This window comes from Limimaricola cinnabarinus (assembly GCF_047631075.1).
Classification (GTDB): domain Bacteria; phylum Pseudomonadota; class Alphaproteobacteria; order Rhodobacterales; family Rhodobacteraceae; genus Limimaricola; species Limimaricola cinnabarinus.
In genome coordinates this window covers 1-55,314 of the sequence record NZ_JBLHYX010000019.1, presented here as the reverse complement: position 1 = coordinate 55,314, position 55,314 = coordinate 1, and the positions used below count along the sequence as shown (strand labels likewise).

At 67.7% G+C, this 55,314-nt stretch carries 49 protein-coding genes and 1 riboswitch; of the genes, 25 read left to right on the top strand and 24 right to left on the bottom strand.

Translation table 11 applies throughout. The annotated features are described in order from the left end of the window. The 10 genes from ACJASC_RS14585 to ACJASC_RS14540 all read left to right on the top strand — a co-directional run. Nucleotides 1-280 (top strand): flagellar hook-basal body complex protein (locus ACJASC_RS14585; RefSeq protein WP_415146642.1); only part of this gene is annotated, 280 nt, incomplete at its 5' end. Between the two features lie 52 nt (nt 281-332). After that, nucleotides 333-1,748, top strand: a complete 1,416-nt coding sequence (gene flgK / locus ACJASC_RS14580; RefSeq protein ID WP_415146641.1) for a flagellar hook-associated protein FlgK — start codon at nt 333-335, stop codon at nt 1,746-1,748. An 11-nt stretch (nt 1,749-1,759) separates the two neighbouring features. Beyond that, nucleotides 1,760-2,821, top strand: coding sequence for a flagellin (locus tag ACJASC_RS14575; protein ID WP_415146640.1), 1,062 nt, complete (start codon nt 1,760-1,762; stop codon nt 2,819-2,821). 120 nt (nt 2,822-2,941) lie between these two features. Further along, complete coding sequence (locus tag ACJASC_RS14570) at nt 2,942-4,057, top strand: flagellar basal body P-ring protein FlgI (protein WP_021695576.1); 1,116 nt, start codon at nt 2,942-2,944, stop codon at nt 4,055-4,057. After that, nucleotides 4,057-4,359, top strand: a complete 303-nt coding sequence (locus tag ACJASC_RS14565; RefSeq protein ID WP_415146639.1) for a rod-binding protein — start codon at nt 4,057-4,059, stop codon at nt 4,357-4,359. The genes ACJASC_RS14570 and ACJASC_RS14565 overlap by 1 nt, the downstream gene beginning before the upstream one ends. Beyond that, a complete protein-coding gene (locus ACJASC_RS14560) occupies nt 4,356-4,766 on the top strand; it encodes a hypothetical protein (protein WP_415146638.1) in 411 nt (136 codons plus the stop codon). The genes ACJASC_RS14565 and ACJASC_RS14560 overlap by 4 nt, the downstream gene beginning before the upstream one ends. Before the next feature lie 107 nt (nt 4,767-4,873). Then, on the top strand, nt 4,874-5,719 hold the full coding sequence (locus ACJASC_RS14555) for a flagellin N-terminal helical domain-containing protein (protein ID WP_415146637.1): 846 nt from the start codon (nt 4,874-4,876) through the stop codon (nt 5,717-5,719). Between the two features lie 172 nt (nt 5,720-5,891). Beyond that, on the top strand, nt 5,892-6,299 hold the full coding sequence (locus ACJASC_RS14550; RefSeq protein WP_021695580.1) for a flagellar biosynthesis regulator FlaF: 408 nt from the start codon (nt 5,892-5,894) through the stop codon (nt 6,297-6,299). Between the two features lies 1 nt (nt 6,300). Then, nucleotides 6,301-6,780, top strand: a complete 480-nt coding sequence (locus ACJASC_RS14545; protein WP_415146636.1) for a flagellar biosynthesis repressor FlbT — start codon at nt 6,301-6,303, stop codon at nt 6,778-6,780. Further along, a complete protein-coding gene (locus ACJASC_RS14540) occupies nt 6,777-7,601 on the top strand; it encodes a DUF1217 domain-containing protein (protein WP_415146635.1) in 825 nt (274 codons plus the stop codon). Before ACJASC_RS14545 ends, ACJASC_RS14540 begins: the two co-directional genes overlap by 4 nt. A gap of 42 nt (nt 7,602-7,643) precedes the next feature. Here the strand turns inward: ACJASC_RS14540 and ACJASC_RS14535 are convergent, their stop codons facing one another. Genes ACJASC_RS14535 through fliF form a run of 5 tightly spaced genes read right to left on the bottom strand, consistent with a single transcriptional unit; the run spans nt 7,644 to nt 12,252 of the window. Continuing rightward, a complete protein-coding gene (locus tag ACJASC_RS14535; RefSeq protein ID WP_415146634.1) occupies nt 7,644-8,735 on the bottom strand; it encodes a flagellar motor switch protein FliG in 1,092 nt (363 codons plus the stop codon). Beyond that, nucleotides 8,732-9,547, bottom strand: coding sequence for a flagellar type III secretion system pore protein FliP (gene fliP, locus ACJASC_RS14530; protein ID WP_415146633.1), 816 nt, complete (start codon nt 9,545-9,547; stop codon nt 8,732-8,734). The genes ACJASC_RS14535 and fliP overlap by 4 nt, the downstream gene beginning before the upstream one ends. Before the next feature lie 8 nt (nt 9,548-9,555). Further along, entirely contained in the window at nt 9,556-9,915 is a 360-nt protein-coding gene (locus tag ACJASC_RS14525; RefSeq protein ID WP_415146632.1) for a FliM/FliN family flagellar motor switch protein, read from the bottom strand. Continuing rightward, on the bottom strand, nt 9,912-10,562 hold the full coding sequence (locus ACJASC_RS14520; protein ID WP_415146631.1) for a FliH/SctL family protein: 651 nt from the start codon (nt 10,560-10,562) through the stop codon (nt 9,912-9,914). Before ACJASC_RS14520 ends, ACJASC_RS14525 begins: the two co-directional genes overlap by 4 nt. A gap of 1 nt (nt 10,563) precedes the next feature. After that, entirely contained in the window at nt 10,564-12,252 is a 1,689-nt protein-coding gene (gene fliF, locus ACJASC_RS14515) for a flagellar basal-body MS-ring/collar protein FliF (RefSeq protein ID WP_415146630.1), read from the bottom strand. 143 nt (nt 12,253-12,395) lie between these two features. On the opposite strand from fliF, the gene ACJASC_RS14510 reads away from it, so the two are divergent. Genes ACJASC_RS14510 through ACJASC_RS14495 form a run of 4 tightly spaced genes read left to right on the top strand, consistent with a single transcriptional unit; the run spans nt 12,396 to nt 14,962 of the window. Then, nucleotides 12,396-12,968, top strand: a complete 573-nt coding sequence (locus tag ACJASC_RS14510) for a flagellar basal body-associated FliL family protein (RefSeq protein ID WP_415146629.1) — start codon at nt 12,396-12,398, stop codon at nt 12,966-12,968. 11 nt (nt 12,969-12,979) lie between these two features. Beyond that, nucleotides 12,980-13,936, top strand: a complete 957-nt coding sequence (locus tag ACJASC_RS14505; RefSeq protein ID WP_415146628.1) for a flagellar motor switch protein FliM — start codon at nt 12,980-12,982, stop codon at nt 13,934-13,936. Continuing rightward, nucleotides 13,920-14,321 (top strand): hypothetical protein, encoded by a 402-nt coding sequence (locus ACJASC_RS14500; RefSeq protein ID WP_021694178.1) that lies wholly within the window; start codon nt 13,920-13,922, stop codon nt 14,319-14,321. The genes ACJASC_RS14505 and ACJASC_RS14500 overlap by 17 nt, the downstream gene beginning before the upstream one ends. Next, nucleotides 14,318-14,962 (top strand): MotE family protein, encoded by a 645-nt coding sequence (locus ACJASC_RS14495; protein WP_021694177.1) that lies wholly within the window; start codon nt 14,318-14,320, stop codon nt 14,960-14,962. The genes ACJASC_RS14500 and ACJASC_RS14495 overlap by 4 nt, the downstream gene beginning before the upstream one ends. 28 nt (nt 14,963-14,990) lie before the next feature. Here the strand turns inward: ACJASC_RS14495 and flhB are convergent, their stop codons facing one another. The 8 genes from flhB to ACJASC_RS14455 are packed head-to-tail and all read right to left on the bottom strand — an operon-like array spanning nt 14,991 to nt 21,249. Continuing rightward, entirely contained in the window at nt 14,991-16,112 is a 1,122-nt protein-coding gene (gene flhB, locus ACJASC_RS14490) for a flagellar biosynthesis protein FlhB (protein WP_415146627.1), read from the bottom strand. A 10-nt stretch (nt 16,113-16,122) separates the two neighbouring features. Next, nucleotides 16,123-16,878 carry a flagellar biosynthetic protein FliR gene (locus tag ACJASC_RS14485; RefSeq protein ID WP_415146626.1) on the bottom strand — a complete coding sequence of 252 codons (756 nt, stop codon included), beginning with the start codon at nt 16,876-16,878 and terminating at the stop codon, nt 16,123-16,125. Nucleotides 16,879-16,881: 3 nt separating this feature from the next. Next, nucleotides 16,882-18,984, bottom strand: coding sequence for a flagellar biosynthesis protein FlhA (gene flhA / locus ACJASC_RS14480; RefSeq protein WP_415146625.1), 2,103 nt, complete (start codon nt 18,982-18,984; stop codon nt 16,882-16,884). A gap of 7 nt (nt 18,985-18,991) precedes the next feature. Continuing rightward, nucleotides 18,992-19,798: a lytic transglycosylase domain-containing protein gene (locus ACJASC_RS14475; RefSeq protein ID WP_415146624.1), complete on the bottom strand. Its 807-nt coding sequence runs from the start codon at nt 19,796-19,798 to the stop codon at nt 18,992-18,994. Beyond that, nucleotides 19,795-20,064 (bottom strand): flagellar biosynthetic protein FliQ, encoded by a 270-nt coding sequence (locus ACJASC_RS14470; protein ID WP_415146623.1) that lies wholly within the window; start codon nt 20,062-20,064, stop codon nt 19,795-19,797. Before ACJASC_RS14470 ends, ACJASC_RS14475 begins: the two co-directional genes overlap by 4 nt. A 31-nt stretch (nt 20,065-20,095) precedes the next feature. Next, on the bottom strand, nt 20,096-20,419 hold the full coding sequence (locus ACJASC_RS14465; RefSeq protein ID WP_415146622.1) for a flagellar hook-basal body complex protein FliE: 324 nt from the start codon (nt 20,417-20,419) through the stop codon (nt 20,096-20,098). Between the two features lie 9 nt (nt 20,420-20,428). Next, nucleotides 20,429-20,839: a flagellar basal body rod protein FlgC gene (gene flgC / locus ACJASC_RS14460; RefSeq protein WP_415146621.1), complete on the bottom strand. Its 411-nt coding sequence runs from the start codon at nt 20,837-20,839 to the stop codon at nt 20,429-20,431. A gap of 17 nt (nt 20,840-20,856) precedes the next feature. After that, nucleotides 20,857-21,249 carry a flagellar basal body rod protein FlgB gene (locus ACJASC_RS14455; RefSeq protein ID WP_021694169.1) on the bottom strand — a complete coding sequence of 131 codons (393 nt, stop codon included), beginning with the start codon at nt 21,247-21,249 and terminating at the stop codon, nt 20,857-20,859. A gap of 67 nt (nt 21,250-21,316) precedes the next feature. Between ACJASC_RS14455 and fliI the strand changes: the two genes are divergently transcribed. Together fliI and ACJASC_RS14445 are read left to right on the top strand one after the other, a co-directional pair. Further along, nucleotides 21,317-22,705 (top strand): flagellar protein export ATPase FliI, encoded by a 1,389-nt coding sequence (gene fliI / locus ACJASC_RS14450; protein ID WP_415146620.1) that lies wholly within the window; start codon nt 21,317-21,319, stop codon nt 22,703-22,705. An 83-nt stretch (nt 22,706-22,788) separates the two neighbouring features. After that, entirely contained in the window at nt 22,789-24,042 is a 1,254-nt protein-coding gene (locus tag ACJASC_RS14445) for an Hsp70 family protein (protein WP_415146619.1), read from the top strand. 106 nt (nt 24,043-24,148) lie between these two features. Here ACJASC_RS14445 and ACJASC_RS14440 read toward each other — a convergent pair whose 3' ends face one another. From ACJASC_RS14440 to ACJASC_RS14420, 5 genes are all read right to left on the bottom strand, one after another. Continuing rightward, the gene (locus ACJASC_RS14440) at nt 24,149-25,129 is read right to left on the bottom strand and encodes a branched-chain amino acid ABC transporter permease (RefSeq protein WP_110546477.1); all 981 of its coding nucleotides are present in this window, start codon (nt 25,127-25,129) and stop codon (nt 24,149-24,151) included. Next, nucleotides 25,129-26,016: a branched-chain amino acid ABC transporter permease gene (locus tag ACJASC_RS14435; protein WP_045320006.1), complete on the bottom strand. Its 888-nt coding sequence runs from the start codon at nt 26,014-26,016 to the stop codon at nt 25,129-25,131. Before ACJASC_RS14435 ends, ACJASC_RS14440 begins: the two co-directional genes overlap by 1 nt. Before the next feature lie 75 nt (nt 26,017-26,091). After that, complete coding sequence (locus ACJASC_RS14430) at nt 26,092-27,294, bottom strand: ABC transporter substrate-binding protein (RefSeq protein WP_415146618.1); 1,203 nt, start codon at nt 27,292-27,294, stop codon at nt 26,092-26,094. Between the two features lie 46 nt (nt 27,295-27,340). Then, the gene (locus ACJASC_RS14425; RefSeq protein ID WP_415146617.1) at nt 27,341-28,084 is read right to left on the bottom strand and encodes an ABC transporter ATP-binding protein; all 744 of its coding nucleotides are present in this window, start codon (nt 28,082-28,084) and stop codon (nt 27,341-27,343) included. Continuing rightward, nucleotides 28,077-28,826 (bottom strand): ABC transporter ATP-binding protein, encoded by a 750-nt coding sequence (locus ACJASC_RS14420; RefSeq protein WP_021694163.1) that lies wholly within the window; start codon nt 28,824-28,826, stop codon nt 28,077-28,079. Before ACJASC_RS14420 ends, ACJASC_RS14425 begins: the two co-directional genes overlap by 8 nt. 310 nt (nt 28,827-29,136) lie before the next feature. Between ACJASC_RS14420 and ACJASC_RS14415 the strand changes: the two genes are divergently transcribed. Together ACJASC_RS14415 and ACJASC_RS14410 are read left to right on the top strand one after the other, a co-directional pair. After that, entirely contained in the window at nt 29,137-29,709 is a 573-nt protein-coding gene (locus ACJASC_RS14415; protein WP_021694162.1) for a TRAP transporter small permease subunit, read from the top strand. Between the two features lies 1 nt (nt 29,710). After that, the gene (locus ACJASC_RS14410) at nt 29,711-31,096 is read left to right on the top strand and encodes a TRAP transporter large permease (protein WP_021694161.1); all 1,386 of its coding nucleotides are present in this window, start codon (nt 29,711-29,713) and stop codon (nt 31,094-31,096) included. Nucleotides 31,097-31,176: 80 nt separating this feature from the next. Here the strand turns inward: ACJASC_RS14410 and ACJASC_RS14405 are convergent, their stop codons facing one another. After that, nucleotides 31,177-32,262, bottom strand: coding sequence for a TRAP transporter substrate-binding protein (locus ACJASC_RS14405; protein WP_415146616.1), 1,086 nt, complete (start codon nt 32,260-32,262; stop codon nt 31,177-31,179). A gap of 203 nt (nt 32,263-32,465) precedes the next feature. On the opposite strand from ACJASC_RS14405, the gene ACJASC_RS14400 reads away from it, so the two are divergent. Together ACJASC_RS14400 and ACJASC_RS14395 are read left to right on the top strand one after the other, a co-directional pair. Further along, on the top strand, nt 32,466-37,616 hold the full coding sequence (locus tag ACJASC_RS14400) for a DUF4011 domain-containing protein (RefSeq protein ID WP_415146615.1): 5,151 nt from the start codon (nt 32,466-32,468) through the stop codon (nt 37,614-37,616). 179 nt (nt 37,617-37,795) lie between these two features. Next, nucleotides 37,796-38,767, top strand: coding sequence for a DMT family transporter (locus ACJASC_RS14395; protein ID WP_415146614.1), 972 nt, complete (start codon nt 37,796-37,798; stop codon nt 38,765-38,767). 111 nt (nt 38,768-38,878) lie between these two features. On the opposite strand, the gene thiC is transcribed toward ACJASC_RS14395, so the two are convergent. The 5 genes from thiC to ACJASC_RS14370 form a co-directional block, all read right to left on the bottom strand. Beyond that, the gene (gene thiC, locus ACJASC_RS14390; RefSeq protein WP_415146613.1) at nt 38,879-40,690 is read right to left on the bottom strand and encodes a phosphomethylpyrimidine synthase ThiC; all 1,812 of its coding nucleotides are present in this window, start codon (nt 40,688-40,690) and stop codon (nt 38,879-38,881) included. A gap of 81 nt (nt 40,691-40,771) precedes the next feature. Further along, nucleotides 40,772-40,900, bottom strand: a riboswitch (TPP riboswitch). A gap of 41 nt (nt 40,901-40,941) precedes the next feature. Next, entirely contained in the window at nt 40,942-42,753 is a 1,812-nt protein-coding gene (gene malQ, locus ACJASC_RS14385; protein ID WP_415146612.1) for a 4-alpha-glucanotransferase, read from the bottom strand. An 84-nt stretch (nt 42,754-42,837) separates the two neighbouring features. Next, the gene (glgB, locus tag ACJASC_RS14380) at nt 42,838-45,060 is read right to left on the bottom strand and encodes a 1,4-alpha-glucan branching protein GlgB (RefSeq protein ID WP_021694153.1); all 2,223 of its coding nucleotides are present in this window, start codon (nt 45,058-45,060) and stop codon (nt 42,838-42,840) included. Beyond that, nucleotides 45,057-48,338 (bottom strand): maltose alpha-D-glucosyltransferase, encoded by a 3,282-nt coding sequence (treS, locus tag ACJASC_RS14375; protein ID WP_415146611.1) that lies wholly within the window; start codon nt 48,336-48,338, stop codon nt 45,057-45,059. The genes glgB and treS overlap by 4 nt, the downstream gene beginning before the upstream one ends. Further along, nucleotides 48,338-50,308, bottom strand: coding sequence for an alpha-1,4-glucan--maltose-1-phosphate maltosyltransferase (locus ACJASC_RS14370; protein ID WP_415146643.1), 1,971 nt, complete (start codon nt 50,306-50,308; stop codon nt 48,338-48,340). Before ACJASC_RS14370 ends, treS begins: the two co-directional genes overlap by 1 nt. Nucleotides 50,309-50,567: 259 nt before the next feature. Here ACJASC_RS14370 and osmF point away from each other — a divergent pair, with 259 nt between their 5' ends. The 5 genes from osmF to ACJASC_RS14345 all read left to right on the top strand — a co-directional run bounded on the left by osmF (nt 50,568) and on the right by ACJASC_RS14345 (nt 55,051). Then, nucleotides 50,568-51,479 (top strand): glycine betaine ABC transporter substrate-binding protein OsmF, encoded by a 912-nt coding sequence (gene osmF, locus ACJASC_RS14365; RefSeq protein WP_415146610.1) that lies wholly within the window; start codon nt 50,568-50,570, stop codon nt 51,477-51,479. Nucleotides 51,480-51,498: 19 nt separating this feature from the next. Further along, nucleotides 51,499-52,647 carry an ABC transporter permease gene (locus ACJASC_RS14360; RefSeq protein ID WP_415146609.1) on the top strand — a complete coding sequence of 383 codons (1,149 nt, stop codon included), beginning with the start codon at nt 51,499-51,501 and terminating at the stop codon, nt 52,645-52,647. Beyond that, a complete protein-coding gene (locus ACJASC_RS14355) occupies nt 52,644-53,591 on the top strand; it encodes an ABC transporter ATP-binding protein (RefSeq protein WP_415146608.1) in 948 nt (315 codons plus the stop codon). Before ACJASC_RS14360 ends, ACJASC_RS14355 begins: the two co-directional genes overlap by 4 nt. Beyond that, nucleotides 53,588-54,316: an ABC transporter permease gene (locus ACJASC_RS14350; protein ID WP_415146607.1), complete on the top strand. Its 729-nt coding sequence runs from the start codon at nt 53,588-53,590 to the stop codon at nt 54,314-54,316. The genes ACJASC_RS14355 and ACJASC_RS14350 overlap by 4 nt, the downstream gene beginning before the upstream one ends. Nucleotides 54,317-54,475: 159 nt before the next feature. Next, entirely contained in the window at nt 54,476-55,051 is a 576-nt protein-coding gene (locus ACJASC_RS14345; RefSeq protein ID WP_415146606.1) for a L,D-transpeptidase, read from the top strand. Nucleotides 55,052-55,314: the final 263 nt, after the last annotated feature.

Genomic DNA, 55,314 nt, shown 5'->3' with positions numbered 1-55,314 from the left:
CTACAACATCCCGCTGGCCGAGGTGGCCAACCCCGACGGTCTTCTGGCCGCCGACGGCAACGCCTACGCGCTGTCGCGCAGCTCGGGCAAGTTCAGCCTGAACCAGGCGGGGCAGGGCTCGGCCGGATCGCTGACCGCCGGGGCGCTGGAGAGCTCCAACGTCGAGGTGGCGCAGGAGCTCACCGACCTGATCCGCACCCAGCGGGCCTATTCCTCGAACGCCAAGATCGTCACAACCGTCGACGAGATGCTGCAGGAAACCACCAACCTCAAGCGCTGAGCCGGGCAGGCGGCAGCAGAATGCGCCGCGCCTCACTTCATAGGAGTGCAGAATGAGCATTACCGCCGCCTTCTCCGCCAGCCGCAGCGGCCTCGCCGCTGCCGAACGCTGGTCGGAAACGACCTCGAGCAACATCGCCAACGCGTCGAACCCGGGCTATTCGCGGCGCGGCGCGCCGATGACGACCCTGCCCGGCGGCGGCGTCGCGGTCACGGGCTATGCCCGGGCCGTCGACGACCGCCTCGAACAGGCGCACCGTCTGGAAATCTCGCGCGTGGCGGGCCGCGAGGTCGTCGCCGCCGCGCTCGAAAGCCATGCCAGCACCTTGGGCGACATCGATTCCTCGACCGGGTTGCACGGCCGCCTCGGCACGCTGCAAAGCGCGCTCGACGCCGTGGCCTCCGATCCGGCGCAGCCCGCGCTGCAGGAAAACGCCGTGCGCGCGGCGATCGCGATGGCCTCGACCCTGCGCGACGCTGCAGACAGCCTAGAGCGGGTCGAGACCAACGCCCGCGCAGGCGTGCGCGACGACGTGAGCCAGATCAACGCCCAGCTGGCCGAGATCGTCGAGGTCAACCGCAAGATCAGCGCCGAATACGGTCTCACCGAGCGCCGCGCCTCGCTACAGGACAGCCTTTCGGCCAAGCTCGACGGGCTGAGCGAGGTGCTCGACGTGCGCACCAGCTACGACGCTTCGGGCCGGATTTCGATCTTCACCACCGGCGGCGCGCCGCTGGTCGAGAACAACGCCGCGCACGAGCTGGTCTTCGACGGGCAGACAGATCGCCTGACCCTCGGCGGTGTCGACGTGACCCCCGGCGTCGCCGGAGCGCGCGGCTCCGAAGAGGGGCGGCTCGCCGGACGGCTGAGCCTGCTGACGGGCGATGTGCCGCGCATGCAGCTGCAGCTCGACGAGATGGCGCGCAGCCTCGTTCAGGGCTTCGAAGCGGCCGATGACAGCCTCGCCGCCGGGCAGGCGGGCCTGTTCACCGATCAAGGGGCGGCCTATTCGGCGGCGGGTCTCGAAGGGCTGGCCACGCGGATCGCCGTCAACGACGCCGTGCGCTCCGACGCAGGCGGCGGGGCATGGCGGCTGCGCGACGGCATGGGGGCCGTGGCCGAGGGGCCGGCCTCCGACGGGCGTCGCGTGAATGGCTATGTCACGATGCTCGGCGCGCGCACGGATTTCGACGCGGCGGCGGGTCTGGGGGAGGAGCGCAGCTTGGCCGAATTCACCGCCGGGCTGATCGCCGACCACCAGCAGATGCGCAACACCGCGCGCGATGACGCCGAATCGCTCTCGGCCGGGCGCGATGCAGTCGAGGCGGCCCGCGCCTCGGTGCAGGGCGTCAACATCGACGAGGAGTTGCAGCAGCTCATGCTCATCGAGCAGAGCTATGCCGCCAACGCCACCGTCATGAAGACTCTGGGCGAGATGATGGACACGCTGCTCGCGGCGGTCAGGTAAGGAGAGCGATGATGATTTCGATGACCCGCAGCCTCGGCAGCCTGCAAAGCACCATCGCCAGAAACCGCCAGATCGGCGAACTCGATCGCAAGCTCGGCGAGGCCGGGCAGGAGATGAGCACGAGCCGCAAGGCCGACGTCTATCGCGCCCTTGGCAACCGCTCGGCAGAGGCGCTGGCCCTGCGCTCCGAAACCCAGCGGATGGAAGGGTTCGTCCTGTCGAACGAACTGCTCTCCTACCGTCTCGACACCGGAGCGCAGGCGCTCGGCGAGATCCGCGACACGATCGGCGGCGTACAGGACCTCGCCGCGCAGACCGGGGCCAATGGGCTGACGCGGGGCAAGGAGTTGCAGGCCGCCGCGCGCGCCGCGATCGAGCAGCTTGTCGGTCAGGCCAACCGCACCGTGCAGGGCAGCGCGCTTTTCGGCGGCCTCGACAGTGGCAAGCTGCCGTTGCAGCCATGGGATCAGGCGAACCCGCGCAGCGGTCTCGCCCCGTCGGAGGTGATCGACGCGATCTATGGCGCGGGCCCGACCGACGCCGCCGACGCGGCGGCGATGGCCGACCAACTGGTCGCGGTGTTCTCGACCGGCGGGGCCGCGGCCGAAGGCTTCGAGCAGACCTTCTACAACGGCAGCCCGGCTTCCGAGCCGGGCCGTCTCTCGGCGCGGATCGACGTGGACGAGACGATCGATTACGGCGTGCAGGCCAATGATCCGGGAATGCGCGACACGCTGCGTGGCCTGGCGATGCTGGCTGCGGGCGACATTTCCGAGATCGAGGACCCCGCAGCGCGCAAGGCCTGGTTCGACGAGGCCTTCAATGCTCTGGGGACCGGCGCCGCAGGCATCCTGGCCGCCGAAAGCCGGATGGGGGCGCAGCACGCTCGCGTCGAGGAACTGCGCGCCTCGCAGGCGTTGCGGCTCGACCTCTACCGCAGCCAGACCAACGCCCTTGAAGGGGCCGATCCCTACGAGGCGGCGACCCGGCTGAACAAGCTGGAAACGCAGCTTGAAGCCACCTACGCCGTCACGGCCAAGCTCGCGCGGCTGTCTTTCCTGAACTACATGTGACCGTGCAACCATGCATAGATTGCTTAAATGCAACCTATGCATGGATTGTTCCGACTGTTCTTGTGGTCACGGCACCGCTCTCGCTAGGGTGACGATGGCACGATCTGGCGGGAGCAGAACATGGCAAGGCGGTTTTGCAGGGCGTGGCCCCTCCTGTGTCTGGCGCTCGGGCTGTCACCGGCACTGGCGCCGATGGCGCGGGCCGAGGTGCGGATCAAGGACATCGCCCAGTTCGAGGGTGTCCGCGAGAACCAGCTCGTGGGCTACGGCCTCGTGGTCGGCCTTAACGGCACCGGCGATTCCCTGCGTAACTCGCCCTTCACCGAACGCTCGATCGAGGGGATGCTGGAGCGACTTGGCGTCGGTAACCTGACCGACGAGCAGATGCGCACCCAGAACACCGCCGCCGTCATGGTCACCGCGATGCTGCCGCCATTCGCGCGGCGCGGCTCGACCATCGACGTGGTGGTCTCCTCTCTGGGCGACGCGTCGTCCCTGCGCGGCGGCACGCTGATCGTGACCCCGCTCACCGGGGCGGATGGCGAGGTCTATGCCGTAAGCCAAGGGCCGATCGCGGTGGCGGGCTACGCGGCGCAGGGGGCGAACGCCTCGATAGTCGAGGGCGTGCCGACGGTTGCGCGAATCGAGAACGGCGCCACGGTCGAGAACGAGATCGACTTTGACCTCTCGACGATGAATTCGATTCGCATCGCGCTGCGCACCCCCGATTTTACCACTGCCAAGCGGGTCGAGCAGGCGATCAACGCGCATCTGGGCGGCATCGCCACCACGCTCGATTCGGGCACCGTCGAAGTGCGCTCGGCCGCCAAGGTCGACATCCCCGGCATGCTGGCCGAGATCGAAGGGCTGCGCGTGCAGCCCGACGCCATCGCCAAGGTGGTGATCGACGCGCGCTCGGGCACCATCGTGATCGGCTCGGAAGTGCGCATCGCCGAGGTCGCGGTGAGCCAGGGCGGCCTCACGGTCATCGTCAAGGAAGAGATCGAGGTGAGCCAGCCCGAGCCGATCTCGATCGGCAACACGGTGGTGGTGCCGCAGACGGAGGTGACGGTCGAGGAGCAGGAGGCGCAGTTCTCGATCCTCGAAGGCGATGTCAGCCTGCAGCGCCTCGTCGACGGGCTCAACGCCATCGGCGTTACGGCCAGCCAGACCATTTCGATCCTGCAGGCCATCAAGGCCGCGGGCGCGCTTCACGCTGATCTGGAGATCATCTGATGGAGATCACACCCGGCCCCCTTTCGATCAGGCAGCTCGCCAAGGCGCGCGCGCCCGATCCCGAGACCATGGCCACCGCCCGCAAGTTCGAGGAGATGTTCCTCGCCCAGACCGTCGATGAGATGCTGAAAAGCGTCGACACCGGCAGCTTCGGCGGCGGTCATGCCGAGGAAACCTGGCGCAGCTTTCTCGCGCGCGCCTTCGCCGAGCAGATCTCGGATCAGGGCAGCACCGGCATCGCCCAGAGCGTGGCACGCGCGATCGGTGCCTATGGCGACGGTGGAACGGAGAACGCATCATGAGCGAACAGACCATCATTGAGGCGCGCGCCGACATCGCCGCGCTGACCGACCTGCTCGAAGCCGAGATCGCCGACGTCAGGGCAGGCGAGCTTTCGGCCGTCGCGGAGCGGGTTGAGGCGAAGACCGCTCTCGTGGCGCGTCTCGACCGGGCGGGGCCGGTGATCGAGGCGGCGCTCGGCGCGGGGGGTGACGCCTCCGCGACGTTGCGCGAAGACCTCGCGGCGCTGGCGGCCCTGATTTCCCGCGATGCGGCGATGCTGGGCCGGATGCGCGAGACGACGGCAGGCGTCGCCCGAGATCTGGAGCGGCTGCGCGCCCGGCACGGGCTCGGCGGTCTCTATGGTGCCGACGGAAACCGTAGCGCCGGGGACACACTCTCCCGCGCCCCCATGGATAAGTCCGTATAGCGCCACAAACGCGCCCCAATTCATGGATTTAACCATAGTCATACCGCGGCGGTCATGCCGACTTCGTCAGAAAGACGATCGAACAGTAAGAACGCTGGAGAACTACAATGTCTTCGATCCTCACCAACAATTCCGCAATGAACGCGCTGTCGACTCTGCGCAACATCAACTCCAACCTCTCCAACACTCAAGACCGCATATCTTCGGGCCTGAAAGTGTCCTCGGGCAAGGATAACGCCGCCTATTTCTCGATCTCTGAGACGATGAAAGGCGATAGCGGTATGACGAAGGCCGTTAACGAAGGCCTGACCCTGACGAAGAACGTGGTTTCCACGGGTCGTCTCGGCGCCGAGACCATTTCAGACCTTGCGACTGAATTCGTCGAGCGCGTCGCATTTGCGCAGGGCGAGGGTGTAGACCGCGCCGAAGTGCAAAAGGAACTCGAAGCGCTGACCAAGCGTATGGATGGTATCATCGCGCAATCCACCTTCAACGGTTCGTCGATGTTCTACGATGCCGCTGATGCAACGCAAGCGACCGAAATCACGGCGGTAACGGGTGTGACCCGGGATGGTGCAGGAGCCTTTCAAGCTCCTACCACGATGACCTTCGGCAAAGTGGACATGAAGGCTATCGCCACGCAATTGAAGACAGTTAACGTTGAGACTTCGACAGATTTGGCGGCCGATCTGCAGACCGCTGAGGCAGAATTGGGCAAGTCAATCGATGCGGCGACCACGCTGGGCGTGTCGGAAAAGACCATCGAAACGCAGCAGGATTTCCTGACCTCGCTTTCGGACAAGCTCGACAGCGGTATTGGCTCCATGGTCGATGCCGACATGGAAGAAGAGGCGGCTCGTCTGCAGTCCTTGCAGGTCCAGCAGCAGCTCTCGACTCAGGCACTCTCGATCGCCAACCAGGCGCCGCAGAACATCCTGAGCCTGTTCCGTTAAGGCCTGACGCGGCTCGCCCTATGGGGCGGGCCGCACCCCCGCCGGGCCGGCGCCCGGTTCCCCCCTGACAATTTCCGACCGGCTGACGCGTCTGCGCGATCCTCGGGTTGCGCCTGCGTCCGCCTCCACCGTTCCCGCCAGAAGAGCGGGGCCCTGAGCGAGAGCAGAACGCATGAGCATCGCCGCCTATAAAACCACCATCCGCGAAAGCGAAACCCCCCGCCAGATCGAACGCCGCATCCTGAGCCGGGTCACTGGGCAACTCGCCGCGCGCGCCGACGCCTATGACCGTGCCGAGAGCAAGCTTGATCGCTCGACACTCCTGGCCGACGGGCTGCGCGACGATCTCGCGACCAATCAGAAATTCTGGAACGAACTGAAGTTCGACCTGTCGCAGCCCAAGAACGCGCTGCCCACCGATCTGCGCGCCGGGCTCATTTCCCTCGCCATGTGGGTCGATCGCCAGACCAGCAGCGTGATGGGCGGCAATGCCGGTGTCCGCGCGCTCGTCGACATCAACCGCTCGATCGTCGCGGGCCTCGCGGGGCAGGGCTCGGTCGCCGCCGCTGAGGTGGCCTGACATGGCGCTCAAACTCACCCTCAAGCCCGACGAACGGATCGTCGTGAACGGCTGCATGATGCGCAACTCGTCGCGACGCCATGTGCTGACCATCGAAAGCCAGGCTGACGTGGTGCGCGGCCACGACCTTCTGGACCCGGAGGCCCGCGTGACCCCGGTGACGCGTGTCTATTACCTGATCCAGACCGCCCTGATCCAGAGGGCCGTCCGCGAGGATCTGCTGCCGTTGATACAGAGTCAACTAGCCGACCTTGCGATGGTCTTCGGCAATCCCAGCCTCGGTCATGTCTTCGAGGCGGCCAACTTCGTGTCCATGGGAGATTACTACAAGGCGCTCAGAGCGCTGCGCCCGGTGATCGCGCATGAGGCCGAGCTGTTCGAGCGGATCGCGACCCGCGCGCAGTCCGACCTCGCGGCGATCGAGCCGGAGATCGCGGCGCAGCCGCCCCACAGCCACCCCGAGCGGAGGGCGCAAGGGTGATCAGCCTTTCGGGTCTCAACACCCGGACGAGCCTGCAGCTGGTGGACGCCACGCGCGACCGCCAGCTCGAGCAGATTCGCAACAGCGCTCAGGACAAGCGCGCCATCGCCGCCTTCGAGGCGCGGATCGGCGACGTCGAGACCGTCGATCAGCTGATGGAGGACCGCGAGCTCTATGTCTTCGTGATGAAGGCCTTCGATCTCGAGGACCAGATCTTTGGCAAGGCCCTGATCAAGAAGCTGCTCAAGAGCGATGCGGACGATCCCGCGTCACTGGTCAACCGCCTGACCGATTCCCGGTTCAAGGAGATGCACACGCAGCTCGGCTTCAAGGACGAAGGCACGCGAAACTCGCTGACAGACTCCGCGGCGTGGCGCAAGGTGATGGTCAATAAGTACGTCGAACAGCGGTTCGAAAGCGCGCAAGCCGATCAGAACGAGAAGGTCGGCACCGTGCTCGAATTCCGGCGCAAGGCCGAAACCGTCAAGAACTGGTTCGATGTTCTGAAGGACCCGGAAATGACCGAGTTCATGCGCACCTCGCTGGGCGTGCCCTCGAGCGTTTCGGGCCTCGACATCGACAAGCAGGTCGAGCTGTTCAAGGCCAAGTTCGATATCACCAAGCTTCAAGACCCCGCCGAGCTTGAAAAGCTCGAGCGCAAATATGTTGCGATCTCGGATGCCCAAGCCGGGGTGAACAGCGCCTCGAACGTGGCGCTGACGCTGATGAACGCGGCCGTGAGCGCCGGGGCGGGGGGGCAGTTCACGCCGATCACCCTCGACATCAGCGCCGTGACCTCGTTCCGCCGCAGCTCCTACTGACGCGGTGGCCGAAGGCGCGAACCGCGCCTTCGGAGCCATCCGTCAATCGAGAATTTCTTCATCCTCGTCGCCCGCGGTCGGCAGGTCGATCGCGCCGTCGTCGGCAAGCTGGCGCGTGTAATCGACGATCATCGTCTGGGCGGCGCGCGCGTCGCGTCCCCGGACCGGGCCCATCGTGTTCATCTCATCGAGCAGCATGTCGCGCGCGCGTGCCGTCAGCGCGTCGAGGAAATGCGCGCGCATCTCCTTGCTGGCACCGCGCAGCGCCAGCGGCAACGTGTTGCCGGTCAGGCCGCGCATCACCCGCGCGAGGCTCTGCGCGTCGAGGCGGATCAGGTCCTCGAAGGTGAACATCCTTGCCATGATGCCATCGAGCGCGCCGGGCTTGCGCACGTCGATCGCGGTCTGGAGCCCCTCGAACACATCGCGGTCGAGCTTGTTGAACAGATCCGCCATGCGCTGCTCCATCTCGACGGCGCTCGACTGGCCGCCGGCCGAGAGCATGTCGGTCTGCAGCGTCTCCTCGATCTGCGCCATCATCTTGGGCGGCACCGCCTCCATGCGGATCATCCGCTCGACCACCTCTCGCATCGCCTCCTCGCCCAGGAGCGGCAGCACCTTGGCGGCGACCTCGGTGTCCACATTCGACAGGATCGCGGCGGCGGTCTGCTCGTGCTCGCCCTTGAGATAGGCGGCGATGACGTTTTCGTTCATCGCCGAGAACTTGGCCCAGAGGTCGCGCTCTTTCATCGGGCCGCGGATGTCGCGCAGGATCGCCTCGACCTGCTCCTCGGGCAGGAAGGCGCGCAGCATTGCCTCGGCCGAAGCGAGCGAGCCGACCACGCCGCCGCCGCTGTCGACGCCTTCCGAGAACTCGGCCAGCACCATCTCGACCAACTCGGCCTGCACCACGCCGAGGCGGGCCACCGCGCGGGTGATCTTGGCGATGTCCTCGGGTGCCAGCTTGCGCATCAGCTCGGAGCCGCGCTCCTCGCCCAGGCACAAAAACAGGATCGCCGCCTTTTCGGGGCCGCGCAGGCGGCGCAGCGGCGGGGTGGGGGGCGTCGCCGCTGCGCGCACGGGGTTCTGCTCGGGATTGCGCGCGGGCGCGGGGGTCATCGCATTCATCGTCATCCTCCGGCCAAGGGCACGTAGCTTTCCATCAAGCTGCCCGCCAGCATGTACCAGCCGTCGATCAGCACGAAAAAGATCACCTTGAACGGCAAGGAGATCAACACGGGCGGCAGCATCATCATGCCGGCGCTCATCAGGATCGAGGCGACGATCAGGTCGATCGCCACGAAGGGAAGATAGATCAGGAAGCCGATCGAGAAGGCCCGGCGCAGCTCCGAGATCATGAAGGCCGGGATCAGCGAACGCCAGCCCGCCTCCCGGGCGGTCTCGGGGACGGGCTCGGGCTCGCTGCCGTCGGCGCGCGCGGCGAGGCCCTGGAACAGTTCGAGATCGCGCGGCCGGGTGTTGGCGAACATGAAGTCCTTGAACGGATCGCCGATCCGCATGATCGCCTGTTCCTCGGTGATGGCGTTGTCCATCAAGGGCTGCAGCCCGTTCTCCCAAGCCTGTTCGAACACGGGCTGCATCACGAAGAAGGTCATGAACAGCGCCATCGACGACAGCACCATGTTGGGCGGCGTCTGGTTCAGACCGAGCGCCGAACGCAGGATCGAGAACACGATCACGAAGCGTGTGAAGCTGGTCATGATCATCAGCAGGCCCGGCGCGATCGACAACACCGTCATCAACGCCACGAACTGGATGATCCGCCCCGACAGGCTGGCGCGCTCATCCGAGCCCGGTGCTGCGTCCGAGAATACCTCGCCCAGCGCGCCGAGCACGCCCGCGCCATCCTGCGCCATGGCGGGCAGGGCAGGCAGGGCGATCAGCGCGAGGGCCGCGATCGCTATCTGATGGGGGGGGCGGGGCATCGGTGCCGTCAGTTCTCCGACACGTAGTCCTTGACGATCTCGGTGAGCGAGACGCCGATCCGCGCGTCGCCCAGCTTCACGAGATCGCCGCGCGCCACGAGTCGGTCGTTGATGACGACCTCCACCGGTTCGCCGATCCGCTTGTCGAGTTCGATCACCGAGCCGCGTCCGAACTTCAGAAGCTGAGAGATCGGCAGCCGCGCATGGCCCAGCACGATCTGCACGTCGAGCCCGACATTGAGCATCGCCTCGATGTTGCGCCCGCCCTTGGGGGCCTCGGCCTCGGGCGCGTCGTCGAACAGGGCGGCGGCGTCGTCCTCGATCTCGGGGAACTCGGCGCCGGTGGTCTTGGTGGGGGTGTCCGTCACGTGCGGTCCTCCGATGCGGGGGTGGGGCGGGCATGGGCCCGCAGGGTGCTCAGAATCTCGTCGCAGATCGCGGCAAAGCTGTAGTCGAGACGCCCACCCTCCCATGCGACGCGGATGTCGCCGGGGGCGAGGGTGGGATCGGCGGTGATGGCGGTGCGCGCGGCGAGGCCACGGCTCTCGACCAGATCCGTGACATCGCGGTGCAGCGCCTGCGCGCCCTCTGGCAAGGCGATTTCGAGCCGTGCCGCACCGAGGCCGAGCCGCAGGCCGCGCCGAATCTGCGACAGCGCGCGCGCATGGGCGCGGTCCTCGATGATCTCGGGCAGCACCTTCTCGGCGGTGGTGGCGGCATAGCCGAGGATCTGGTGTTCGAGCGCCGCTCGATGCTCGGCTTGCGCGGCCATCACCATGTCGAGCCGCTGCGCGATCCGCTCGAGCGCGGCGGAGCGGGCGGCCTCCTCGGCGGCCCGCGCCTCGGCCTCCGCCTCGGCCCGGCCCTCGGCGCGCCCCTGCTCGATCGCCTCGGCGCGGGCCTCGGCCACGGCGGCGCGCAGGTCGTCATCGCTGTGACGGACCTGTTCCACCCGCGCGACGGCGCGACGCTCCTCGGCGATCTCGCGGTCGAAATCCCTGTCGAACAGCACCATCTCAGGCCTCCTCGGCCAGCCAGCCCTGCACGACCTTCAGCGAGGCCTCGGGCTCGTTCTCGACCATCTCTCCGACCGAGACGAGGCTGCGCATGCCGATCTTGCCGTCGACCGAAGCGAGCGAGATCATCTCGTCGCCGTCATAGGTCGCCATCTGCTGCTCGTAGGGAAGCACCGCCTGCTGTGCCGGACCGCGGGCGCCGGGCGCACCGGAGGCATCGCTCATGCCGGGCAGGGCTTGCGGCTGTGTGCCGTCATGGCCGAGCTGGCCGGCCCCGGCCTCGGCCCCCGCGAGCGCCAGTCCGGGCGCGGCCTCGGGCAGCACCCGGCGCAGCATCGGCCGCAGGCCGAAGGCCAGAACCGCCGCCACCAGCGCGAGGGCGAAGGTGCCACGCAGGATCGCGCCGAAGTTCTGCGCGATGGTCTGGCCCAGGGACAGGCCGATCGGCGCGCCGACATCCATCGAGTAATCCATGAAGCGCAGGCTGTCGACGGAAACGAGATCGCCGCGCGCCTCGTCATAGCCCACCGCCGAGCGCACCAGCTGTTCGAGCCGCTGCAGCTCTTCCGCGCTGCGCTCCTCGTAGATCGTCTCGCCATTGTCGGCGACGTTGTAGATGCCGTTGACCAGCACCGCGACCGAGATCCGCTCCACCGCGCCGGGCTCGCGCACGGTCTCGCTCTGGGTCGAGCCGATCTCGTAGTTGACGATTTCATCGGTGCGGTTGGAGGTCGAGGCGGATTGTTCGCCATTGACGTCGCCGCCCAGCTCAGGGGGCAGGTTGTTGCCCACGCCCACCTCTTGCTGCGTGCCGGCGCGGTCCTGGCTTTCTTCCTGCCGGGTCTCGGTCGAGCGCACCACCTGCTGATCGGGGTTGAAGCTTTGCTCGCGGATCACCTGCCGCTCTGTCGAGAGGTCGACATTGACCTGCACCCGCGCGTTGCCCGCGCCGACGCGCGCCGTGAGCATTTCGGTGATCGAGCGCTGCATCCGCTCCTGCATCGAGGCGCCCGCCGCCTGCACGCCCGCGTCGCCCTCGGTCTCCTCCGACAGGATCGTCTCGCCGCTTGCCGACAGCACGGTGACACGCGACGGCGCGAGGTCCGGCACGGCCGAGGCCACGAGCGCGCGGATCGCGAGGCCTTGGCGGCGCGAAATCGACGAGGTGGCGCGGCCGCGCACGATGACCGAGGCCGAGGGCTCGGGCCGGGTGCGCGAAAATGCCTCGCGCTCGGGCAGCACGAGGTGGACGCGGGCCGCGTCGATGCCGTCGATGGTCTGGATCGAGCGGGCAAGTTCACCTTCGAGCGCGCGAAGACGGCTGACCTGCTGCATGAAGCTGTTCATGCCGAGACCCGATGACTGGTCGAAGATTTCCCAGCCCGCGCCGCCTTCGCCCGGAAGCCCCTGTTCGGCCAGCGACATCCGCGCGCGGGCCACATCGTCCTGCGGCACGCTGACGATGGTGCCGCCGCCGGACAGCTCCACCGGGACCCCGTCCTGTTCGAGCGCTGCGACGACGCGTCCGGCGGTGGCCAGGGACAGGTCGGAATAGAGCGGCGCGAAGTTCGGCGCGAGGACGAGGTTCAGCCCCACCAGAAGCGCCGTGATCAGCCCCAGACCGGTGGCCCCGAGCGCGATCAGGCGAGGACGGCCCAAGGCCGCGAGATTTTCGATGATGGATTGCACGCAAGGCCTCGCCGCTACGGGTCTTTGTCGTGAAACTATCTGCAATACGGGTCATGGAACAAGTATAGTCATGGATAAGTTCTTGCCTGTTCGGCCCAAACAACACATATTGTCCATGTTCCGACGATCCAGCGGGAACCAGAATGACAGATGTGAATGCGAAGACGATCGGCAAGCAGAGCGGAGCCCGACCGGGTCGGCTGCGGCTGATCCTGCTCGTGCTGCTCTCCGTGCTCGCGCTGGGTGGCGGTCTCGTCGCGGCGGTGGGCCCGGCGCGGATCATGGAACTTGCCGGGTTGGGCGGGGGCGATGAGGCCGGAGCGCCCGACGATGCCGAGGCGGGGGAAGTCGACGCGGCGTCCAAGGACGCGCCTTCGCCGCTCGCCACCGACCCGTCGCGCATGGCGATGCCCTTCGAGGAGATCATCGTCAACATCACCGCGACCACGGCTTCGGGCCGCCAGACCAGCCGGTTTCTCAAGCTCGACCTCGCGCTGATCTACGATCAGGCTACCCCCGACGCCGCCCGGCTGCAGGAGCGGCAGGTCTACATGCGCGACAGCTTTCAGGATTACCTGCGCACCTTGGACGAGCGTGACCTGCGCGGCAGCCTCGGGCTGGCGGATCTCAAATCCGAGCTGCTGCGCCGCGCCCGAGCCGTGTCCGGCGGTGAGGCCCCGCGCGAGATCCTCGTCTCCGACATGATCATCCAGTAGGAATGACCGCCATGAACCAGCGCACGCTCAGAGAGCCCGAGGGCGGCCTGTCGGACGGCAGCATCGAGGAGCAGATCATCCAGATGGCCTCGCTCAGCTACGAGCGGCTGCCGCTTCTGGAAGCCATCTTTGACCGCTACGCGCTGGCCTTGGGCAGCGCGTTCAAGAGCTTTGCGGCGATGCCGACCGAAGCGACGCTGACGGCCTTCGATTACCTGCCCTGCGCGCCTGCCCTCGAAGCCATCGGTGGCCCGGCCCTGACGGCGGTGGTGCGGGCCGAGCCTTGGGACGGGCGCATCGGGGTGGCGATCTCACCCGATCTTCTGTTCTCGGTACTCGAAATCATGCTCGGCGGGCGCGGTGGCGGCGGTCACACTTGGAAGCCGCGCAGCTTTACCGCGATCGAGCGGCGATTCGGCCAACGCCTCGCAGAAATGGTGCTGGGCGAACTCGAGGCCGCTTTCGAGACGGTGGGCGGCGTGAAGCTTAAAGTCGATCACCTCGAAAACAGCCCCACCAACGCGGTTCTGGCCCCGCCCAACGCGCCGGCGGTGCGGATCACCTTGAAAGTGAGCCTCGAGGACCGCGGCGGCACCTTGGATTTCGTGATCCCCGACAGCACGCTGGAAACGGTGCGTCCGATGCTCTCGCAGAACTTTCCGGGCGGCGAACTGGGCGGCGACAATGGCTGGCGCGAGGCCTTGGGCCGCTCGATCGAGGGCTCGGAGGCGCGGATCACCGCCGTGCTGCACGAGGTGCGTGTCGGCCTGCGCACGGTTCTGGACTGGGCGCCCGGCGATGTCATTGACCTCGGGGTCGACATGGATCACGAGGCGACCGTATCGTGCAACGGTCGACCGATGTTCCGCGCCGCGATGGGGCGGCGCAAGAACGGGGCGGTGGCGCTGCGCGTGACCGACGATCTGGGCGATCAAGGAAAGGAGCGCGACGGTGAGCTTGCTGATTGACGCGATGATCCTGGCGATGCTGGCCGGTGTCTTGGGCTATGCCTGGATGGTGGACCGCCGGGTGCGGCTCCTGATGGAGACCCTGCGCGAGCTGCAGCCGATGATCACCGCCTATGCGGCGGCGGTCGACAAATCCGAGGAATCGGTGCGCGATCTGGGCAGCGTGGCGCGCAGCCTGAACGATCCGCCCGTGAAGGCCCCGCTCGCCGCCAGCCGCGACGCGGCCGCGCCCGCGGCCCGTGGCGACAAGCCCGCGACCCGCGGCGGCGACAAGGTCGCCCGCGCGGCCCGCGCCCGCGCGCAGGCTGCCGGGGTCACCCGCGTCACCGGCAAGACCGAGCTGGTGCAGGGCTTTTTCGACAGCGTGCGAGAGCGCGACCAGTGAACGCACCGCGCCCCTTCCAGATCGTGATCGGCGCCTTGGCGCTGGCCGGTGTCGCCAAAGCGTCGTTGCTAGTCGGCGATCTCGGCGCGCCGCGCCCCGACATCCCCACGCGTCCTGGCCTCTTCGTGAGCGCCGCGAACGCCGCGGCGGGCGATCCCGAACCCGAGCCCGCTACCGCGGCGGTGGCCCCCGCGATCCCCGAAAGCTGCGCCGCCCCCGAGGAGGTGCTCTCGGCCATCGCCACCGAACGCGGGCTCTTGGACGATCAGCGCGCCGCGCTCGACGAGCGCGCCTCCGAAATCGCGCTGGCCGAGGAGACGCTGTCGATCGAGATGGCGCGGCTGTCGGAGCTGCGCGGCGAACTCGAAGGGTTGATGACCAAGATCGACGAGGCCCGCGAGGCCGACGTGGCGCGCCTCGTGGCGCTCTATGTCAACATGAAGCCGCGCGACGCCGCGACGATCATGAACGATCTCGACATCGAAGTCGCGGTGACGGTGCTCGGCGCGATGCCCGAGCGCGACGCCGCGCCGGTTCTGGCCGCGATGAACGTGGTGCGCGCGCAGGCGATCTCGATGATCATCCTCGAACGTTCCAAGCTGCCGGGCGACCAGCGGCTCAACGGCATCCGGCTCCAGTAAGCTCCCCGGTCCTTCGGCCTTTCGGGCCTCAGTCTTCCTCGCGCAGCGCCGACCCTTCGGGCGGGGCGCGGCGGATGCGGCGCTTGAGATCCATGATGTAGCCGATGATCTCGGCCACCGCCTGCCAATGCTCGGCCGGGATCGCCTCGTCGACCTCGACCGCCGCGTGCAGCGCGCGGGCCAGCGGCTTGTTCTCGACGATGGTGACGTCGTTCTCGCGCGCGATGCGGCGGATCTGGGCCGCGATGAGATCGGCCCCCTTGGCGACGCAGACCGGCGCGGGATCGAGGCTGGGCGTGTAGCGCAGCGCCACCGCGTAGTGCGTCGGGTTGGTGAGCACCACGGTCGCCTGTGGCACCGCAGTGGCGATGCGCTGCTGCGCGCGCTTGCGCCGGATCTGGGCGCGCTTGCCCTTGATGTGCGGGTCGCCTTCGCTGTCCTTGTGCTCGTCGCGGATCTCCTTGAGGCTCATCCGCTGCTTGCGGATGTAGTCCATCCGCTTCCAGATGATGTCGATCAGCGCCACCACGGCGAGAAAGGCCGTCGCCCCTATGAGGATGCGCACCACGGCCCCGCGCGCATGCGGCAGAAGCGTTTCGGGCGCAAAGCCCGGCGTCTCCCAGATGTCCATCACCGAGGAGCGCACCGCCAGCAGGGCGATCACCGTGACCACCCCCACCTTGGCGATGTTCTTTCCGAACTCGACGAAGGCGTCGGCCGAGAACATCTTCTTGAAGCCCGATCCGGGGTTGAGCTTGGACAGCTTGGGCTTGATCCGCTCGAGCGCCACCACGGTCTGGCCCTGGATCAGCACCCCGAACAGTGCCGCGAGCACCATCACCAGCACGACGGGAGCCAGCGTCGTCAGCACGGTGCCGACGAGGTCCTGCGCCAGCCCGCTGATGTCGCGCAGCCCGGTGGTGCCCGAGCCGATCTCGATGCTGCCCGCGGAGCCGAGCAGCCCCGACAGATCGCCCGCGAGCCGGGGCAGCAGGCCCGGCAGAAGGTAGAGCGAGATGACGAGCAGCGCGAAGGCGCTCATCATGTTGCCGGTTTCCTTGGAGGAGGGGACATCGCCCTTTTCGCGCGCCTTGCGCAGCTTGGCTTCGGTCGGCTCCTCGGTCTTGCTGCTCTTGTCTTCGTCGGACACCGCGCCCTCCTTAGAAGCTGAAGCCCGCGAGCCAGTCGGCCAGCGCCTGCATGGTTCCCGATAGCATGGCCGGCCCCGCCGCGACGAGGCCCAGCAGACCGGTCGCGATCAGGATCGGCGCGGCGACGAAGAACACCGGCAGGCTCGGCATCGCGCGGTTTGCCAGCCCCATCCCGAGATTGAGCACCAGCGACAGCACGTAGAAGGGGGCCGCGAGAGAGACCCCGAGATAAAAGCTCTGCGCCACCGCACGCACCATCTGCTGCGCCAGATCGCCGAGCATCAGCCGGCCGGGCGGAAACAATTCGTAGCTGTCAATCAGCGCGCGGATCATCAGATGGTGCAGCTCGGTCGCGAAGATCAGCGCCACGCCCGCCATCAAGAGCACCCCGGCGATCAGCGTCGATCCCTCGAAGCTGCCGGAGCCGGGGGCGAAGGCGTTGGACAGGCCCGCCACCATGCCGATCTGATAGCCCGCGAATTGCAGTGCCGAGAACAGGATGCGCGCCGTGGTGCCGATCCAGATCCCGATGGTGATCTCGATCGCGAACATCGACAATAGCACCACGGGCGCGGTCTCGGCCTGTCCGCCGGTCGGCACCAGCGGCGCCACCGCCGCGCTGAGCGCGAGGCCGAACAAGAGCCGGTGCCGGGGCGGGATGGTCTGTTCGCCGAAGCCCGGCAGAAACATCAGCGCCGCGCCCAGCCGCGCGAAGACGAGGCCCGCGGCCAGCACCTGCGACACGAGGAACTCGGCGAGGTCCAAGCCCTAGCCGCCGATGGTGGCGACGGTGCGCAGCGCGGCCTTCCGGTGCACGTCGTTATGCGAGATCACCTGCGTCATCGGGCTGACGCGCTCGAGCATGGAGCGTACGAAGGAACGGACCTCGGGGCTGACCATCAGCGCGGGCCATTCGTCCTGCTGGGCAAAACGCTGGATCTCCTTGCGCGCCTCGAGCACGAACTCCTGCACCCGCTGCGGCGACATCAGGAAATTGCGCTCCTCGCCATTCATCCGCACCGCGCCGTTGAACTCGGTCTCCCACGAGGACGACATGGTGATCACCGGCACGAAGCCCGACGGATCGGTCAGCGCGTGGCAGATCTGGTTCGACAGGCGGCGGCGCACATGTTCGGTGATCAGCGTCACCGACGAGGTGGTGCGCCCGGCCTCGGCGATCGCCTCGACGATCAGTGGCAGGTTGCGGATCGAGATCCGCTCGAGGAGCAGCGCCTGCAGCACGTGCTGCACGAGGATCGTCGGGCTGGTGCCCGAGATTTCGCCGGCAAGCTTCTGATAGGGGCGCGGCAGCCCTTCGATCAGCTCCTGCACCGCGCCATAGGTCAGAAGCTCAGGCATGTGCTGCTTGATGATCTCGGTCAGATGCGTGGTGATGACGCTTTCGGGGTCGACCACGGTGCAGCCCGCGGCCTCGGCCTCGTCGGCGAGGGCCTGATCGACCCAGACCACCTCGAGCCCGAAGGTCGGGTCCTTGGTGCGCTGGCCCGGAAGCTCGATCCCGGCCTCGGCGGGGTTGATCACCATCATGCCGGTGGCGCGGATCTCGGAGGTGGCGGCGGCCACGCCCTGCACGGTGATGGCATAGCTGTCGGAGGCCAGCGACGGGTCGTCCTTGATCCGCACCGAAGGCAGCACGAAGCCGAAGTCACGCGCGAAGAGATGGCGCAGGCTCTTGATCTTGCCGGGCAGGGCGGCGTCGGGCCGGTTGATCAGCGGCACCAGCGCGCCGCCCAGGTCAAGCCGCAGGTCGTCGAGCTTGAGCGTCTGCTGAACGTCGTCCTCGGGGTCCTTGGTGGCGGCCTGCGCGCTTTCCACCGCCTGCACCGCCTCGCGTTCGAGCCGGGCCTTGGCCTCGCGATCCATGACATATCCCAAGCCCGCCATCATCGCCGCGAGGATCGCGAAGACGGGCAGGGGAAAGCCCGGCAGCAGGCCGATGCCGCACAGAAGCCCCGCCGCCATGTAGAGCGCCTTGGGAAACTTGCCGAGCTGGGCCAGCACCGCCTCGTTGGCCGCGCCCTCGGTGCCGCCCTTGGTGACGATGAGACCGGCGGCGAGAGAGACGATGAGCGCGGGGATCTGGCTCACCAGACCGTCGCCGATGGTCAGGGTGGTATAGACGTTGGCTGCCTCGCCGATCGGCAGCCCGTGCTGGACCACGCCGATCAGGATGCCGCCGACGATGTTGATCATGGTGATGATCAGGCCCGCCACGGCGTCGCCGCGCACGAATTTCGACGCGCCGTCCATCGCCCCGAAGAAACCGCTCTCGTCTTCGAGCTCCTTGCGGCGTTTCTTGGCCACGTCCTCGTCGATCAGCCCCGCGCCGAGATCGGCGTCGATCGCCATCTGCTTGCCCGGCATCGCGTCGAGCGAGAACCGCGCCGCCACTTCGGCGATCCGGGTCGAGCCCTTGGAGATGACGATGAAGTTGATCACCACGAGGATCGCGAAGATCACGATGCCGATCACGAAGCTGCCCGCGACGATGAAGCGTGAAAACCCTTCGATCACGCCGCCCGCAGCACCGGGCCCGGTATGGCCCTGGCTCAGGATCAGCCGGGTCGAGGCGACGTTGAGCGACAGGCGCAGCATGGTCACGACGAGGAGCAGCGTCGGAAAGCTGTTGAAATCGAGCGGGCGCGGGATCCACAGCGCCACCATCAGGATCAGCGCCGAGAGCGCCAGCGACACCGCAAGACCGAGGTCGAGCAGTACCGAGGGCAGCGGCACGAAGAGCACGGCGAGAACCGCCGTGACGCCGAGCGCGAAGCCCACGTCACGGTTGGCAAGACCCATGGTGACGAACGCCGATGGGCCTTTGGGCTTGGGAGCGGGGGTCGGGCTCATGCGCGCCTCACGAGGAAGGGGTGGCGATGGACATCACCGGTCTGAGCGGCGCGTCGCTGTAGATGCCGAAGCGCGCGCCGCCGCCTTGCGCGCCGCCTGCCGACCAACCCCGCCGCATCGACCCTGCGCCCGGTTGGCGGGGGGCGGGCGCCAGCACCGGTGCGCCGGACGCGCCGGGCGCGGCGATGTCGCGAAACCCCGCGATCCGCTCGTTGGCGATCTCGACGTTGCGACGCAGCGCCGCGAGATAGACCCCTTGGGCCTCTGGCGTGCGCGAATGATAGGCGCCTGCCGCAGCTGTCCAGTCGCCGAACTCCTCGAACAATCCGCGCAGGAAACGCGCGGCGTATTCGACGTTCTGCGCCGGATCGAAGCCCTGACCCGCATCGGCAAAGGCGTCCGGATGCCAACGCAGGTTGATCTGCATGCAGCCCACATCAATGCTTTCGATCCCGGCTGCGCGCCGCTCGGCAATCCAGCCCAGCGCCGCGTCGCGGCTGTCGAACAGCCGGCCTTCTCCGGCCGCGTTGACCGCCCATGGCCAGATCGTGAGATGGCCGCCGCGCGTCACCCCCGCCTCCTGAATGCCGATCGCCAGAAGCAGGTTGCCGGGAATGCGGTGGCGCAGCTGCGCGCGCAGGATCTCGGCCACGCAGACGCCGCGTTCGAGCGGTGCGCCGCGCGCATCGGCCCCCGCGACGGCGCTCGACGCCGCGAGCGATCCGCTGCCGCGATAGAAATCGCCCCAGCCGGCAAGGCCGGGCCGGGGCACCAGCGCCGCGACGAGCGAGAGGGCCAGCGCGAGGTGTTTCATGCGCCGCCGCTCGCGATCAGGTCGAACACCCGGTCCGACAGCCGCGTCAACGTCGCGTAGATGAAGGGGGTGGCGGCAAGCAGGCCGAGAAAGATCGCCGCGATCTTGGGCACGAAGGTCAGCGTCATTTCCTGAACCTGCGTCAGCGCCTGAAAAAAGGCGATGACGAGGCCGACGCCCAGCGCCAGCGCGAGGATCGGGCCCGAGCCGATCAGCACGGTGAGGATCGTGTCCGACAGGATGTCGTAGGTGTCGCTCTCGTTCATCGTCGCCCCCGCGTCCCCGTCGGCGCCGCGATCAGATCGGCATCCGCATGATTTCCTGATACGCCTCGATGACCTTGTCGCGCATCGAGACCATCATCTTCACGGTGCTCTCCAGCTCCAGGGTCGCTTCGACGACGCGCTGGGTGCCGACCTCGCCGGTCAAGCCCTTCTGCGCGACCGCCTCGGCCTCCCGGATGGTCTGGACCGTGTTCGTGGTGGCGTCGCGCAGCATGTCGGAAAAGCTCTCGCTCTTGCCGGTCGCGTCCGCCGCGCCGGCCAGACCCGACAGCTCCTGCGAGGAGCGGTAGGCGCCGCGGACGTTGGAAGTAGAGAGGATCGACGAAAACTCGGTCATCGGTCAGCCTTATCTGAGAAGGTCGAGCATCTGGGTGCGCATGTCGCGCCCCGCCTCGAACATGTTCATGTTCGCCTCGTAGCTGCGCGACGCCTCGCGCATGTTGCTCATTTCGAGGATCGGGTTCACGTTGGGCATCTTGACCATGCCCTTGGCGTCCGCCGCCGGATGCGCGGGGTCGTGCACCAGCGCGAAGGGGCTCTTGTCGCGGCCGATCTCTTCGACCTTGACCATGGAGGCGCCCATCTCGCGATCGACCAGCTCCTCGAAGGCAAGGGTCTTGCGGCGATAGGCGTCGGCGCCCGGCGTATTGCCGGTCGAGTCGGCGTTGGCGACGTTCTCGGACACGACCTTGAGGCGTTCGCCCTGCGCCCGCATGCCGCTGGCGGCGATGGCGCTGATCGAGGAAAGCGGGTCCATGGCGGTCTCCTATGCGCTCAGCGCTGGCCGGTGACGGAAAGGGTGAGCAGATCGTGGCCTTTGCGGTAGAGCTGCGCCGCGAGGCGGTAGCTTTCGCTGACCTCGGCGGCCTTCACGGTCTGCTGTTCGAGCACGACGGTGTTGCCGTCGATCGAACGCTCCCACGCGGCGGCGTCGGTCATCACCCGCGGTCCGCCATGGCCGCCGCTGCCGGTGGCGATATGCCGGGCGTTGGTTGTGGTCATGCCCGATTGCGTGCCCGCCAGCACCGAATCGAACCCCGCCACCTCCTTGGCTAGAAAGTCGGGCGTGTTGGCGTTGGCGACGTTCTCGGAGATCACCTTCTGCCGCGCCGCGAGCCAATCGAGGCGTTTCGAGGCAAGAGCAAAGAAGGACATGCTATCGAGCATTTGCGTTTCCTTTCCAGTCGAGCATGGATAGCATGTATAAATCGGCATGACTACCGGGGTGAGTTCCATGCAAACCGCATTTTCGGACCTGACGTCGCAACTGCGCAACGCTCCGGAGGCACGCGTCACCGGCGAGGTGCGCGCGGTGCTGGGCCTGTCGCTCACGGTAAGCGGGCTGGAGCGCGCGGTCGGCATCGGCGGGCGCTGCACGGTGCATGGCGCGCGCGGCCCGGTGCTGGGCGAGGTGGTGGGCGTCGATGCGCGCGGCACGCATCTTCTGCCCTTCGGCTCATGGGCCGGGGTGGTGGTGGGCGACAAGGTCGAGAGCAGCCCGCGCGGCGATCTCGTGCGCCCCGATGCGGGCTGGATCGGCCGCGTGGTCAACGCGCTGGGCGATCCGCTCGACGGGCGCGGGCCGCTGATGGAGGGCGACGCGCCGCGCATGGTGCGCGCCGGCCCCCCCGCCGCCTTCGCGCGGCGCCGGGTCGGTGCGCGGCTCGACACCGGCATCAAGACGCTCGACGTCTTCGTGCCACTGTGCCGGGGCCAGCGCATGGGCGTTTTCGCGGGCTCGGGCGTCGGCAAATCGACCCTGATGGCGATGCTGGCGCGCGGCGCGCAGGCCGACGTGATCGTCGTCGGCCTCGTCGGCGAGCGCGGCCGCGAGGTGCAGGATTTCATCCAGGAGGATCTCGGCGCGCAGGGCATGGCGCGCTCGGTCATGATTGTCTCCACCGGCGACGAACCGCCGCTCATGCGCCGTCAGGCGGCCTGGACCGCCACGGCGGTAGCCGAGCATTTCCGCGATCAGGGCCTGCAGGTGCTGCTGCTTCTGGACAGCGTCACCCGTTTCGCCATGGCGCAGCGCGAGATCGGCCTCGCGGCGGGCGAGCCGCCGACCGCCAAGGGCTACCCGCCCACGGTCTTCGCCGAGCTGCCGCAGCTTCTCGAACGCTCGGGCCCCGGCGCCGAGGGGCAGGGCGACATCACCGGGCTCTACACGGTTCTGGTCGATGGCGACGACATGAACGAACCGGTGGCCGACGCGGTGCGCGGCGTGCTCGACGGTCATGTCGTGCTCGACCGCGCCATCGCCGAGCAGGGCCGCTTTCCGGCCGTCAACATTCAGAAAAGCATTTCGCGGATGCTGCCCGCCTGCCATTCGCCCGCCGAATACGCGGTGCTGCAGGCGGCAAGGCGCAGCCTCGCGCGGCATGCCGACATGGAGGAGCTGATCCGCATCGGCGCCTACAAGGCCGGCTCGGACGAAGAGGTCGATGCCGCGATCCGCTTCGCCGGTCCCGCCGACAGCTTCCTGAGCCAGCGCAAGGGCGAGGCGATGATCGCCGACGAGAGCTTTGCCGAGATCTACCGTATGCTGAGCGAGGCGGGGATCAACGTGGCGCTGCCCAAGTCGCCCGCCCCGCTCAGGCGCGTGGGGCAGACACCCGCCTGAGGGGGCTTTCGCCGCCGCGCATGGGGGGCTAGACGGGTCCGCTCGAACCGGCCCGGCGGGGCCGCTCTTTGCGGAGACATCTCATGACCCCTACGGCCTGCGGCATCGATTTCGGCACCTCCAACTCCACCATGGGTCTCGGTGCGGCGCGCGGCGCGGCGCTGATCGCGCTCGAAGGCGAGGAAACGACCCTTCCCAGCGCCGTGTTCTGGGAAGTGGACGACCCCGCTCCGATCTTCGGGCGCGCCGCGATTTCGGCCTATGCGTCGGGCGAGGAGGGGCGGCTGCTGCGTGGGTTGAAAAGCACGCTGGGCTCGTCGCTCATCACCGAGCGCACCGCCATCGGCCGCCGCTCGGTGAGCTTCGTGGAGATCTTGGGCCATTACTTCGGCCACCTGCGCGCCCGGCTCGATGCCGTGGCGCCGGGGGTGGAGCGAGCCGTGCTGGGCCGCCCCGTGCATTTCGTCGATGACGACGCGGAGGGGGACCGCGCCGCGCAAGGCGCGCTCGAAGAAATCGCGCGGGGGGCCGGGTTCACCGAAATCGGCTTTCAATACGAGCCCATCGCGGCGGCGCTGCATTACGAGAGCGGTATTTCTGCCGAAGAGCTGGTGCTGATCGTCGATATCGGCGGCGGCACCTCGGACTTCTCGGTGGTGCGTGTCGGCCCCGAACGCGTCACGCGCGCAGACCGCGCCGGTGACATCCTCGCCAATGACGGCATCCGCGTCGGCGGCACCGATCTCGACCGATTGCTGAGCCTTGCCGCCGCGATGCCGCATCTGGGGCTCGGGAGCCCGATCCGCGGCGGCAAGGGCGACATGCCGCGCCACTACTACGTCGATTTCGCCACGTGGCACCGCATCAACCGCCTTTATGCCGCGCGGGCGCTGTCGGACCTCAAGGCGCTCTTGCGGGAAGCCGACGCGCCCGAGCGGGTGGGCCGCATGGTCCGCGCGGTCGAGGATCGGCGCGGTCACGCGTTGGCGATGGCGGTCGAGGGGGTGAAGGTGGCGCTATCGGACGATGAGGCCACGCGGCTCGAACTCAAACCGCTGGTCGGCGGGCCGAACCCCGTCGTGACGCGCGAGCTGTTCGAGGAGGCGGTGGCAGCACCCTTGGAGCGGATCGGCGCGCGGATCGGGACGGTTCTGGCGCAGGCCGGGATCGGCCCCGATGCGATCGGCACGGTGTTCATGACCGGCGGGTCGTCGCGCCTGCCCGCGCTGCGCACGCTGGTGGCCGCGCATCTGCCGGCGGCGCGGATCGCCACGGGCGACATGCTCGGCTCGGTCGGCACCGGCCTTGCGCTGGAGGCCGGTCGGCGCTTCGCCTGAAAGCCGCTTCACCCTCCAAATACTCAGATCCGCCCGGTCGGCTCGCCGCCAAGCGAAAGGCCCGGGCGATCCACCCGGGCCTTTGCCTGTCTGCCTGACATGCGGTTCAGAGCGGCCGCTTGATCCATCTCGAGATCACGCCGACGATGCCTTCGCGGAACAGCAGCACGCCGAGCACGAAGATCACGCCTTGGATCACTGTGACCCATGCCCCCATCGAGGCGAGGTAGTTCTGCATGGTCACCACGATGGTCGCACCGAGGAGCGGGCCGAACACCGTGCCGACCCCACCCAGAAGCGTCATCAGCACCACTTCGCCCGACATCGACCAATGCACATCCGTGAGCGAGGCGAGCTGGAACACCTGGCTCTTGGTGGCACCCGCGAGCCCCGCGAAGGCGGCCGAGAGCACGAAGACCATGAGCTTGTAGCGGTTGACCCGGTAGCCCAGCGAGATCGCGCGCGGCTCGTTCTCGCGGATCGCCTTGAGGACCTGCCCGAAGGGCGAATGCACGATGCGGTAGAGAAACAGGATGCCGCCGAAGGTCACGGCGAGCACGAGGTAGTAGAGTGCCTCGTTGCTGTCGACCGGGAAGATCCCGAAGAGCGAGCCGCGCGGCACCGACTGGATGCCATCCTCGCCGCCGGTGAAGTCGGCCTGCAGCGCAAAGAAGTAGAACATCTGCGCGAAGGCCAGCGTGACCATGGCAAAGTAGATCCCCTGCCGCCGGATCGCGAGCGAGCCGATCAGCAGCCCCAGCAGCGCGGCGGCCAGCGTGCCGACGAGGATCGAAGTCTCGGGCGTCCAGCCCCAGACCTTGGAGGCATGCGCCGCGACGTAGGAGGCCCCGCCGAAATAGGCCGCATGGCCGAAGGACAGGAGCCCGCCGAAGCCCAGAAGCAGGTTGAAGGCGGCGGCAAAGAGCGCGAAGCACATCACCTTCATCGCGAAGACCGGGTAGACCAGCAGCGGCAGCACCGCGAGCAGCACAAAGAGCACGGCAAAGATCGCCATGTGCAGCTTGGGCATCCCGGCGGTGGCCGGACGCCGTTCGTTCGGGGCGGGTTGGATGTCGCTCACGCTCATCAGTTGTTCCTCCCGAACAGGCCTTCGGGCTTGATCATCAGCACGATGGCCATGATCACGAAGATGACGACGGCCGAACCGGCGGGATAGAACACCTTGGTCAGCCCCTCGATCACGCCAAGGCCGAAGCCGGTGACGATCGCCCCCATGATCGAGCCCATGCCGCCGATCACGACGACCGCGAAGACCACGATGATCAGGTCGGCGCCCATGTTCGGGTTGACCGAGTAGATCGGCGCCGCGAGCACGCCCGCAAAGCCCGCAAGAGCCACGCCGAAGCCGTAGGTCAGCATGATCATCAGCGGCACGTTGATGCCGAAGGCCCCCACGAGGGTCGGGTTCTCGGTTGCCGCGCGCAGATACGCGCCGAGCCGGGTCTTCTCGATCACGAACCACGTGCCGAAGCAGACGATGACCGAGGCCACCACGACCCAGCCGCGATAGTTTGGCAGGAACATGAAGCCGAGGTTCTGACCGCCCGAAAGCTGGTCGGGGATGGAGTAGGGCAGGCCCGAGATGCCATAATAATTGCGAAACAGCCCTTGGATGATCAACGCCACGCCGAAGGTCAGCAACAGGCCGTAGAGGTGGTCGAGGTGATACAGCCGCCGCAGCGCCAGCTTTTCGAGGATGATGCCAGTCGCGCCCACGATCACGGGGACGAGGATCAGCGCCCACCAGTAGTTGATGCCCAGATATTCGAGCAGCATCCATGCGACGAAGGCGCCGAGCATGTACTGCGCGCCATGGCTGAAATTGATGATGTTGAGGAGGCCGAAGATCACCGCGAGGCCGAGGGACAGGACGGCGTAGAACGAGCCGTTGATCAGCCCGAGCAGCAACTGCCCCATCAGAACCTGCGGCGGAATGCCTAGGAGGTCGAACATGCCTGTCCCGTTCTTGTCAGTTGGCCCCCGAAGGGGCGGGGGTGGGCGCGCCGCGACAGGCGCGCCCGATCAGGATCAGCTTTCGTTGACGAAGGCGCAGCCCGAACCTTCCATCAGCAGGAAGGCTTCCTCACCGGGGATGGTCGAGACGAGGTTGTAGAGATCCCACTCGCCAGTCGACTCGTCGGGCGTCTTGACCTCGTAGAGGTGCATGTCGTGGATCACCCGGCCATCCTCGCGCACGTAACCCTTGCCGAAGAGCGGATCGTCGAACTCGTTGGCCTTCATCCACTCGGCGACCACGTCGCCATCGGTCGAGCCGGTGGCCTCGACGCCTGCGAGATAATGCATGGTGCCCGAATAGACCCCGGCGTGAACCATGGTGGGCTTGGAGCCGAACTCCTCTTCGAAGCGGGCCGACCATTCGCGGGTCTGGTCATCGTGATCCCAATAGAACGCCTCGGTCAGCACGAGGCCCTGCGCGGTCTCGGCACCCAGCGCATGGACGTCGGTGATGAACATCAGCAATGCCGCGAGCGACTGACCCGACTGGGTGACGCCGAACTCGGCTGCCTGCTTGATGGCGTTGACCGTATCGCCGCCGGCATTGGCAAGGCCGATCACGTCGGCGCCAGAGGCCTGCGCCTGCAGCAGAAAGGACGAAAAGTCGGTCGCCGGGAAGGGGTGGCGCACCGAGCCGACGACCTCGCCGCCCGATTCCTCGACGATCTTCATCGTCTCTTCCTCGAGCGAGTGGCCGAAGGCGTAGTCGGCAGTCAGGAAGAACCACTTCTTGTCGCCGCGCTCGGTCACGGCACCGCCGGTGCCCTTGGCAAGTGCGGCGGTGTCGTAGGTCCAATGGATCGTGGTCGGCTGGCACTGCTCGCCGGTCAGGGCGGTCGAGCCCGCGCCGCTGTCGATCAGGATCTTGTTGGCCTGCGCGGTGATGTCGGCTACGGCGAGCGCGGTCGAGGAGGTCGGCACGTCGAGGATCGCGTCGACGCCATCCTGATCATACCATTGGCGCGCGATGTTCGACGCGATGTCGGGCTTGTTCTGGTGGTCGGCCGAGATCACCTCGACGTCGAGCCCCTTGGACTCCGCATCGAAATCGGCGACTGCCATGCGCGCCGCGACGACCGAGCCTTCGCCGGAAAGGTCGGCGTAGACGCCCGAGCGGTCGTTCAGCACGCCGAGCGTCACCTCGATGTTGTCTTGCGCCATCGCGGGCAGGCCGAAGGACGCGAGCGTAAGAGCACCAATTACAGTTTTTTTCATGTTTTCCTCCCAGTAGGCGGCGCTTTTCATGCGCCTTGCAAAGCTTTCAGACGCCCAGATAGGCGTGCAGCTTGTCGATGTTGGCGTCGAGTTCGGCGTTGGGGATCATGTCCACCACGCGGCCCTGATCGACGACGTAATGGCGATCGGCGACCGAGGCCGCGAAGCGGAAGTTCTGTTCCACCAGCACGATGGTGAAGCCCTCCTGCTTGAGCTGCCGGATCGTCGCGCCGATCTGCTGGACGATCACCGGGGCGAGGCCCTCGGTCGGCTCATCGAGCAGCAGAAGCTTGGCACCGGTGCGCAGGATGCGGGCGATGGCGAGCATCTGCTGCTCGCCGCCCGACAGCTTGGTGCCCTGGCTGCGCTTGCGCTCCAGAAGGTTCGGGAACAACTCGTAGATCCGCTCGACCGAGAGACCGCCATCGGCGATCTTGGGCGGCAGCATCAGGTTTTCCTCGACATTGAGCGAGGAGAAGATGCCGCGCTCCTCGGGGCACAGCGCGATGCCGAGCTTGGCGATGTGGCGCGGCTCGAGCTTGATCGTCTCGGTGCCGCGCATCGTGACCGAGCCGCTGCGCTTGGACAGGATGCCCATCACGGCAAGCAGCGTCGAGGTCTTGCCCGCGCCGTTGCGGCCCAGAAGCGTGACAACCTCGCCCTCGCGCACCTCGAAGTCGATGCCGTGCAGCACGTGGCTTTCGCCGTACCAGCCCTGAAGGCCCTCGACCTTGAGGAGCGCCGCGCCGGTGGCGGCGGGGCGGTGGGTCATCGTGGCGGCGTCAGTCATGTCCGGCTCCGATATAGGCGTCGATCACGTCGGGGGATTTCGACACGGCGGCGTAATCGCCCTCGGCAAGGATTTCGCCACGGGCCAAAACCGTAATCTTGTCAGAGAGATCCGCGACGACCTTGAGATTGTGCTCGACCATCAGGATGGTGCGGTTCGCGGCGATCCGCTTGATCAGCTGCGAAGTGCGTTCCACGTCCTCCTGACCCATGCCGGCCATCGGTTCGTCGAGCAGAAGCATCTGCGGATCGAGGGCCAGCGTCGTGGCGATCTCAAGGGCGCGCTTGCGGCCATAGGACAGCTCGCCCGCGCGATTGTCGGTGAACTCCGAAAGGCCCACTGCGTCGATATGCTCGCGCGCCTCGTCGTCGAACTGGGTCAATCCGCGCTCCGAGCGCCAGAAGTCGTAGCTGTCGCCACGCTTGCGCTGCAGCGCCACGCGCACGTTCTGCAGGACGCTGAGATCGGGAAACACCGCCGAGATCTGGAAGCTGCGGACCATGCCCAGCCGGGCGATGTCGGCGGGGGCCATCTTGGTGATGTCGCGCCCGTCATAGGTGATCGTGCCGCGCGTCGGCTGCAGGAACTTGGTCAGCAGGTTGAAGCAGGTGGTCTTGCCCGCGCCGTTGGGCCCGATCAGCGCATGGATCGAGCCGCGTTCGACGGTGAGATCGACCTTGTTGACGGCGACGAAGCCCTTGAATTCCTTGGTCAGCCCTTCGGCCTTCAGAACGGCGTCCATCAACGACCGCCCCGCGGTCGCGGCACGGCGAACGTGATCATCGTCACGGCCTTCCTCCCAGTATCCTCCCGCCTCCGTTTCTCCCCGGGCGGTTTGAATGAAGGCTAGGCAGCGGGCGGGGCGGCTGTCAACTGCGGGCTCGCGGATCGTGCCGCAGACGCGAGGTCAAGGCCATCTTGCGTGGAATTTCGGCAGGCAATGCCAAGAGTCCGGGCGATTTTTCCGATGCCGCACTGCATCGGGGCGTTGCGAGGCGAGGCTCTGGCGTGTCATGACGTCGCGCAATGGAACGCCCACGAGGGAGGGAAGGATGCGCGCGCTTGCGGCGGTCGTCACCGCCATATCGGCCCTGAACCGGATCATAGGCCACGTCTTCTCCTGGCTCGCGCTGGGGATCGTCGTGGTCTGCTTTACCGTGGTGGTGCAGCGCTACGTCTTCGCCGTCAGCTATGTCTGGATGCAGGACCTCTACATCTGGCTCAACGGCGCGATGTTCACCGCCGTGGCCGGGTTCGCGCTCTTGCGCGACGACCATGTGCGCGTCGACATCTTCTACCGTCCCGCTTCGATCCCGCGAAAGGCGCTGATCGACCTGATCGGCGTGGCGGTGTTCCTGCTGCCCTTCTGCGTGATCGTCTATCTCTACGCGATGCCCTTCGTGCAGCGCAGCTGGGGCTATCAGGAGGGGTCGGCCAATGTCGGCGGCATGCCGGGGCTGTTCATCCTCAAGAGCTTCATCATCGCCTTCGCGGTGCTGGTCGGGCTTCAGGGCCTCGCCATGGCGGGCCGGGCGATCCTGACGCTGGCGGGGCGCGACGGGATGCTGCCCGAACGCCTGCGCTACACCCTCAAAGCCGATCACCTGACCGAGGCAGCCGAATAACATGGACCTGACACTCATCGGAGAGATCCTGTCGGGTCTCATGTTCTTCGGCATCATCGGCTTTCTGATGCTGGGCTTTCCCGTGGCCTTCACGCTGGCGGGCGTGTCGTTGCTGTTCGGGCTTGCAGGCTGGGCGATCGGTGTGTTCGACCCGTCGAATTTCGGCAGCCTGCCGAGCCGTTACATCGGCTTCATGACCAGCGAGGTGCTGGTCGCGGTGCCGTTGTTCATCTTCATGGGGGTGATGCTGGAGCGGTCGCGCATCGCCGAGCAGCTCCTGCTCACCATGTCCAAGCTCTTTGGCAACCTGCGCGGCGGCCTCGGCCTATCGGTGGTGATCGTCGGCGCCATGCTCGCGGCCTCGACCGGCGTGGTCGGCGCCACGGTGGTCACCATGGGCCTCATCTCGCTGCCCGCGATGCTGCGCGCGGGCTATGACCCCAAGCTCGCCACCGGCGTGATCTGCTCTTCGGGCACGCTGGGCCAGATCATTCCGCCCTCGACGGTGCTGATCTTCATGGGCGACATGCTGTCGGGCATCAACTCGCAGGTGCAGATGGAGAAGGGCAATTTCGCGCCCACCCCGGTTTCGGTCGGCGATCTCTTCGCTGGCGCGCTGCTGCCGGGGGTGATGCTGGTGGGGCTCTATTCTCTGTGGATCATCTTCAAGGCGATCACCGATCCCGAAAGCTGCCCCGCGACGCCGGTGCCGCTCTCGGAAAAGCGCGGATTGTTCAAGGAGGTGCTGGTCGCGCTGCTGCCGCCGCTCCTGCTGATCATGGCGGTGCTCGGCTCGATTCTGGGCGGCGTGGCGACACCGACCGAAGCCGCTTCTGTCGGCGCGGTGGGCGCGATCCTCCTTGCGGCGCTGCGCTGGCGCCTGTCCTTCCGGGTGCTGCACGAAACCGTCGTGGCCACGGCGACCATCACCTCCATGGTGTTCGTGATCCTGTTCGGGGCCTCGGTCTTCTCGATCGTGTTCCGGCTGATGGGCGGCGACAACCTCGTGCACGAGTTCCTGTCGAACCTTCCGGGCGGGGCCTATGCGGCGGTCATCGTCGTGATGGCGATCATGTTCGTGCTGGGCTTCATCCTCGACACCTTCGAGATCATCTTCATCGTGATCCCGATCACGGCGCCAATACTGCTGGCGCTCGACATCGATCCGATCTGGCTCGGCGTGCTGGTGGGGATGAACCTGCAGACCTCGTTCCTGACGCCGCCCTTCGGCTTCGCGCTGTTCTACCTTCGCGGCGTGGCCCCCGACAGCCTGCCGACCTCGGCGATCTATCGCGGCATCATCCCCTTCGTGGTGCTGCAATTGATCGGCATCGCGCTGCTCTTCGCCTTTCCGGGCATCGTGACCTGGCTGCCGACGGTGCTGTAACAAGCGCAAAGCCGATCAGACGGAACGAAAAAGCCCGGATCTTTCGATCCGGGCTTTCTCTTTTTCCCACGGGGTCGGGATCACATCTCGAAATACTGCTCGCGCGCGCGGATGAAGTTGGCGTCGGCGGTCTGCGCCTTGGTGCGCAGCAGCTTCAGAGACTCGATAAAGCTCTCGGTGGTGCGCTTGGTCAGGTCGTCGCCGCTGTCGCGCAGTTCGCCCAGAACCTCCTTCGATGCCTCGGCCGCGGCCTCGAGAACCTCTTCGGGGAACTGGCGCACCTGCACGCCATGCTCGTTCACCAGCGTGTTCAGCGCGCGCGGATCGTTGGCAGCGAAGTCCGAGGCGACCATGTCGTACTCGGCCTGCGACACGTCGCGGATGATCGCCTGCAGGTCCTCGGGCAGCTCGGAGTACTTGGCCTTGTCGACCACCAACTCGGTGGCGAGGCCCGGCTCCACGAAGGAAGGGAAGTAGTAGTTCTTGGCGACCTGATGGAAGCCCAGCGCGAGGTCGTTGTAGGGGCCGACGAACTCGGCCGCATCAAGCGTGCCCGACTGCAACGCCTGAAAGATCTCGCCCGCGGACATGTTGGTCGCTGTAACGCCGAGCTTTTCCCACACGCGGCCGCCAAGGCCCGGAGTGCGGAAGCGCAGGCCGCTGAGGCTGTCGAGACCGGTGACCTCATCGCGGAACCAGCCGCCGGCCTGCGTGCCGGTGTTGCCCGACAGGAAGCCTTGCACGCCGAACTGGTCATAGACCTCGTCCCAGAGCTCCTGACCGCCCATGTGGCGCATCCAGCCCGCCAGCTCGGTCGAGGTCATGCCGTAGGGCACGCCGGTGAAGAAGTTCAGCGCCGAGGACTTGTTCTGCCAGTAATAGGCGGCCGAATGCGACATCTCGGCGGTGCCGTCGATCACCGCGTCGAGCGATTGCAGCGGCGGCACAAGCTCGCCCGCCGAATAGACCTGGATCGTCAGCCGGCCGCCCGAGGCGGCGGTGATCCGGTCGGCGAGACGCTGCGCGCCCACGCCGAGACCCGGAAAGTTCTTGGGCCAGGTGGTGACCATGCGCCAGGTGATGTTGCCCTGCGCGACGGCCGGTGCGGCCAATGCGGCCGCGCCTGCGCCGAGACCGGCCTTGGTGATGAACGAACGACGATCCACGCGTCTCTCCCTGTTCTGTCTTCTGTCTTGCGTCCCGCACCCCTCCCGGAAGCGGGCCCTCGGGCGAGATAAATCCATGCGTGGGGGGCTTGTCCAGCCTCTCGCGCGTGTCACGCATCGGCGGCGGCCTGCCGGAAAGCGCCGAGGCTGTTGACGGCAAAGGGCAAATGGATTCATGTCCGCCCGAGCGCAGGAGAGAACGGATGACGAACCCAGACAGCCAGCTGCCCGCCGCTCCGCCGCGCATCTCAATCGAGATCGACGCCGTGGCGCGGCTCGGATTTGCCAGCGCGCAGGCGCGCACGGCGGTGATCCGGTCGCTGGCGCTCGAACATGCGGGTGCTGCGGCGATCGCGGGGGCGGAGCTGCATCTTTGGTCAGAACCGGCAGTGGCCCGGCCCCGGCATTGGGCGATCGATCGCCTCGCGCCGGGCGAGCGGCTGGAGATCGCCGATCTCGCGGTCGTGCTCGATCCCGCGCGCCTCGCTACCTTGGAGACGTCGGAGCCCGCGATGCTGCGGCTGGAGCTGCGGCAGGGCGGACGGGTGCTGGCCCGCGCCGAGCGCGCTGTTACGCTTCTGACGCGCGAGGAATGGGGGGGCTTGGGCGAGATGGCGCATCTGCTGCCCGCCTTCGTGCGTCCCGACGCCGCCGTAACATCGGGGCTGACCGAGGCGGCGGCGGCGCTTCTGAACCAAGCGGGGCAGGGCGCGCCCGACGGCTACCGCTCGGGCGATGCGGGCCGGGCCTGGATGCAGGCGGCGGCGATCTGGTCGGCGGCATCGGGCTGGGGTCTGCGCGGTGCCGTGGCGGGGGGCGGCGTGGCGGCGCGGGGACAGGTGCTGCGCGCGCCGCACCGCATCCGCGCCGAACGTCTGGCGACCCCGCTCGACGCGGCCCTGTTGCTGGCGGCAGGGGCCGAGGCGCTGGGCCTGAACCCTATGGTGGCCTTTGCCCAAGGGCGGGTCTGGTGCGGCGTCTGGCTCCTCGACCGCGATCTCGGCCGCGTGGTCGAACCCGACGCCGTGGCGCTGCGCAAAGCCATCGCCGCGCGCGAACTTCTCGTACTCGACCCCGAGCTTCTGGGGCAGGGCGCGGGGTTCGAAGCGGCGGTGACGGCGGGCCGGGCGCTTGGCGACGAGGCGAGCGAGGCGGGCTTCATCGCGGCGATCGACATGGCGGCGGCGCGCGCGGCCGGCATCCTGCCGCTGCGCGATACCGCGCTCGACCCCGCCCCCGCGCCGGGCGAGGCCAAGGCCCCGTCGCTGCCCATGGCCCCCGGCGCCGCCGACCTGCCGGTCTCCGAAATCGAGGAGATCCCGGACACGCCGGAGGGCCGGATCGAGCGCTGGCAGCGCAAGCTGCTCGATCTGTCGTTGCGCAACCGGCTCCTGAACTTTCGCGACGGGCGCGGCTCGGTGCCGTTTCTGTGCACCGACATGGCGGCCTTTGAGGACCGCCTCGCGGGCGGGGCGAACGCGACCCCCGTGGCGATGGAGGAGGCCGAGAGCCTGCCCGCCGAGGAGATCGCCCGGCGCGCCGCCCAAGCGCAGGAGCGCGGCCGCCTCGCCGCGCCGCTTCCGGTCGCCGATCTGCAGTCGCGCCTTGTGGCGCTTCATCGTCGTGCCCGCAGCGACCTGCAGGAGGGCGGCACCAACACGCTGTTCCTCGCCGCGGGTTTCCTGCGCTGGCGGCGCGAGGGCGAGGACCGAGCCTATCGCGCGCCGCTCTTGCTGATCCCGGCGCGGCTCGATCGGCGCTCGGCCAAGGCCGAGTTCCGCATCACCCATCTCGAGGACGAGGTGCGCATCAACGCGACGCTGCTCGAATTTCTGCGCCGCGATTTCGCGCTGTCGGTGCCCGGTCTCGACGGCGAGCTGCCGCGCGACGACAGCGGCATCGACCTCGCGCGGATCTTCGACCTCGTGCGCCTCGCGGTGCGCGAGATGCCCGGCTTCGAGGTGATCGAGGATCTGGCCCTCTCGACGTTTTCCTTTGCCAAGTTCCTGATGTGGGAGGATCTCGTCGCGCGCGAGGCGGCGCTGCGCGACAGCCCGCTGGTGCGCCACCTTCTCGACGGGCCCGAGACGGCCTATCCCCAGCCCGACCTGCCGGTGCTCACGCCGGGCGATCTCGACCGGGCGCTGGCACCCGCCGATCTGGTGACTCCGCTGCCCGCCGACAGCAGCCAGCTCGCTGCCGTGGCGGCGGCGGCGCAGGGGCGCGACTTTGTGCTCATCGGCCCGCCGGGCACGGGCAAGAGCCAGACCATCGCCAACATCATCGCGCAGGTGCTGTCGCAGGGGCGGACCGTGCTCTTCGTGGCCGAAAAGGCCGCCGCGCTCGACGTGGTGCATCGCCGTCTCGCGGGCTGCGGTCTGGGCGACGCCTGCCTTGAGTTGCATTCGAGCAAGACCGACCGCGCCTCGGTGCTGGCGCAGCTTGGACGCGGCTGGGACCGCGCAGCGGCAGGCGAGGAAGCCGACTGGGTCGAGGTGACCGAGGATTTGCGCCTCACCCGCGACCAGCTCAACGCCTATGTCGCGGCGCTGCATCGCAAGGGGACACAGGGGTTTTCGGTCTTCGAGGCGATCGGACGGGTGGCGGCGGGCGGGCCGCCGTTCCGCCTCGTCTTTTCGGACGCCAACGCTCATGACGCCGCCAGCTACGCGCGGCTGCGCGACATGGCGTGCGATCTGGAGCGTCTGGCCAAGATCGCGGGGTCCGACGCGCCGGTGGAGCTGCTGGCGGGGGCGGAGTGGTCCTTCGACTGGCAGGAGCGGTTCTTGGGCGCGGCACGGGACCTGGCGCAGGCGGCGCGTGGGCAGGGCCGGGCGCTGAGCACCTTGTGCGACCGGCTCGGCCTCGCCCCGGAGGCGGCCCGCATGTCGGCGCGGCGCGACCTGTTTCTGCGCCTCGCTCCGCTGGCGGCAGAGGACGCGCCGGACCTGTCGCCGCTTCCCGACCTGCCGCTCGCGGAGCTCGACCGCGCGCTGCAAACCCGCCGTGAGGCCGAGGCGGCGATGGCGCAGGCGCGCGAACGGCTCGCCGCCGATTACCCGCAGGACGCCGACACCCGCATCGACGTCGCGGCGCTCGACGCCGACTGGCGCGCCGCCGAGGCCGGGGTCTGGCCGTTCTCGGCGCTGGCGCGGAGACGGGTGCGGGGCGTCCTGCAAAGCCATGTGCGCTCCGGCACTGTCGATCCCGGCGGCGATCTCGATGCGCTGCACCGGCTCGCCCAGTCGCGGGCGGCGCGCGATGCCTCGCCGCTGGCACGGTTGCCGGGCGAGGGGATCGAGGCCCTGATCGCGGCGCGGCGCGCGCTTGAGACGGCGCTGACCGCGCTCGCGGGCGAGGGGGCGGGGTCCGAGCGGCTGGGCGCGGCGCGGGCCGAACTGAGCCAGCCGGGCGCAGGACCGCTGCGCATGGCGCTCGCGGCGCTCGGCTCCGCGCAGGCGGAGATGGCGATGGCCAGCGAGGCCTTCGAGGGCTTGGGCGGGCAGGTCCCCGAGGCCGCTTCCCCCGCCGATCTGGCCAAGGGGCTGGAGGCGCTGGACGCGCGATCCGCGCGGCTGGCGGACTGGACCCGCTGGGTGGCGCTGCGCGCCCGCGCCGATGCGGCGGGCCTAGGACCGTTGATCGCGGCGATCGAGGCGGGGCAGCTCGACCGGCCCGCGCGCACCGCCTTCGAGGCTGCCTATGCCGCATGGTGGCTGCCGCGCGCGATGGATGCCGAGCCGCTGCTGCGCGATTTCGCGCATTGGGCGCAGGACGATCTCGTGGCTCGGTTCCGCATGCTCGACGACCGCGCCGCCGCTCTCGCACCCGGTGAGGCGCTGCGCCGGATCGGTGGCGACCTGCCGCCCCGCGATGCGGTGCCGCGCGCCTCCGAGTTGGGGCTCCTGCGCCATCAACTGGGCCTCAAGCGGCCCTCGATGCCGATCAGGCAGCTCTTGGGCCAGATGCCCGGAAGCCTGCCGCGCCTCGCGCCCTGCGTGCTGATGTCTCCGCTTTCGGTGGCGCAGTACCTGCCGGCCGGACAGCCCGCCTTCGACGTGGTGATCTTCGACGAGGCGAGCCAGATCACCACTTGGGACGCCATCGGCGCCATCGCGCGTGGGCGGCAGGCGATCGTCGTGGGCGATCCGAAACAGCTGCCGCCAACCAACTTCTTCGGCCGCTCCGAAGAGGACGACGAAGAAGAGGAGGACGGCTTCGCGCTGCGTGACATGCCCTCGATCCTCGACGAGGTGGCGGCCTCGGGCGTGCCGGTGCGGCGGCTCGACTGGCACTACCGCTCGCGCGACGAGGCGCTGATCGCGTTTTCGAACCATTTCTACTACGATGGCGGCCTCGTCACCTTCCCGTCGCCGGGCACGGGACGCGAGGCGATCACCCTGCACCGGGTCGACGGGCGCTATGGCCGGGGCAAGGGCCGCACCAACATCGAGGAGGCGCGCGCCGTGGTGGCGCTGATCCGCGAACGGCTCATGGCGGCGCTGGCGCAGCCCGAACCCGCGCGCCACAGCATCGGCGTCATCACCTTCAACGGCGATCAGCAGGCGCTCATCCTCGACCAGCTCGACGCGATGCGCCGCGAGACGCCCGAGCTGGAGTGGTTCTTCGACGAGGCGCGCGACGAGCCGCTGATCGTCAAGAACCTCGAGAACATTCAAGGCGACGAGCGCGACGTGATGCTGTTCTCGGTTACTTTCGGGCCGGACCTTGCGGGGAAGCTGTCGATGAATTTCGGCGCGCTCAACGCCGAGGGCGGGGAGCGGCGGCTCAACGTGGCGATCACGCGGGCGCGGCGCGAGCTGCACGTCTTCGCCTCGCTCGGGGCCGACCAGATCGATCTTGGCCGCAGCCGCGCCCGCGGCGTCGCCGATCTCAAGGCGTTCATCGATTACGCCGATCGCGGCGCGGTGGCGCTGCCCGCACGCGACACGGGCAGCCTCGGCCCGGCCGAGAACCCGTTCGAGGAGGCGGTGGCGCGCGCACTCGAGGCCAAGGGCTGGGAGGTGCGCTGCCAGATCGGCGTCTCGGGCTACCGCATCGATCTCGCGGTGGTGCATCCGGACCGGGGCGGCGCCTATCTCGCCGGTGTCGAATGCGACGGGGCGAGCTATCATTCGGCGGCCACCGCGCGGGATCGCGACCGGGTGCGTCAGGCGGTGCTCGAAGGCCTCGGATGGCGCATCGAGCGGGTCTGGTCGACCGACTGGTTCCGCGCGCCCGCCCATGTGGCCGAGCGGCTCGACAACCGACTGCGCGAGGTGCTGGCCGCCGACCGGGCGCGGCGCGAGACCGTGCAACCGCGCCGCCTGTCGCTTCCCGCGCCGGGAGAGTGACGCGCGCCGATGCCGCGAGGCTTGACCGGCCAAGGCAGGCTCACTAGCCCTGTGGCATGGCCGGTCACGGGGCCGACGATGGCGTCGTCCGGGCCTGCGGCCATCTCATCATTTTCGTCCCGGACGCCCGGACGGTCGTGCCCCGCTGCGAGGCGGCGCGCGCATGTTGGGAGACGCCCATGATCAGACCCCGCACCAAGAGCCCGGTCGCCCCCGCCCGCCGCACCGATCACGGCCCCGCAGGCACCGGCATCGCGTTGATGATCGTCGCCATGGCGCTGTTGCCGGTGGGCGACACGCTGGCCAAGCTGCTCACCGGGGCGATGCCGCCCGCTGAGGTGGTGCTGTGGCGCTTCGGCTTCCAAAGCGCGACCCTTGCGGCGCTGGCGCTCATCCTGCGGCACCGGTTGCGGGGCGCGATGTTTTCGCCTGTGCTGGTGCTGTCGGGGCTGTGCTCGGTGGTCACCATGACCGGCCTCGTCGGCGCCTTTGCGGTGATGCCGATCGCCACAGCCATCGCGATCTTCTTCGTGGAGCCGCTGATCCTCGTGCTGCTGGCGGCACCTCTCTTGGGCGAAAAGGTTGGACCCCGTCGCTATGCTGCCGTCGCGGTCGGCTTCGTCGGGGCGCTGGTGGTGATCCGGCCGGGCTTCGAGGGCTTCACCCCGACGGCGCTGCTGCCTTTGATGGCGGCTACCGGCTACGCGCTCAACGCGGTGATCCTGCGCAGCGCCTCGGCCTCGCGCTCGGCGCTGACGATCCAGACCGGGGCCACGCTCTACGCGGCGCTGATCGCGCTGGGCCTGTTCGGGCTGATGGCGTTGGCTGGCGGGTCGGGCCTCGTTGCGCCCTCAGCCCCCGGCTGGGTCTGGGGGGTGCTGCCGCTGGCCGGGCTGGTGTCGGCTGCGACCTTCCTTTTGATTGCCGAGGCGTTCCGCCGCTCCGAGGCGGGGCTCTTGGCGCCGTTCCAGTATCTCGAAATCGTCGGCGCGGTGCTGCTCGGCTATCTGGTGTTCGGTGACCTGCCGGACATGGCCACGGTGCTCGGCACCGCGATCATCCTCGGCTCGGGCGGCTATGTGGTGCATCGCGAGCAGGCCGCCGCCCGGGGCGGCGGGGGCCGCGCCGAAGCTCTCGCGCCGCAGGGCTAGAATCGAACGGCGGGCAAGAGGTCATGCCCCCACCCGCCGTTCCCCGCACTCGTCAACCGGTCAATTGGCAAATGCCTCTGCGACGCCGATCCATGCCGGTCCCGCGCGCCCTTAGGCGTCGGTCTCGGGCAGATAGAGCGCGCCGCCCTCGCGGAACTTCTCGGCCATCTTCGCCATGCCCTCCTTCTGGGCCTCGGACCGGATGTCGTGGCTGATCCGCATGGAGCAGAACTTGGGCCCGCACATGGAGCAGAAATGTGCCGTCTTGTGGGCGTCCTTGGGAAGTGTCTCGTCATGCATCGAGCGCGCCGTGTCGGGATCGAGCGCGAGGTTGAACTGATCCTCCCAGCGGAACTCGAAGCGCGCGCGTGACAGCGCGTCGTCGCGGATCTGCGCGCCCGGATGCCCCTTGGCGAGATCGGCGGCATGGGCCGCGATCTTGTAGGTGATGACGCCGGTCTTCACGTCGTCGCGGTCGGGCAGCCCCAGATGCTCCTTGGGCGTGACATAGCACAGCATCGCGCAGCCGAACCAACCGATCATCGCCGCACCGATGCCGCTGGTGATGTGGTCATATCCCGGCGCGATGTCGGTGGTGAGCGGCCCCAGCGTGTAGAAGGGCGCCTCGTCGCAGCACTCGAGCTGCTTGTCCATGTTCTCCTTGATCTTGTGCATGGCGACGTGGCCGGGACCCTCGATCATCACCTGGCAGTCGCGCTTCCAAGCGATCTGGGTCAGCTCGCCCAGCGTTTCCAGCTCGGCGAACTGCGCCGCGTCGTTGGCGTCGGCGATCGAGCCGGGGCGCAGCCCGTCGCCCAAGGAGAACGACACGTCGTAGCGGCGGCAGATCGCGCAGATCTCCTCGAAATGCTCGTAGAGAAAGCTTTCGCGGTGATGGTGCAGGCACCATTTGGCCATGATCGATCCGCCGCGGCTGACGATGCCGGTGACCCGGTCGATGGTAAGCGGCACGTGATGCAGCCTGAGCCCGGCATGGATGGTGAAATAATCGACACCCTGTTCGGCCTGCTCGATCAGCGTGTCGCGGAACACCTCCCAGGTCAGGTCCTCGGCAATGCCGCCGACCTTTTCGAGCGCCTGATAGAGCGGCACCGTGCCGATCGGCACCGGGGAATTGCGCAAGATCCAGTCGCGGATATCGTGGATGTCGCGGCCCGTGGAAAGGTCCATGACCGTATCGGCGCCCCAGCGCGTGGCCCAGACCATCTTCTCGACCTCCTCCTCCATCGAGGAGGTGACGGCCGAGTTGCCGATGTTGGCGTTGATCTTCACGAGGAAGTTGCGGCCGATGATCATCGGCTCGAGCTCGGGGTGGTTGATGTTGGCGGGAATGATGGCGCGCCCCCGCGCGATTTCATCGCGCACGAATTCGGGCGTCACGTGGTCCGGGATCGCCGCGCCGAAGCTTTCGCCGTCGCGCGGTCTGGCGAGGGCGGCGTCGCGGCCCATGTTCTCGCGGATCGCGACATATTCCATTTCGGGTGTGACGATGCCCGCGCGGGCATAGGCGAGCTGGGTGACGGGGCGGTCGCGCGTCGCACGGCGCGGCGCATGGGCGCGCGGGAAGGGGCGCAGCTTGCCGCTGGCCCCGTCGCGCCCGTTATCCTCGGGTCGGATGCGGCGGCCCTCGTAGCTCTCGGTGTCGCCACGCGCATCAATCCATGCCTCGCGCGGGCGGGGCAGGCCCGTGGCGGTGTCGATCGCGGCCTCGGCGTCGGTATAGGGGCCGGAGGCATCATAGACGCGCACGTTCGGCTCGCCCGCGCTGGGATGGAGCGCGATCTCGCGCATTGGCACACGGATACCGGGGTGCAGGGTTCCGGCCTTCCAGACCTTGGTGGAGGCGGGGAGCGGACCGGTGGTCACGCGGGGCAGTTCGGGCGGAGTGGTGTTGATCGTCATGCGGCGTCCTCTCGCGGCGGTGACGATCCAGAACGACAGCGGGGGTGGAGAAGCGGCGAGAAAGACGGGAGACCCCGAAAGCCCAACAGCCGCGCACCGTCCCTACGCCAGTATGAACTGGATCAGGTTCGAAGGGTCTGCGCGCGCGTGGGCCTTTCGGCCTCGCCAGCGATATCTCAGCCCCTTGCCGGGGCCCCCCTGGTGAAGTGCCCGCACCCTGCAGGGGCGGGGCCTTGGCTGTCAAGCGGGGATCAGCCGCGCGGCCGCTCCCGGCGCATCATCGCGGTCACGGCGCGGAAATCGGGATGGGTCGCGATCTGCGACAGATCGAGCGGCGCGCTGGGCCGCCAGTTGGGATACTCGTCCACCGTGCCGGGCATGTTGGTGGGCGCCTTGGGCCCGACCATGTCCGCCAGCCGTATCCCGACCAGCGCCGCGCGGGTGCGCGCGAGGTAGCGGTGCGCCGCGACCAGTACCTCCTGCGGCATCTCCTTTTGCCGGGGCAACCGTCCCCTGAGCGCGCCCGTCTTGCGCATCGCATCCAGCAACGCGCGGCGTTCGCCCGCCCGTCCGGCTGCATGGGCATCGCTGTCTTCCGCGCCAACGAGCCCCAGTTCGCGGCGCAGCTCGATATCCTCGCCCGCCCACCAGCGTTCGAGCACCGGCAGGTCGTGGGTCGAAAGGCACGCCAGCGCCGTGGGGCGGTATTCCTCGGGGCGCTTGAAGCGGTCGCCGTCCTTCTCGAAGTAGAGGATCGAATATGACAGGATGTTGGCCGCCTGCATCGCCTCGCGAAAGCCCGGCGGCACGAAGCCCAGATCCTCGCCGATCACCACCGCCTCGCGCTCCTGGCTCTCCTTCGCCAGAACGCGCAGCAGATCGGTGAAGGGATAGCGCAGATGCGCGCCTGCACTGGCAGGCTCCCCATCGGGGATGAGGAACAGTTGCCACAGCGCCATCGCATGATCGATGCGCAACGCCCCCGCATGCGCGAGCTGCGCGCCGATCATGTCACGGAACGGGGCGAAATCGAGCTGGCGCAGCGTGCCGGGGTTGAAGGCCGAGAGGCCCCAATACTGGCCGTCGGCGGCAAAGACATCGGGCGGCGCGCCGACGGCGAGGCCGGTCATCTGCACCTCGCCGCTGCCCCAGCTTGCCGAGCCGTCGGGCGCTTCGCCCACCGCGAGGTCGAGATAGAGGCCGATGCGCATTCCGGCGTCCACGGCACAGGCCATGGCCGCGTCAAGCTGGCGCGTTGCCTGCCATTGCAGCCACAGGTGAAAGCGGACCTCGTCGGCGTTGTCATCGGCGAAACCTGCGACCTGCGCGCTGTCGACATCACGCAGCGCCTCGGGCCAGCCATGCCAGCCCGAGCCGTGGCCCTCGGCCGACATGGCGAGCGAGAGCGTCTCGAACATCGCATGACGGCGCAGCGGCTCGCCGCCCTCCCTTACGAAGGTGTCGAAATCCGCCTCGTCGCCGTCGAAGGGCTTGCGCGCGAAGGCCGCGCGCAGGGCGTCGAGCTTGGCGGGCACCACCGCGTCGTAATCCACCAGATCGCCCGCGCGCAGGGCTTCGGCGTCGATGTCACCCGGCTCGTGCCCCACGAGATCGTCGAGCGCGATATAGACCGGGCTGAGAAAGCTGCGGGTCGAGGGAAAGAAGGGACTGCGGCGCGTCGGATCGGCGAGGAACAGCGCGTGTAGCGGGTTCACCCCGAGGAAATCCGCCCCGGCCCGGCCCGCGATGCGCGCCATCTCGGCCAGGTCGCGAAAATCGCCGATGCCGTGGTTGCGCTCCGAGCGCAGCTCGTAGAGCTGGCAGAACAGGCCCCATCCCGGCGCGTCCTCGATCCAGCCGGGCAGGTGGCACACCCCGTCCTTAGGCACGACCATTTCCTGCGGCGCGGCGGGACCGCTCACCGGGCCGTCGGGATCGACGCCGATCTTGCGCAGGATCAGGCGCAGCGTCGCCTCGGGCACGGGGCGCATGCCCTCGCCATGCGGGTCCTCGTATTCGGTGGTGATCCCGTGGTGGCGGCAGAGATCGGCGAGGTCGGTCATGCGGACTCCGAAAAAATTGGGCCGGGACAGCGCCCGGCCCGTGGTCGGGGGGAGGCGGGCCGGACGGCCCGCCCCGAAGGGGGTTCAGCGGTTGGGAACGAGGATCATCGTCGCCAGCGGCGGCAGGCGCAGCGACAGCGACACCGACCGCCCGTGGCATTCCTCCTGACGGCTCTCGATCTTGCCCTTGTTGACCACGCCGGAGCCGCCATAGGCCTCGTCATCGGTGTTCAGAAGCTCGACCCAATCGCCGCCCTCGGGCACGCCGATGCGGTAATCCTCGCGCGCCACGGGCGTCATGTTGGAGATCACGAGAACCGGGCGCGTGCCGCTGTCGGCGCGGCGCAAAAAGGCGAAGATCGATCGCTGGTCATCGGCCCCGTCGACCCATTCGAAGCCCGCCGGATCGCAATCGAGCGCGTGCAGCGCCTTCTCGTCGCGATAAAGCCCGTTGAGATCGCGCACGAGGCTCTGCGTGCCCTTGTGCTTGTCGTCTTCGAGCAGGTGCCAGTCGAGCGAGATGTCGTGGTTCCACTCGCGTTCCTGACCGAACTCGCAGCCCATGAACAGAAGCTTCTTGCCCGGATGGGTCCACATGAAGCCCAGATAGGCGCGCAGATTCGCGAATTTCTGCCAGCGGTCGCCCGGCATCTTGTTCAGGAGCGATCCCTTGCCGTGCACCACCTCGTCATGGCTGATCGGCAGCACGAAGTTCTCGGACCAGGCGTAGTGGATCGAGAAGGTCATCTGGTTGTGATGATACTTCCGATTGATCGGGTCCTCCTGGATGTAGGACAGCGAGTCGTGCATCCAGCCCATGTTCCACTTGAAGTCGAAGCCCAGACCGCCCTGATCGACGGGACGGCTGACACCCGGAAAGGCGGTGCTTTCCTCGGCGATGGACGCGGCCCCCGGCGTGCGCGCCAGCACCTGCGTGTTGGTGCCCTTGAGAAACTCGATCGCGTCGAGATTTTCGCGGCCGCCATACTGGTTGGGGATCCACTCTCCTTCCTTGCGCGAGTAATCTAGGTAAAGCATCGACGCGACCGCATCCACGCGCAGCGCGTCGATATGGTACTTGTCGAGCCAGAAGGTGCCCGAGCAGCGCAGGAAGTTCGCCACCTCGTTGCGCCCGAAATTGTAGATCAGCGTGTTCCAGTCCTGATGGAAGCCCTGCCGCGGATCGGCGTGCTCGTAGAGCGCGGTGCCGTCGAAATTGGCGAGGCCATGCGCGTCGGTCGGGAAATGCGCGGGCACCCAGTCGACGATGACGCCGATCCCGGCCTGATGCAGCCGGTCGACCATGGCGGCAAACTGCTCTGGCGTGCCATAGCGCGAGGTGGGCGCGAAGAGGCCCACGGGCTGATAGCCCCACGACCCGGTAAAGGGATGCTCGGAGACCGGCATGAACTCCACATGGGTGAAGTTCATGTCCTGCAGGTAATCGACCAACAGCCCGCCAATGACGTCGTAATCGAGCACTTCGCCATCGGAGCCGCGCCGCCAAGAGCCCAGATGCACCTCGTAGATCGAGACCGGCTTGTCATGCAACGAACCCTTGGAACGGCTCTCCATCCACGCGTCATCCTGCCAGTCATGCTTGTGCATGCCGTGCACGATCGAGCCGGTGGCGGGGGGCTGCTCCTGACGGAACGACATCGGATCGGCCTTGAGCGGCTGCAGGTCGCCATGTGCGCCGACGATCTCGAATTTGTAGAGATCCCCGACGGAGAGGTTCGGCACGAACAATTCCCACAGCCCTGCGCCGAAACGGCGGCGCAGCGGGTGGCGGCGGCCATCCCATGCGTTGAAATGGCCGACGACGCTGACGCGGCGGGCATTGGGGGCCCAGACCGCGAAGATGACGCCCTGGACGCCCTCATGTTCGATCGGATGCGCGCCGAGACGCTTCCACAGTTCCTCGTGGCGGCCTTCGGCGACGAGGTATTCGTCCATCTCGCCCAGCACCGGCGTGAACCGGTAGGGGTCGTCGCGCTCCCACTCGTGGCTGCCCGCCTTCATGCGCAGCCGGTAGGGCGTGCCGAATTCAAAGCCATCGGGCAGCTCGCCCCAGAACACGCCTTCGGGGTTCACGCGGGTCAGCGGCGCGATCTGTGTGCCCTCGGGCGTGATCGCCACCACCTCGGCGGCGTCGGGGGCAAAGACGGTGAGGCCCATCGCCCCGGCCTCGGTCCGGTGCGGCCCGAGCAGTTCGAACGGGTCGCCCATGCGGCCGCGGATGATCGCCTCCACGCGCGCGGCGTCGGGGGCCGATGCGGGCTTGGTGTCGCTCGCGTTGGTCGTCATTGGGTATCCTTTTCGTCGATCAGGGCGAGCAGGCCGCTCAGCGGAATGTCCACCCATGCGGGGCGGCTGGCAAGCTCGTAACCCACTTCGTAGACGGCTTTCTGGATCAGGAAGAGATCCAGAAGTGCCGCGGTGAAGTCCGGGTCGGTGGGGTGCGCCGGGCTGCCGGCGATCACCTCGTCATAGGCGGCCATGAAATCGCGCACGGCGCCCTCGTGCCAATCGCGGATCAGCGTCTCGGCTTCCTCGCCATCGGTACCCGAGCTTTCGGCCCAGCGCAGCGCCGATTGCGCGGCGTAATCGAGCGAGCGCAGCATGCCCGCCACGTCGCGCAGCGCCGAGGATTTGGCGCGGCGTTCGTCGAGCGTGCGGCGCGGCTCGCCTTCGAAGTCGATGATCATGACGTCGTTCTGCGCCATCAGAACCTGCCCGAGGTGATAGTCGCCATGGATGCGCGTGCGCTGCCCGGACGGTGTCATCCGTGACACCGCGTCGATCCGAGAGATCAGGCGATCGCGCCGATCGAGGATCTGGCGGGCATGCTCGGCGGCGCGTTCGGGCAGGCCGGTCATACCCTGAAGCCGGTCGAGCGTGGCCACGGTCTCGACCCGCACCTCGTCGCAGATCGCCGTGAGATCGGCGGGCGTCAGCGGCTCGGCGGCGAAGGCCGGGTCATCGCTCGGATGCGCCAGCGCCCGGTGCATTCCGGCGGTGCGCCGGCCCAGCGCCTCGGCGACGCCGAGTGCGGGGAGGTAGGGCGGAGCCTCGTCCTCGCTGCCGGTGGCCGCGTCTTGCAGATGCCGATCAAGCGCGTTGGTTAGCGCGCCCCAAGCGTCGCCCTGATTGGCGACATAGGCGAAGGCCGCGCCGAGCGACGTGGCCTCGGACCCGTCGGGACGCAGCGCAATTTCGCCCAGGAAGGCAGGGGTGCCGTCGAAGCCCGCAACATCGGTGAGGAAGCGCGCCACTTCTATGTCGGGCTGAATGCCCGCGCGCAGGCGGCGATAGACCTTGAGGATCACCTTGTCCGAGAAGGCCACCGTGGCGTTGGACTGCTCCACATTGAGGAGCCGCGGCTCGCCCGGATCCTCGATCTCGGCCATGGCGGCGCTGGGCGTGAAGACCAGACGACCGCGCGGGGTGTCGGTCTCAAAGCCGTCGCGCAGGGCCGTGAGCAGCTCGCCCATCAGTGTCTCGTCGACGGTGCCGTCGATCAGGCCGCCGACATTGGGGCCCTTGCGCAGCTTGGCCATGGTGTAGCCCAACGTCGAGGAACCGAAGGACACGCTGTCCTCGCCCCAGACCGATGCCAGCGGCAGCAGGTAGTGCTGCGTCTCGCCGCCGACTTCGACCTCGATCAGGCCGAGCGCGCCGTTGCCGCCGATCTCGGCCAGAGGCTCGATGCCGACACGGGAAATGCGTTCGTCCTTGGCCGCGAACCAGCGCTGGAGGGGAAGGAACTTGGGCAGCACGTCCGACCCCAGAAGCCGCCCGTCGCGCCCCGAGATGGCCGAGGAGACGCGCCCGTCACGGGTGGTGAGGGTCACGAATTCCGGCAGGATCTGCTGCGGCGCATGGTGCCAGGCCGGGGCCTGATCCTCGTCGGCGAGCAGGAACCAGTAGAAGCCATAGGAGGGCAGGGTAATGAGATAGGGAAGCGCTCCGATCGGCGGGAAGGCCGAATGGCCGGTCAGCTCGATCGGCACGCGGCCCTGATAGGCCGAAAGGTCGATCTCGACCGCCTGCGCCGCGCGCCCCAGATTGGCCACGCAGAGCACGCTTTCGCCCTCATGCTCGCGGATATAGGCGAGCACGCGGCGGTTCGATGGATAGAGCAGCTTCATTTCGCCGCGCCCGAATACCGTGTGGTTCGAGCGGACCTGCACCATGCGGCGCATCCAGTTCAGAAGCGACGAGGGGTCCTTGGATTGGCTCTCGACGTTGAGCGCCTGAAACCCGTAGATCGAATCCTGAATCGTGGGCAGATAAAGCCGCTGCGGATCGGCCTGACTGAAGCCCGCGTTGCGGTCGGGCGACCACTGCATCGGCGTGCGCACGCCGTCGCGATCCCCGAGATAGATGTTGTCGCCCATGCCGATCTCGTCGCCGTAGTAGAGGATCGGCGTGCCGGGCATCGACATCAGCAGCGAGTTCAGAAGCTCGATCTTGCGCCGGTCGTTCTGCATGAGCGGCGCGAGGCGGCGGCGGATGCCCATGTTGATGCGCGCGCGCTTATCGCTGGCATAGGTGTCCCAGAGGTAATCCCGTTCCTTGTCGGTCACCATTTCGAGCGTCAGCTCGTCATGGTTGCGCAGGAAGATCGCCCATTGGCAATCCTCGGGGATGTCGGGCGTCTGGCGGATGATGTCGGTGATCGGGTGCCGGTCCTCCTGCGCCACCGCCATGTACATGCGCGGCATCAGCGGGAAGTGGAAGCCCATGTGGCATTCGTCGCCATCGCCGAAATAGGGGCGCGTGTCCTCGGGCCACTGGTTGGCTTCGGCCAGAAGCATCTTGTCGGGGTAATGCGCATCGAGGTCGGCGCGGATCGCCTTCAGCACGTCATGGGTTTCGGGCAGGTTCTCGTTGTTGGTGCCGTCGCGCTCCACGAGATAGGGGATCGCGTCGAGCCGAAGCCCGTCGACCCCCATGTCGAGCCAGAAATGCATGACGCGCAGCACTTCCTTCAGAACCTCGGGGTTGTCGAAGTTGAGGTCGGGCTGGTGGCTGAAGAAACGGTGCCAGAAATATTGCCCGGCGACCGGGTCCCAGGTCCAGTTCGACGGCTCGGTGTCGGTGAAGATGATCCGTGTCTCGGGCCATTTGCCGTCATCGTCGGACCAGACATAGAAATCCCGCTCGGGGCTGCCCGCGGGGGCGTTTCGGGCGCGCTGGAACCATTCGTGCTGGTCCGAGGTGTGGTTGATCACCAGCTCGGTGATCACCCGCAGCCCACGCTTGTGGGCCTCGGCCACGAAGGCGCGGAATTGATCCATGTCGCCGTATTGCGGGTTGATCTCGGTGTATTCCTGAATGTCGTAGCCGTCGTCGCGCAGCGGCGATGGGTAGAAGGGCAGCAGCCAGATTGCGGTCGCGCCCAGCTCCTGCACATGGTCGAGCCGGCTCATCAGCCCGGCGAAATCGCCCATGCCGTCGCCGTTGCTGTCCTGATAGGCCTTGACGTGAAGCTGGTAGATGACCGCGTCCTTGTACCAGTCGCGCTGGCTGGTATCGATCGCGTCCGTCTGAGCGGCGGGGGTGGTTGCGTGGTCTTCCATCAGTCTCTCGCTCCTCCCGGCGGGATAAGTCGCCAGATCGCATAGGGCCGGGTTTCGGGATCGAGCGTCAGCCGATGTTCCTTGCCATGCCAAGTGAAATGATTGCCTTGCACGGCGTCCTGCACCTCGATTGACGCCTCGTCGGGCAGGCCGAAGCGCCACAAGGGCAGGTCGAAGCCGAACTCGCGCCCGGCCTGCGGGTCGAGCAGCACGTGAAACAGCAGGTAGCTGTCGGCGGCCTTGTCGAAGCGGCCATAGCACAGCACCGCGTCGTCATGCGCGTCGAAGAACTCCAGATTGGTGAAGTCGCGCATCGCCGCGTGCTTGCGCCGGATCCGGTTCATCAGGCGGATGTCGTCCTTGATGTGGCCCTCGCGGTCGAAGTCCCAGTCGCGGATCTCGTATTTCTCGCTGTCGAGATACTCCTCCTTGCCGGGGATCGGCCGCCCGTCGCAGATCTCGAAGCCGTTGTAGACGCCGTAATTGCCAGCGAGCGTCGCCGCGAGCGCGAGGCGGATGCGGTGGCTGGCGCGACCCGAATCCTGAAGGAAGAACGGGTTGATGTCGGGCGTGTTGACGAAGAAGTTCGGCCGCATGTAGTGGCGGCATTCCTCGGTGGTCAGCTCGGTCAGGTACTCGGTCAGCTCGGTCTTGGTGTTGCGCCAGGTGAAATAGCTGTAGCTCTGGTTGTAGCCCAGCTTGGCGAGGCGCTTCATCATCTTGGGCCGGGTGAAAGCCTCGGACAGGAACACCGCGCCGGGATGCTTGGCGCGCACCTCGTCGAGCACCCATTCCCAGAACGGGAAAGGCTTGGTGTGCGGGTTGTCGACCCGAAACATCTCCACGCCATGATCGGCCCAGTAGAGGAACATGTCGCGTATCGCCTCCCAGAAGGGGGCGTTGGGGCTGCCATCTTCGAGGTAGTAGCGGAAGTTGACGATGTCCTCGTACTTCTTGGGCGGGTTTTCGGCATAGGCGATGGAGCCGTCGGGCCGCCATTCGAACCAGTTGGGGTGCTCCTTGATCCACGGGTGATCGGGCGAGGCGTTGAGCGCGATGTCGAGCGCGATCTCGAGCCCATGGCTGCGCGCCTCGCGCACCAGCGCATCGAAATCCTCGATGGTGCCGAGCTCGGGGTGGATCGCGGTGTGCCCGCCTTGCTCCGAGCCGATGGCATAAGGGGAGCCCACGTCGTCGGGGCCGGGGGTCAGCGTGTTGTTGCGCCCTTTGCGATTGGTGCGCCCGATCGGGTGGATCGGGGTAAAGTAGAGCACGTCGAAGCCCAGATCCTGCACATAGGGCAGGCGGTCGATCACGTCGCGGAACGTGCCATGGCGCAGCCCCGGTGCCGCCGAGCGCGGGAACATCTCGTACCACGCCGAGAACGCCGCCGCCTCGCGGTCGGCAAAGACGGCAAGGTCGCGCTCGTAGCGGGTGAGGCCATAGCGGCGGCCCTCGCGGGTCATCACCGCAAGCGTGTCCTCGTTCATCAGGATGCCGAGACGGTCTTCGGTGCTGCCGTGGTTCGTGGCATGCACGAGGCTTTCGAGCGCCGCGCGCCCTTCGCCCTCGGGGGCATGATCGCGCGAATTGGCGATGAGGCGATGGCCCATCTCGGTTTCGACATCGACATTGAGCCCGGCCGCGACCTTCTTGGCCGTGTCCTTGCGCCAGCCGAGGAAGTCGTCCTTCCAGCCGAACAGCGTGTAGCGGTAAAGCGCGTTCTCGGGCGGGGTGAAACGCCCCTCCCAGCGGTCATTGACCAGAAACTCCATCGGCACTTCGTGAATCTGGCTCGATCCTTGGCGCCACCAGATGAGCGCGGCACGGATCGTGTCGTGGCCCTCGCCGAAGATGTCGGCCCTGACCGTGAAGGGACGCCCGGCCACGCATTTCGCGGCAAAACGCCCGCCGTCGATTTCCGGATCGATCCCTTCGATGCAGATGCGGGATGCGGCTAGAACCTGCATCTCGCGCGCGCTGTCGCCGACAGCGGGGCCCGTCTCGGCCGGGCGCAGCCTTTCGTCTTGCATGAACCAAGGTCCCTCTTCTTGGTTGTGTTCGAAGATCCAACCGCGCCGCGCGCCGCTTGTTCCGGACGTGTTGTCAGGATCGATAGCTGAAGGCGACGTTTTCCCTTGATGCGCGGCGCACTGCACCTACCCTAGCGGGACGTCGCTGCCGCAAGGCGCGGAAGTGGCCGGTTTCATTTGCACAAAGGGTTCCGCCATGCGTTCCACCCCGTTTTTCGCCGCCACCTTCGCCACCGCGTTGGGCGTCGGCGGCTTCGCCTCGGCCGAGGTCGTCGTCGGCTCCAAGATCGACACCGAAGGGGCGCTCTTGGGCAACATGATCAAGCTGGTGCTCGAGGATGCGGGGCTGGAGGTCGAGGATCGCATCGGGCTCGGGGCGACGCCGATCGTGCGTCAGGCGATCACCGGCGGGGAGATCGACCTCTATCCCGAATATACCGGCAATGGTGCCTTCTTCTTCGATCACACGGATTCGGATGTCTGGCGCGACGCGCAGAAGGGTTTCGACGAGGTGTCGCGCCTCGACGCCGAGGCCAACGACATCGTCTGGCTGACGCCCGCGCCCGCAAACAACACATGGGCCATCGCCCTGCGCGCGGATCTGGCCGAGGAAAACGAGCTTGAGACCATGTCCGACATGGGGCGCTACATCTCCGAAGGCGGCACCGTGACCCTGGCGGCGAGCTCCGAATTCGTGAATTCCGACGCCGCGCTGCCCGCCTTCCAGGAGGCCTACGGCTTCGAGCTTCCCAACGAGCAACTGGTGATCCTGTCAGGCGGCGACACGGCCGCGACGATCCGCGCCGCAGCCGAACAGATCGACGGGGCCAACGCCGCGATGGTCTATGGCACCGATGGCGCGATCGCCGAGGTGGGCCTCAAGGTTATGGAGGATGACAAGTCGGTGCAGCCGGTCTACGAGCCCGCGCCGATCATCCGCCGCGAGGCGCTCGAGGAGAACCCCGAGATTGAGGAGCTGTTGAAGCCGGTCTTCGAGGGGCTCGATCTCGAAACGCTGCAATCGCTCAACGCCCGCATCCAGCTCGGTGGCGAGAATGCCGCAGACGTGGCGCGCGATCACCTGACGCAGGCGGGGCTGCTCGACTGATCGGGCGGGGCGAGCCGAGGTGAAGAACGCGTCCCGGCGGTCGGCGGCGGTCTATGCGCTGCCGGCGCTCGCTGGCCTGGCGCTGCTGCCATTCTTGGATTTTCGCGCCAACCGCATCGTCAGTGGCGAAGGCGTCATGCTTTGGGCCCCCGAGGGCGGATCGCTCTTGGGCGCGGCGACGCTCGCGACGCTGATCCTCGGGACCGTCCTCATCGGCGCGCAGCTCGGGCGTTTCGTCGCGGCGCTCGCGGCGCTGGCGCTGCTCTTGTGGCTCGCGGGGCAGGGGGCCGCGACGCTCTCGGCCGAGGCCCCGGAATTCGCGCGGATCTCGCTCGGCGGCGGGTTCTGGATCGCGGCGGCCTTCGCGGCGCTCGCCGCCGCCGACGCGGTGGCACGGCTGTCGATGGGGGCGTTGGTGCGGATCGTGGCGCTGGCGCTGCCGGCGCTGGGCTTTGGGCTGGCACTGCGCGCGGGGCTCTTCGATAACCTTTCGATCCTGCGCGAATACGCCGCCAATCGCGACGTGTTCGACGCCGCACTGGGCGGGCACATGAGGCTGGTGCTGGGGAGCCTGATCCCGGCGCTCCTGATCGGCCTGCCGCTGGGCTGGCTGTGTTTTTCGAGCCGCCGCGCCCGCACGGTGATCCTGCCCGTGCTCAACCTGCTCCAGACCACGCCGAGCATCGCCATGTTCGGCCTGCTCATGGTCCCTCTGGGGGCGCTGTCGCGCGCGGTGCCTGCCTTGCGCGACTGGGGTGTGGGTGGCATCGGCGCGGCACCCGCCATCGTGGCGTTGGCGCTCTACGCGCTCCTGCCGATCGTCGCCAACACCTATGCGGGCCTCGCCGGCGTGCCCGAGACGATGCGCGATGCCGGGCGCGGCATGGGCATGTCGCGCGCACGCCTCTTGGCGCGGGTCGAGCTGCCGCTCGCCGCACCGGTGATCCTGACCGGCATCCGAATCGTGGTGGTGCAGAACATCGGCCTCGCGGCAGTGGCGGCGCTGATCGGCGGCGGCGGCTTCGGCACGCTGGTGTTCCGCGGCATGGGGCAGGCGGCGATGGATCTGGTCCTCTTGGGCACGCTGCCGATCGTGGCGCTCGCGATCCTCGCGAGCCTGATGTTCGACGCCATCATCGAGACGACCAGACGGGGAGGGGCGCGATGATACGGGTCACCGGACTGACCAAACGCTTTGATGGCGCGACCGCCGTGAACAGCCTCGATTTCGAGGTCGAGCGCGGCGAGGTGCTGGCGCTCGTCGGTACCTCCGGCTGTGGCAAGTCGACGACGCTGCGCATGCTCAACCGGCTGATCGAGCCGGATGAGGGGCGCATCGAGATCGACGGGCACGACGCGCGCGAGGTGTCGCCGGACGCGCTGCGGCGGGGCATCGGCTACGTGATCCAGGGGGTCGGGCTGTTCCCGCACTGGACCGTGGCACAGAACATCGGCACCGTACCTCGGCTCTTGCGCTGGGACCGGGCGCGGGTGCGGGCGCGGGTCGAAGAGCTTTTGGATCTGTTCGGCCTCGAAGCCTCGGAATACGCCGACAAGTATCCGTCCGAGCTTTCGGGCGGACAGCAACAGCGCGTCGGCGTCGCCCGCGCCATGGCCGCCGAGCCCGCGATGCTGCTCATGGACGAGCCTTTCGGCGCGCTCGACCCGGTGACGCGCGGCCGCCTTCAGGACGAGTTCACGGCGATCCGTCAAAGGCGCGGCATCACCGCGATCCTCGTCACGCATGACATGGACGAGGCGTTCCGCCTTGCCGACCGGATTGCGGTGATGGATGCGGGCCAGATCCTGCAGATCGACACGCCCGAGCGTCTGCTGCGCGGCCCGCGCGAAGGCTTCGTGCGACAGTTCGTCGGCCTCGACGACCGGGCCTTGCGGATACTGTCGCTGCACCGCGTCTCGGATCTGTCGCGCCCGGCCGCCGACGCCCCGGCCCCGGCACAGTGGGTCGCCCCCGGCGACACGCTGCGCGAGGCGGCCTCGCGGCTGATCTGGGAGGCGGGCGACAGCCTCGCCGTGGTCGAGAATGGTCGCGTGACCGCCGAAATCCACGCCGCCGATATCTGGCGCATCGGCGCGAGGGGCGAGGCTTGAGCCGCGGCGCACTCGCCTTGCTGGTGGCGCTGGCGCTCTTTGCGGCGCTGGTGCTCTGGCCGGGGCTGATGACGCCGCTGCTGCGCCTCGTGGCCGAGCCGGGACAAGCGCTGCTCTACGACCGGCAACCGATCCGCGTGCTCGTGGCGGGGCATCTGGCCCTGGTCGGGGCTGCGGGGGTCGTGGCCTCCGTGGTGGGCATGACGCTTGGGGTTTTGGTGACGCGGCCCCGCGGGGCCGAGTTCATGACGTTGGCGCGGATGGCCTCGAACCTCGGCCAGACTTTTCCGCCCATCGCGGTGCTCGCCGTCGCGGTGCCTCTTTTGGGCTTCGGCTTCGAGCCGACCTTCCTCGCACTTTGCGCCTACGGGCTCCTGCCGGTGTTCGAGAACACGGTCGCGGGGCTGCGCGGCGTCCCCGCCCCGGTGCGCGAGGCGGCGCGCGGCATGGGTCTCGCCGGTCCGGCGCGGCTCTGGCGGGTCGAGCTGCCGCTCGCCGCGCCGGTGATCCTGACCGGGCTGCGGCTGTCGACGGTGGTGAACATCGGCACCGCCACGATCGGCAGCACCGTCGGCGCGGTGGGTCTGGGCGAGGTGATCATCGCCGGCCTGCAATCGGGCAACACCGCCTTCGTGCTGCAGGGCGCGTTGCTCGTGGCGCTCATGGCGATCTGCGCCGATCTGGCGCTCCGGCGGCTTGAGCGGCGGATGTCGCGGGCGGGCTGACGCCGGGTTGATGAGCGAAAGGTTGTCTCGGAACCGGGTCCGTGCCAGATCGGACAGGGAAGGGGGCGGTGCGACCGCTATGCCATGCGCCCCGCAATTTTGCACGGTCGCAGGAACTTCGACCCGGTCCTGCCGATTTGCTTGCCGGAGGCACTGAACATGATTGACAGACGATATTTTCTCGCATCGGGCGCGGCCCTTGGCATCTTCGGCAGCGGGGCCATGGCCCACGAATCCGGTGATGCGGCGCAGCTCCCCGAAAGGTTTCAGCCGCGGCGCGTGCCGATCCCGGCCACGATGAATCCTGGCGAGATCCATGTCGACCCCAACCGCTTCGCACTTTACTGGACCCTGCCGGGCGGCGAGGCGATGCGCTATTCGGTCGGTGTCGGCCGCGAGGGCCTCTACGAGACGGGCGTGTTCCGCATCGGCGCCAAGAAGGAATGGCCGAGCTGGACGCCGACGCCCGACATGATCGCCCGCGAGCCCGAGAAGTATAAACAGTACGAGGACGGCATGGAAGGCGGCCCCGACAACCCGCTAGGCGCCCGCGCGCTCTACCTCTTCGACGGTACGCGCGACACGTTCTTGCGGATTCATGGCACCAACGCCCCCTCCACCATCGGCACCGCCGTGTCGAATGGCTGCGCCCGGCTGGTGAACGATCACATCATCGAGTTCTATCCCGAGGTTCCGATGGAGACGAAGGTGTTCCTCTATCCCAAGCTCGCCTGATCCCATCAGGTATGACTGCCAAACGCCCCGGTCACCCCGACCGGGGCGTTTGCGCATCTGGGGGGGAGGGGCGGGGCAAGAAATTTGCCCTGAAGTGAAAAAAACTCTTGCGCACCCATATCCCACGCCGTAGAAGGCCCCTCACCGGCGGCGCAGAGATGCGGTGTTGGTGGGAAATTCCGAAGGGGACGAGGCGGGGCGCCGCGAGTTAGGGCGCTGTCGTTTTTGTTTTCTTCACTGCTCTTTGACATTGATGATATCTG

Bases quoted from the DNA above. Each gene is read 5' to 3' on its own strand.
- flgK (WP_415146641.1), top strand. From the start codon at position 333: ATGAGCATTACCGCCGCCTTCTCCGCCAGCCGCAGCGGCCTCGCCGCT.
- ACJASC_RS14575 (WP_415146640.1), top strand. From the start codon at position 1,760: ATGATTTCGATGACCCGCAGCCTCGGCAGCCTGCAAAGCACCATCGCC.
- ACJASC_RS14570 (WP_021695576.1), top strand. From the start codon at position 2,942: ATGGCAAGGCGGTTTTGCAGGGCGTGGCCCCTCCTGTGTCTGGCGCTC.
- ACJASC_RS14565 (WP_415146639.1), top strand. From the start codon at position 4,057: ATGGAGATCACACCCGGCCCCCTTTCGATCAGGCAGCTCGCCAAGGCG.
- ACJASC_RS14560 (WP_415146638.1), top strand. From the start codon at position 4,356: ATGAGCGAACAGACCATCATTGAGGCGCGCGCCGACATCGCCGCGCTG.
- ACJASC_RS14555 (WP_415146637.1), top strand. From the start codon at position 4,874: ATGTCTTCGATCCTCACCAACAATTCCGCAATGAACGCGCTGTCGACT.
- ACJASC_RS14550 (WP_021695580.1), top strand. From the start codon at position 5,892: ATGAGCATCGCCGCCTATAAAACCACCATCCGCGAAAGCGAAACCCCC.
- ACJASC_RS14545 (WP_415146636.1), top strand. From the start codon at position 6,301: ATGGCGCTCAAACTCACCCTCAAGCCCGACGAACGGATCGTCGTGAAC.
- ACJASC_RS14535 (WP_415146634.1), bottom strand. From the start codon at position 8,735: ATGACGATGAATGCGATGACCCCCGCGCCCGCGCGCAATCCCGAGCAG.
- fliP (WP_415146633.1), bottom strand. From the start codon at position 9,547: ATGCCCCGCCCCCCCCATCAGATAGCGATCGCGGCCCTCGCGCTGATC.
- ACJASC_RS14520 (WP_415146631.1), bottom strand. From the start codon at position 10,562: ATGGTGCTGTTCGACAGGGATTTCGACCGCGAGATCGCCGAGGAGCGT.
- ACJASC_RS14510 (WP_415146629.1), top strand. From the start codon at position 12,396: ATGACAGATGTGAATGCGAAGACGATCGGCAAGCAGAGCGGAGCCCGA.
- ACJASC_RS14505 (WP_415146628.1), top strand. From the start codon at position 12,980: ATGAACCAGCGCACGCTCAGAGAGCCCGAGGGCGGCCTGTCGGACGGC.
- flhA (WP_415146625.1), bottom strand. From the start codon at position 18,984: ATGAGCCCGACCCCCGCTCCCAAGCCCAAAGGCCCATCGGCGTTCGTC.
- ACJASC_RS14475 (WP_415146624.1), bottom strand. From the start codon at position 19,798: ATGAAACACCTCGCGCTGGCCCTCTCGCTCGTCGCGGCGCTGGTGCCC.
- ACJASC_RS14470 (WP_415146623.1), bottom strand. From the start codon at position 20,064: ATGAACGAGAGCGACACCTACGACATCCTGTCGGACACGATCCTCACC.
- ACJASC_RS14465 (WP_415146622.1), bottom strand. From the start codon at position 20,419: ATGACCGAGTTTTCGTCGATCCTCTCTACTTCCAACGTCCGCGGCGCC.
- flgC (WP_415146621.1), bottom strand. From the start codon at position 20,839: ATGGACCCGCTTTCCTCGATCAGCGCCATCGCCGCCAGCGGCATGCGG.
- ACJASC_RS14455 (WP_021694169.1), bottom strand. From the start codon at position 21,249: ATGCTCGATAGCATGTCCTTCTTTGCTCTTGCCTCGAAACGCCTCGAT.
- fliI (WP_415146620.1), top strand. From the start codon at position 21,317: ATGCAAACCGCATTTTCGGACCTGACGTCGCAACTGCGCAACGCTCCG.
- ACJASC_RS14445 (WP_415146619.1), top strand. From the start codon at position 22,789: ATGACCCCTACGGCCTGCGGCATCGATTTCGGCACCTCCAACTCCACC.
- ACJASC_RS14440 (WP_110546477.1), bottom strand. From the start codon at position 25,129: ATGAGCGTGAGCGACATCCAACCCGCCCCGAACGAACGGCGTCCGGCC.
- ACJASC_RS14435 (WP_045320006.1), bottom strand. From the start codon at position 26,016: ATGTTCGACCTCCTAGGCATTCCGCCGCAGGTTCTGATGGGGCAGTTG.
- ACJASC_RS14430 (WP_415146618.1), bottom strand. From the start codon at position 27,294: ATGAAAAAAACTGTAATTGGTGCTCTTACGCTCGCGTCCTTCGGCCTG.
- ACJASC_RS14425 (WP_415146617.1), bottom strand. From the start codon at position 28,084: ATGACTGACGCCGCCACGATGACCCACCGCCCCGCCGCCACCGGCGCG.
- ACJASC_RS14420 (WP_021694163.1), bottom strand. From the start codon at position 28,826: ATGGACGCCGTTCTGAAGGCCGAAGGGCTGACCAAGGAATTCAAGGGC.
- ACJASC_RS14415 (WP_021694162.1), top strand. From the start codon at position 29,137: ATGCGCGCGCTTGCGGCGGTCGTCACCGCCATATCGGCCCTGAACCGG.
- ACJASC_RS14410 (WP_021694161.1), top strand. From the start codon at position 29,711: ATGGACCTGACACTCATCGGAGAGATCCTGTCGGGTCTCATGTTCTTC.
- ACJASC_RS14400 (WP_415146615.1), top strand. From the start codon at position 32,466: ATGACGAACCCAGACAGCCAGCTGCCCGCCGCTCCGCCGCGCATCTCA.
- ACJASC_RS14395 (WP_415146614.1), top strand. From the start codon at position 37,796: ATGATCAGACCCCGCACCAAGAGCCCGGTCGCCCCCGCCCGCCGCACC.
- thiC (WP_415146613.1), bottom strand. From the start codon at position 40,690: ATGACGATCAACACCACTCCGCCCGAACTGCCCCGCGTGACCACCGGT.
- malQ (WP_415146612.1), bottom strand. From the start codon at position 42,753: ATGACCGACCTCGCCGATCTCTGCCGCCACCACGGGATCACCACCGAA.
- glgB (WP_021694153.1), bottom strand. From the start codon at position 45,060: ATGACGACCAACGCGAGCGACACCAAGCCCGCATCGGCCCCCGACGCC.
- treS (WP_415146611.1), bottom strand. From the start codon at position 48,338: ATGGAAGACCACGCAACCACCCCCGCCGCTCAGACGGACGCGATCGAT.
- ACJASC_RS14370 (WP_415146643.1), bottom strand. From the start codon at position 50,308: ATGCAGGTTCTAGCCGCATCCCGCATCTGCATCGAAGGGATCGATCCG.
- osmF (WP_415146610.1), top strand. From the start codon at position 50,568: ATGCGTTCCACCCCGTTTTTCGCCGCCACCTTCGCCACCGCGTTGGGC.
- ACJASC_RS14355 (WP_415146608.1), top strand. From the start codon at position 52,644: ATGATACGGGTCACCGGACTGACCAAACGCTTTGATGGCGCGACCGCC.
- ACJASC_RS14345 (WP_415146606.1), top strand. From the start codon at position 54,476: ATGATTGACAGACGATATTTTCTCGCATCGGGCGCGGCCCTTGGCATC.